This is a genomic window from Iodidimonas muriae (assembly GCF_014647255.1).
Lineage (GTDB): Bacteria > Pseudomonadota > Alphaproteobacteria > Sphingomonadales > Rhodothalassiaceae > Iodidimonas > Iodidimonas muriae.
This window is the reverse complement of record NZ_BMOV01000009.1, coordinates 57,672-105,231: the sequence shown is the minus strand read 5'-3', so window position 1 is coordinate 105,231 and position 47,560 is coordinate 57,672. Positions and strand designations below refer to the sequence as shown.

Here is a 47,560-nt window from a genome sequence, read left to right as displayed (position 1 = left end):
CCTTTGCCATGGTGAATCACGTATTACAACAAATGGGAATCCCCGAATTTAATAGGTCCTGACCCTAGGTGAGTATCATACATCATTCCGTATCTCCGTTCAGGAGCATGTTGCCATCCGTGGTGTAAGTACAGTGATGTTCCCGTTCCAAGTCCCGATAAAAGCCGCGGATCTTCTTCCACTTCACTACGGCAAGGACGGCATTGAGTGCATTCAGATCGGCGACCTGAATGTTGGAGGAATAGAGATCCTTCTCCCCACCACCACCGAATGACATTCTGCCCTGATGCACGTGGTTCCGCATCGTCGGTGTGCTTGCTGTTACACGCAGAATCCCACCAAGTGAGTCCTCGTCAAACTCCAACCCCATGCCGACATCGATGAAGGACGCACCCAGCGTCTCCAGCTTCTCGACCACGAGCTTCTTTTCATTGCCGGCATCCATCGAAATGAAGGCGAACGTCACTCCGTCAAGGAGGTCCAGATTGGACGAACTGAGAGCCAGATCATGGGCCACGATACCGCGGTGCATGCGTGAATAGATCGCTTTGAAGTAATCGACCTTCTTCGAAAAATCGCGAAGGTCGTCGATCGATGCGGCTCCGGGAGCCCGAAATGCGTTGTGTTGCAAAAACTCATCTTCGTCGAACAGTCTGATCTGTGGAACCGGCGTTTTTGCGACAAGATCAAGGATGTAACCTCCTGTTCCGCCGCAGCCGATAATTGCAACTACATCTTGTTCCAAGCGCGCCGAAAGTGCGCCAATGCCCACCCTGCCTGACGCCGTCTCAGTGTAGTTGAACACAGACTCGTCCTCATCTTCAGGCGATTTCATGGTGCGTGGAGTCGTATCCGGTTTGAGGACAGCGGCCGGCCCCGAAAGAATGGCGGCGTAGGTCGTCATCTTGTCGAAATAGTCGGAATAGCCGCCTTCCGGCTTGCTCGAAAATGAATGCCTCGCCGTGAGCTCGTGCCCGAGGTCGAAGGTCCCGCTCTGGCGGGATATCTGACGGATCGGAGTGCCGTCCGGCCCGCACGGGAAGTCACCATCGAAGTGGATGACATGCGTATCTGGACGGCGGGTCTGATCTCCAGCCAAAGTCAGGCTAGAGATCAGGGTGCCCATCCGCACCTCGCACTCGCTATCGACGTATGGAACGTCGCGCATCACGAGGAAGCCGCCGATGACTTGAACGAAATAGCCTTCATCCCGGAGACGCTTGAGGTCGTTGTTAAGACTGAACAGTGCGCGTGACATTGAATACAGTCCCCTTCTTCTTGATATCAACACTGCCGCCAGCGGCGAGCTCACCAGCGTGCGGTTTCGAAGCGGCGTGGCGATATGTCATCGAGAACACGACATTAGTATCGTGCGAACCAGGGAAAGCGAGCTTCACGACATCTTCGAAAGTGACATGCCTGTCGTCGACCTCGCGGGGCCGGGAGTTGACGATGATCACACAGGTCGTCGCAGGGCGCGGAGCGGTGATGAACCGTTCGATGCCTGGTTCGGTCAAATCCACGAGGTCGTCCGGTTCCAAGAGCCGATCCGTGCCGCCGCGAATCTGCAAGAAGATTGCTTCATGCTCGCCGACCTTCGCCAGCTTGTAGAGCGCGTCGCCACCGATCGCTGGCTTTCCCCACTCAAGCTGACTATCATCCAGCGTGAACTTGTAGTCACGATCAGTCTGGAACGCCACGAAGCGTTCCGCACCGCGCGCGCGCAGATCGAAGGGCTCGTCGAGCCGCACGTCCTCGAAATCACCGGAGGGGAGGATCGCGAAAAGGCTGAAGCCATCGCGCGGATCGCAGCCAGCTGCGGTGAGGATTTGCCGTCCCAGCGGGACGGGATCAGGGACATCCAGCTTGCGAAAGTCCAGATTGTCCTGTGCGAAACGGATGCGATAGGCCCGCGTCGGGCGCAGCGCCCGATCCTCGCGCAGCGCATCGGAGAGATCGTCATGATCGGGGAAGTCGTCGAGTGTCATAGCGATTGAGTCCTTAGCTTGCGCCGGACCCTTGTCCGACTTCTAAGGGGTCAATCGGGGGAACTTTGTTCGACCGGTAAGGTTAGTCGAAGTTTTTTTCGAGAATGCCCGATGGCGTTGGTCCACAGACGAAAAATGCAGGGCATCCCGGACAGGTTCGAGACGATGCATTTGCCGGAAACCGGCCAGCCCGGATATCCTGCAGGTAGGTCGAGAGCTTGTCGCGCCGGGTCTGAAGTTTCCTCGCCGTCAATTCTATGGGCTGTGCGGACTGATCCGACAGGTGTATGAGCTCAACTTCAGCACTCGGAAATGCCTGTCGTGCCGCCAGAAGAAACGCAACCGCTCCGACATCATCCGTCTCCGCCTTCCGAAAATGACCAGTCTGTACCCGACGTATAATCCGCGTCCCGTCAGGTCGCAAAAGTACATCGTCTGGGTGGACGACGACCTCCTCCTCGCCGAAACTGACTCTGAGGGCTGTCGGAGTTTCAGGCGTATGGCCTTCCCGATCGGCAATAAAGTACCGGATCATCGATATCGCGTAAGCGTTATATTCGCGGACATAGCCGTGGTCTTCGAGACCGTGCTCAGAAAACGCTTCAGCAAGTCGACGATCCAGATCGCTGTCGTTCGAAATCACACTGGCGTCGGCGACGATAGCCTTGAAAACTGAGCGCACCGCTTCGTGCATCTGCATAAACGGTGTCGCTGTGCGACGACCACCGACTTGCAGAATGTGCGTGTAGAAAAAGCGTCTGGGGCAACGCTCAAAGAGAGCCAGTTGTGGACCGCTGAATCGGAGACCTCCTTCTATAGCAAGTGGTATGGTGGTCATTTCCGGGGCGGCTGGCAGTGTGCGATCAGACTGGACTGTGCTGTGCTCCAGATGGGAGCCTAAACGGTCAATGAAACTGGACAAATTCCTCCTGCTACCATTCGACGTCAGCATCGGTGCATAGATTATCAGTCTGTCGCGTGCTCGCGACATCGCCACATAGAAAAGGCACTCCTGCTCCTCTGCTTGACCTGCTCGGAAAATCTCCAATGCACTCCCGACGGCGCCTTCCACCATACCATTTGGCGGTGGGCAAGGCGGCGCTGGAGCAGTCCGCGGGATTGTGTCGGCGTTGAGCCCTGGCAGATGGACAGTACGAAACTCTAGCCCTTTCGAGCCGTGAATCGTCATCAGGCGAACAGCGTCGATTCCCTGCGCAGCAGCCGGCAGTTGTCGCAGGTCGCGATCATCGCCGAGGCGAACCAGTCGACGTACCCGATCGAGCAACCGGGCAATCGGCTGTGCTTGTCCGTTTGGCTGGCTCCGCAGGAAATTCAGGAATTGCCAAATGGCGATGCCCTGCGTTCTTTTGGCAACCGAGTCCGAAGCGCTCAGGTCTGCCGCAATGCGTGTCCGATCCAACAGCAAGGTGGCAAGCACAGTCCAGGGTACAGACGTCGCGTCGAACCCTTGCATCGCTGCCGCCAAACCTCCCAAAGCTGATCGGCCTTCGTCCGTTAGAGCAGAAACAGCGGGAATTTCGTTCAACCATGCAGCAGGTTCGCCATCCAACGATCGGAGATGGTTATAAACGGCACCGACATCTTCGATCGGCATCGCGAACTCCGTCATGCAGGCCACACGCACAAGACCCATAGCTCGCCGATCACTCAGAATTGTGAGCAACGAAAGCAGATTCTTGATCTCTGGTCGTTCGAACAGACTACCTAGAAACAGCACAGGGATTCCGAGTCGCTCAAGATCTTGCCCAATTTCCGAGAGCTTGTCGTTGCCAGTGCATAAAACGGCCTGGTCGCGATATTCGCAGCCTTCACGTCGTCGCTCTTCGATCGCCTCGGCAATTGCAACCGTCTGGTCTGGAGCCCGAGCCACTTTCCGCAGCTCCGGTAGGGTGCCGCTCACTCCACGTTCGGACATAAGATCGCTGTCAGCATCGCCGACAATCATACTTGTGGCAAAGCTGGAAAAGGTGTTCACGACCTCTTCGACAGATCGGTAGTTTCGCTTCAAGCGGCCACGCTCGCCCTTCGGGAAGTCCTCTGCACCAAAGCGCGCCATATTGAAGGATGATGCTCCGCGAAAACGGTAGATCGATTGCTTCGCATCACCGACCGCCCACAAATTGGTGCCATCGCCGCTAAGCGCGGTCAAAAGACGGACGCTGCTGCGGTTCACGTCCTGATATTCATCCACCAAGATATGATCATACCGCTCTTGGAAATGGCTCCGAATCTCCGGAAACTCCTCCAGTAGCCGCACCGGCAGGGATACCAAATCACCAAAATCGACGCAGTTGGACTCCCCCTTCAAGCGTTCATACACCGCATAAACTTGTGCAACCTCAGCGGCTTTTGCCGCGGATACTTCCTCGTCTAGTGACGTCGCTGTCGATTCCATCTCTGCGGCGAATTCAGCATATTGCACTGGATCGACGACTTCGTCCTTCGCGCGTGAAATCGCATGGAGCATATCGGCGATGATTTGGGTGGGATCGTACAGGTTACGGTAGTGGGTGAGGCCCAAGCGGGGAAACTCATGCTCAAGAAGCTCTACCGCCTCAGTTCTGTCCATCATGTGGGGGTCTTTTGGTAGTCCCAATTCCGTGTGGAATCGACGGATGATGTCGAGCCCAAAGGCGTGGAAGGTGCCAATCCACATAGCCGTGGCGGCCGCTTTGTGCTTGCGGGCAATCCGGTCTGCCATCTCGCCAGCGGCTTTGTTGGAAAAAGTCAGCAGCAGGATACGGCGAGGATCGACGCCTTCCTCAATAAGCCCGTCCACGCGTGCAACGAGTGTCTGGGTTTTTCCGGTCCCCGGACCAGCTTCGAGAAGATAGGCTTCGCCGCGATGGGAGGCGGCAACGGTTTGAAGCGTGTTTGGCGACTGCTCCATCGCTACTTCGTCTGCTTCGAGCTCGATCTGCGGTAATAGCAGGGCATCGAACAGTTGCTGGGCAACGACGTCGAACGAAGCACCAATACGATCGGCAATCTGTGACGCTGTCAGTCCATCTTCAACATGAAGATTCCGGACAATTGGTCGCGGAAGTAGAAACTCTCTTGCGAACAGGTCCATCTGGACCTCCCGCCGCTGCCGACGACCGTAATCCACCACCCGTTCGATACCGATCAGCGAAGCTTCGGCCGTTCGCGTTGGATCGATCTCGGCGGCTGGTTCATCGTCAACGTTGTCGCCAAGCTCCAGATGTCCAACCTCATGGGCGACCAGAAAGGCTTGTTCGAACGGCGTTCCAGAGTTTTCATGTAGAATGAGCCGGTCCGCAAGAATGAGTGCGGCGCGACCGCCATCCAACAATGGTGAACCTGCCGCGGTAGATTCAACATCAAAGCCACGCCGTAGTGCTTCGGCGACTGCAAACTCATATGGTCGACATGGATCATGCCCTTTTGACACGGCCTGCAAATACAGGTCGGTCGCGATATGGCGTGCGAGCTCGACGCTGTCCATTTTATGCGCCCTTGGCCATCAACTCTGCCCGACGCGATTCGGATACGCCCGCGTCAACCAGTAGCTGCTCAAAAGAAACCGCGGCTCCAACTGAGGGCTTGACTTCGGCCTTGTAGCTGCGCGCCATCTTTGGAACCGATGGGTAAGACAAGCTGCTCACCAAAGCTTCAATGGAGAACTCCAGCGCCTCTGCTAAGGCAGCGAGAAAGGGCTTTGGGACAGTCTCAACTCTCACACGTCGTTCTTTGAACGCCGTAATAATCTGACGAGGGACATCCAGTTTCTTGGCGATATCTCTCGATTGCTGAACCGAAAGGACGGCGAGCGGATCAGTTCCGGACTTTGTTTCAATCGGCGCATGATGATGCCAAGCATTATCGATCAATCGGCTTTCGTGCGCCGATAGTGGATTCTGATCGGTTCCAATGTTCCTTGAGACTTCTCTAGATAATTCGACCAGTTCAGACGCGTACTCCGGATATTGTTTCAGATACCTTTCAAGAACAGTGCGATCATGCTGAGGTTCAACGGCGAAGGCATCTAGCACTTCTTCGCGAGTGGGTTTGCGGACACCGGGGTTCACTGGTAATCCCCTTTGAGCGCGTCTCGAAGCGTCGCAAATGCTTTGTCTCTATAGGTTCTTATCGTTTTCTCCGACTTTCCCAGCGTCCTGGAGATAGTGACCACCTCCGGATCCTTTGAATCGATAGGAATTTCTTGTCTTAACATTTCGATGATCCTCATTTGTTCTCCTGGTAGGGTGTCAATCGCTGCCTCCAGACGAGACTGGTAATCCGGATCGTCGATTTCTAGCTGATCCGTGAGGTCGAAGCTGCCCGCAGCTCGCTCCACCTCTTCAGATAGCTCCCCTGTCTCCCTATCATACTCGAGTGGTGCCGAACGATTTTCATCTCTCCATGCTTGCTCCTGCGCATCCCGCCGCAGACTCGCTACTGCTCCGTCAAAACGTACCTCGAAATAGTCAAGTTTCTCGGAACCTACCGTGCGGTCGTGCGACAGAAACTCAACAAAACGACCGAACGCCTTGTCGCGTATGGCAAGCTTGGTCCGTGAGGCGGTCTGGCCATCCGCATTTCCCTCACGGGGAAGAGCCCGCAAAACCCTCTCCGCGAGCACTTTGTACAAGCGCTCGAACCATGCCTCACTGTTATCGTTCCGGCTTGCACGGATGAAATATACCAAGCATTCACTAGGAATGTAGGCTGGATCTGTCCTGTTCGAAATCGCGGCACGCGCGATCAGTTGTTTACGCTCCAAAGTCGTCAACTCGGCCAAAAGCTCTTGGACCCTCGGGACGCGCGTGTAGAGCTCCCCTGTCGGGCGCCTCTTCGTAAGAGGTGTGATAACGACGTCTCCCGGCATCTTAATCTCTCGTCGATTCTAAATATTTGGGCACGTTGCAGTTCTTTCTTTTGTTACTTCATTCATATGCATAGATTAACAATATCGCGAAAAGCACATTGGATATTCACATTCCATTCCGGTCCAACATAAAATTTCTCGATAGTCAGCAAGAATGCCCCCACAGCTACAATGGACACAACGCTTGTTATGATCCGGTACTTTAATCGCACAGACTCAATGCCCTCTCTGTTTCCGAATGCTCAAACGCATTGGCGTAGGTTCGCAGGTCATCGGGCGAGGCACCTTCGTCGCGCAGGACTTGCTTCCAGTTGTTTGCGATCGTTTTAGCCATCTGAAATCCGTGTTGCTTGGCATCCTCCGGCGTCAGATCGAAAAACTGGCACGCATCGAGCGCGATATCTAATGAGGCGTCGAACGATCCGCCCTTAACGATGCCGGTCTCAAGAACGCGATGCCGGGAGGGGGACGGGTTGATGTCGAAGGCGGGTGACAGCCGCCATCGGTCTCCGCCCGCATAGATGAAGCCGTGGTTCTTCAGATGATCGTCCTTGTTCGACACGAGGATCGTGAACACGATCCGCCGCCAGAGCTCATGCAGGTCGTCAACGGGCTTGCTGGAAATCTGCCGGATCACATCGGCGATATCCGTGTAGAAGCCCCCTTCGTCACCCTGCCAGTCCAGCGCGGTTCTCGCTGAAATATAGGGGATGCGCGTCTCGCAGCGCCGGTCGAACCGCCGGATGAGCGCGATCGGACTGTCACTGTCCCGCAGTTCCAGCTTCGCTTCGGCGACCCGCAACCCGCACATGGCCGCGAGTTTCAACGTGGCGACCTCTGCGCGTTCGACAGGCTTGGTGTCCTGCGCCGACGTGAATTTCGCGATCCAGAGATGCCCGTCGCCTTCCACATTGGCCTTCGGGCGCGCGCCGCCGAGCGATCCGGCAATACCGGCCAGATCGCGCGCCTCTTCCTCCGCACCACCGGGATCGCGCTCGAACCGCTGGGCAAGTCCGCGCAACCGCTCGAGTTCGACCAGGCGCGGGATCGGCGGCGTCAGGTCGGACAGCGGCTCCATGTCTTCGCCGAGAAACCGCAAGGCCCCCTGACGTGTGCGGTCATCGGACAGGACCAGATAATCGAACTCGCTGAGACCGCCGCCAAGCGCCTTGGTCATCAAGGCCCGCCCCCAGGCATCCGGTGCGGCGTCGGCAAAGCATCCGGACAGTGCCGAACGCTTGTCCTCCTTGCCAGTACTGAAGTGGCTGCCTTCGCGCAGGGGCAATCCGGGCGACAGCGCGAAATGGTCGGATGCGGCCAGCCATGCGTCGGCGTATTCGAACTGCGAATGCTGACGCCGCCCGTCACTCTCAAAGCGTAGACGGCCGACGACACGCTTGCCTTCTCCAAGGGCGACGATCGCTTCCGGCACTAGAAACCGACCCCTTCCTCATCATCCGCATCGGACAAGGGGGCTGATTGGCCTTTGCCGGATGGCGGCGATCCGGGCTTTCGCTTTTTGTCGATCCGCTTGGGGAGCGCTTCCCGATCGAGAAGCAGCCCGGTATCGTCGGACCCGGCATCGAGGAAGTCGGAAATGCGCTCGATCTCGCCGAGGACGAGGCAGGCCATCGCCAGCGTGCCAATGCTGACACCGTCATCGCCTTTCTCCAGGCGCGTAACGGTGCTTTCGGACACACCGACCCGCTCGGCGAAGCCCTTCACGGAGATGCGCCGCTTCAAGCGTGCCGTCTTGATGTTCGCGCCCAGGGCTTCAAGGGCCCGTCGCGCGCTCACAGAACTTATCTTAACCGCCATATCTGAAGCCCATCTCTTATTTAGCGCTCAAATATGATGGTTATCAATTACTCTGCCTGAATGCAACCGAAAGCTAGCCCATCTTCCGGGGCCGGACCGACTGCCCGCGAAAAGGGTTGCCCGCACAAATCATACCGCCAAGTCCGCATCTGGCGCGGACTTCCCGACATGATTCACGACTGCGCATATGTGGATAGGAGCGATTCTTTCCTGTTCCGACCGGATCGTCGCGTCTGCATCGAGCATGATGATTGGAAGCTGACGCTATGTAGATTGGAACTCGAAGACCTGAAATCCGGGAGGGGAAGGCCTTCCCCTGCGGCCGAGCCAGTCGTCTCGTCCGACCCCTTCTGGGGGGGAGTTTCCCCCGCAACGCCCCCTTTGAGAGAGTGAGAGTGCGGGCAGGTTTGCCGTGACGGGTTGAAAGCCGGGAGAAAGGCTTCCGGCGCCCGTCGCGGAGTATCCCGTGATGTCCCGAAAGAAATCGCGTTCTCGGTCCAACGCAAAGAAGGACCGGACAAACCTCTATGACGAAATCACCGGCAGGATCATCGCCGAGCTGGAAGCCGGACGCGTCCCATGGGTCCAGCCCTGGGGGACGGCGGCGGCGAAAGCGTCGCTCGCCATGCCGAACAATGCCGCGACCGGTCGCGGCTATTCCGGCATCAATGTGCTCATCCTCTGGGGCGCGGTCATCGAACACGGCTTTCCCGGCCAGAGCTGGCTCACCTTTCGTCAGGCGCTGTCGCTCGGCGGCAATGTCCGCAAGGGCGAGCGCGGCACCACTGTCGTCTATGCCGACCGCTTCATCCCCGACGATGAGAAAAGGCGCGCACGCGAAACCGGCGACGATCCGCAGGCGATCCCGTTCCTGAAGCGCTTTACCGTCTTCAACGCCGCGCAATGCGAGAACCTGCCCGAGGACGTCGGCGCCGCCGCGCCGCCACCGGAACCCAGTCTGATCGAACCGACGGTCGAAGCGCTGATCGCGGCGACCGGTATCGATGTCCGCATCGGCGGCAATCGCGCCTATTACGATCCGGCGCATGACTATGTGCGGGTGCCGCCGCCGCAAGCCTATTTCGAGCCGATCAACTGGCACCGGACGGCCTTGCATGAACTTGGTCATGCCAGTGGCGCAGCGCACCGCCTGAACCGCGACATGTCCGGATCGTTCGGCTCGAAAAAATACGCCTTCGAGGAACTGGACCTGTCCCGGTTTGATTCCGGCCTTGATAGACGATTATCTACAATCAAGGAGACAGAACTATGGGACATGTAGACGGAGAAGACTTCAAGCGCGAGGCGGTTCGGCTGGCTCGCAACAGCGGCCTGACGCGCAAGCAGGTTGCCGCAGATTTAGGGATCGGGCTTTCGACGCTCGGCAAGTGGATTTCGGCGTATCGGCCGGAGGTGCCAACTGACCTGCCGTCGGCTGATCTGCTGAAGGAGGTTGAACAGCTTCGCCGGGAGAACCGCATCCTGAAGGAGGAGCGGGACATCTTAAGAAAAGCGACGGCCTTCTTTGCAAGCCGGAAGTGAAGCGCTTTGCTTTCATTCATGCTTGGAAGAAGGTCTGGCCGATTGAACAGTTGTGTCGGGTGTTGAAGGTGGGCGGTTAGCGATCGCATGAAGAAGGACCTTGCGATCCGCGCCCTCGACATGGCGATCAATCTGCGTCAGCCCCCGCCGGGGTGTATCCATCATACCGACAGGGGCAGCCAATATTGCAGCCACGATTACCAGAAACGCCTGCGCGATCAGGGCTTTCACGTGTCGATGAGCGGAAAGGGAAATTGCTACGATAATGCGGCCGTGGAGACGTTCTTCAAATCCCTGAAGGCCGAGCTGATCTGGCGGAACGCATGGGCGACGCGGAGAAAAACCGAGGCCGCGCTATTCCAATATATCAACGGCTTCTACAATCCGCGCCGTCGGCATTCAGCATTGGGCTGGAAAAGCCCCTCGGCTTTCGAAAGAAAGGCCGCTTAAATGAGCCTCAGGGTCGGAATCAAACCGTGACAGGTCCAGCCGGCTATTCTGGACCGGGCGCTCTCTGAACTCGTGGTCGGTTAGGCCGAAAAGGGAGCACTTGTAGGCCGAAGTTTTCACGCATGGTGTTGTGAAGGCACAGTGCACTCCTGCTGCGACGGGCGTAGTGCCGATGTTTCGTATCTTCAGAGCAATGGCCAAGCAGGTTGGAGACCTCCTCACCGGGCAGTGCCGCTTTCATGGCAGCTGAGAAGATATGGCGGCTCGTATACAGAGTCGCCCGCCGGTGATCGTTTGGCCATATTTTTCTTGCGGTTCGCCGGAACAGGCTACTCATGCTCTTGTATTTTTTATTGTAGTCCCCGGTAATTTGCCAGCGCCTGCAGGTACTGATCAGGCGTTGCGCAAGTCTGGCATGCGGACCAACAGGAAATGGAATAAACCGGAACTCGCCAGTCGCGCGCCCATTTGTCGCTTTCGCATTTCGTACGCGGATTCCGCTTATACCGTTTTCGACAACATATTCTGCATGAATCCATTCGCCGGGTCGAAGGCCTGTCATGAGGCCGAGTATGAAAATGGCTTTTGCCACATTTGCATAGCGCGACGATGTTCGAGACAATCCTTCGAGTAAAAGCTGATAGTCCGACAGATTCAGACATTTCGCTTTCGCGGCCGAGGTCCGAGTGGTCGTTTTGATACATTCTTGCTGACCGGCTTGATTAAGTATGCTTAGTGCGTAGATTGCGTCGGGATGGCCCGAGTTACTATTGGCTTGGAGGACCATTTTTACCGAAGCTTTGTATTGTCGCCAGGAGCTTTTTGCGAGGGTTGGGCGGACATGCTCGACCAGCCACATGACGAATTCACTGTCTTCATCTGGTTCTCGCCCATGCGCTCTTTCAAATTGTCGCACAAGTTGTTCAAATCGTTTCCAGTATGCCTCATCGGTTTGTTTCGTTCGGGTTAGGGGTGTCGTTAAATTGCACGAGCTCATGTTCTCTCCCCCTTTTGCAATTGAAGAAAATGCATAAGGCGGTTGTGATTTTTAACCCGGCTTTGCTGAGAGACATTGATTTGAATTTTGTGAAGCCTCTCGGGTGCATCTCGGGTGCAAAATGCCAGTGTTCGCGATATGTGCTCGGCTTTTTTTGTCCTTAGACTGTTAGTTTCTGCGAAATTCCGGATATATCCGTACGTTGACATCGTAGGGGTCGCAAGTTCAATCCTTGCCGCGCCCACCATCAAAACATAAATATTCGGGACTGGTTGGTAATATCTGGTCTTTCCCGCTTGTGCCTCTTGAAGTCGCGCTGTCAAGCCGCTTGGCGCAAGGATGGTGCTGCCGATGGTCCGGCTGGTGGCAGAATCTACAATATTTCATTGTTTATAAATTTACATAAAACCTGAAATGTTAAAATCTAGCATTTCATCTCAAATTAAACGTCTCATGTAAGTCTCACTGTGCCGCAAGGATGCTTTTAGGAAACAAAAGCATAGCGTGCCCCAGCGTCAGAAGGCGCCCGTATTAACCTGAGAAAACGGGACAATTGAAATGGCTGGTATTCTTACCAATGTGCAAGCGCAGGTCGCTTTGCAAACTCTTCGTTCAGCTACCAACAGCTTGAATGAAACACAGGATCGGATTTCCACCGGTCTTGAAGTGCGTACAGCCAGAGACAATCCTTCCTTCTTCCTCGTGTCGCAACAGGTTCGTGGCGATAATGCTGTGTTGAATGGCTTGCGTGACAATCTTACGCTGTCCGTCAATGCGGCGCGAACCGCAACAAACGGCATTACTGCGATCTTTGGAACCATCAACGAAATCCAGCAAGCATTGACCACTGCTGATTCCGGTCAGGCGCTAGACGAGTTGCAGTTCACGATCAATAATCTGGCGGGCGAAATTGAAGGTACCGTGAACGCAACATCGTTCAATGGCATCAATCTTTTGGCCGGCAACAACACCCAGACCGTAACCACCACAATCACACGGGATGGCGGTAATTTCAATATTTCCACCTTTACGCTTGTGGAGCAAAATCTGGGTGATATCAGCACCTTTGTGGATGCGACAAACCCCAATTTCACGCTTGATAGCGCCTTTGCGGCCTTCCAGCCTGGTATTTTCAATCAGATTGACGGGGTGAATGCCACTGGTATCGGCGCCAATGGCCAGCTTGATTTTGTCGATGGCGGGGCCGACGATATTGACGGTCTTGTTGATGGCGCAGCTGGTTTCCAAGTGAGCGCGGATGTGGCGCAGGCCATCAATGACGCTCTTAACGCGTTTGGTGAAGGCGCGCTTGCCTTGACCGATGTGGAAGACACCGCCGGGACGGGTACAGCCGATGGCCTTTTCGAGCTTGATGCAACGGCTGCTTTGGGCACAGCCTTCAGCTTTACGGGGCAAGATGGCAGCACAGTAAATGTGAACACGTTGGGCGATTTCATCAATAATGTGGTTGTTGGTGATGGCGCTTTGCGGTTCGCTATTCAGGAATCCGGATTTACCGGTGCCTTGCGGGCGATCACGGTGAATGGTGCCAATGGCAATGTGCAGGCTGGTCTGGTTGTTGCCGATGCCCTTGTGGGGCAGGTGAACCTGTCTTCCTCCACTTTGGGGACATTCGAGCGGACGCTCGAAAATCGTCAGAACTTCCTTCAGAATCTGAGCGATTCTCTTGAACAGGGTGTCGCATCTCTGGTGGAAGCGGATCTCGATGAAGAATCGACCCGCTTGCAGGCTTTCCAAGTGCAGCAGCAATTGGCCATTCAGGCCCTTGGGATCGCCAACCAGAATCCGCAGAACATTCTGTCACTCTTCCGGTAATTGCGGGTCGAGAAGCCATGTTCGGGGTGCGTGCACCATGCACCCCGGGCGTTTGGGGCGCCGCGTCGGACGTGTTTTGGCTAGAGCTAATAAAAGGCGCGGCGGGAAGAGGCAGCCTTGTATAATGGCAAGGAGAACGCGATCATGTACGGACTCATGCGCGGTGGCGCATCCGCTTATAAGCAAACTATCCGTGAAACGGAAAGTCCAAGGGCTATTGAACGGCGGCTGTTTAGTAAAGTAACGGCGGCGCTGGAAGCCTTGGTGGATGAACAGTCTCCTTTTGCACCTGATGTCATGCGGGACCGCAATAAAGCCCTTGCGGACAATCTGGAATTATGGGGCGTTGTGTTGTTCGAAGCCGCTGACAAAGGCAATGCATTGCCGCAGTCCTTGCGGGCGCAACTAATCGGTTTGGCGCTTTTCGTCGACCGGATTACGCCCGATATTGTGGAGGGAAAGTCATCCTTGGAGCCGCTGATTAACCTCAACCGTTCCATCATCAAAGGTCTTGAAGGAGATGGGGGGAGGGCCCAGTCCGTAGCAGATGCGGCCTTGTCGGTGGCGGGAGGATTCCATGGCGCTTAGATTGCGGCTCAAGCCCTTTGAGAAGGTCATAATCAATGGCTGCGTCGTTACCAACGGCAATCGCCGCAACACCATTACATTGTCGAATTTCGGACATGTGATCAAAAGCAAAGACATTATGCAGCCCGAAGATGTGCGAAGCGATTACGGGAAGTTTTACTTCCTTGTGCAGACACAGCTTATCGAAGCGCAAAAAGGGCATATTCATATCAACGAAATTAACAAGCTTGGGTCACAGCTATATCTGGCTGCGGCCAATGCGGAAGAAAGATCTGCCCTGATGAAAGCGCTTGATTTCATCCATATGGGCGATTTCTACAAAGCCCTGGTTTATATTCGCACTTTGATGGGCGAGGAATGTGTGAACCAAGGCGCGTCCGTCTGTAGCCAAGGGAAAGAAACCGGCAGCGTGTTCACCTACAGCATTGATGGAGACGAGCATGAAACCCATATCTCCGCTGGGGAGCACTCAGCATAATCCTGCCGGGCAAACGGGTTCCTTGATTGATCAACAGGCCGCTGCCTCTCGATCTCAAGGGCGCCAATCCACGGTGGATGCGCAGGCCGTAACTCGTTCGGCGCAGGCCAATGATGTCCGGGACCGCAAGGAAAAGTCCGAACAAGTGCGGATGCGCTTTCGGGATAAAACGCGACTTGTCACCGAGGTTCTGGACGCAGGAACGGGCAAGGTTATCTACGAGATTCCGCCGGGCTTGCGTCCGATGGAACCCGCCTCCGATTTGCTTGGCGACCTTTTGGAAGGCGAGCCTGTCCTTAAAAAAGTGACGAAGCCATGAACAGCACATTTGCTCAATTTTCGCTTGTCAACCGCACGATGGGGCGGCAAGTGGATCTGATGTCTTCGCGGGGCGATGTGCAGCGTGAAATTGAAAATTTCGTAACGGAAATCGCCAATATTTCCAGCGCGGAAGAGCTGGTACAAGATAGCAGGCTGTTACGCTTTACCCTGACGGCCTTTGGCCTTGAAAGCCAGTTTTTCGCCAAGGCCTTGGTGCAGGAAGTGCTTGAAAGCGATCTTTCCGATTCCCGGTCCCTGGCATCGCGCATGACAGATCGCCGGTTTCGGGATCTGGCCGCTGCATTTAATTTTGGTGGCCCCGGTACGCCGAACAATACCACGCTTGAATTTGCGCAAGCGGCCGTTCAGCGGTTTCTTTCAGTAAAGATCGAAGAGGAGCAGGGGCAGCAGAATGAAGGCGTGCAACTTGCCCTGTTCTTTCAGCGCCAAGCGCCAAGAATCAACAGCTATTTCGATATTTTTGCCGATCCGGCGTTGCAAGAAGTGTTTCGGGTCGCTTTGCGTTTGCCACGACAGATTTTTACACAAGACCTTGATCGTCTGGCAGTGAAATTGTCAGAACGCTTCGATCTTGCCAAACTCAAAGATCCGGAAGAATTGGATAAGTTTCTTAAACGGTTCACTATTCTTCACGATTTGGAAAATGGTGGTACAGGGACAGGATTGCCTGGCATCGCGCAAGATCGTTTGAGCCTGTTTCGACCGCTGCCATCTCTTGGTGGGGCTCCGGCAAATGCGCCTGTGTTCATCCCTCCCATTGGCGCGCGTGGGCCATTCGCTTTTTGATTGAATTTTTGCGATGGCATGTGTCGGTGTGCGCTTCATGCCCCATATGACAACAGGATTTGGCTTTGGGCGGGAATATGCCTGCCTTGAAGGCAATCCGCTGTTGTCTCTTATGGATAATGTGTGCACCCAAAGCGGATATTCGCGGATTTTCTCGCTACGAATTGAAGCTTGGGCGCGTCTTGTCCGGACTCTCTGCCTGATGCTTCCGCTGAACAGCCTGATGCGGCTGAAGGATGTGCATGTCAACGAAGATTCTTCCGTTGAACATATAGATCGTCGAATATCTTAGCCAGCGGCCTGAATGGCGATGGCAGCAGGATAGGTTATGCGCGGTTGCGGTCCTTTTCTCGGTTTCCGGCCAATGCGCACACGCCCGGGAGCGGTGTTTTTGGGTAGATCGAATTTGTATCCCCGGCCATAAACCGTTTCGATATAGTGTTGGTTGCCGGTCATATCGGCGATTTTTTTGCGGATTTTGCAGATATAGACGTCGATCACTTTGTCGTGTGGGGCGATCTCTACTGATCCATATACCGCATTATAAACGGATTCTTTGGTGATGACGCGCCCCATATGCCGGGCAAGATACATGAAAATGGCATGTTCCCGGTGGCTGAGTTTAAGCCGTTTTCCACGGACTTCCGGATCGCGACCGTCAAAATAAATGGTCAGATCGCCGGCAGTCATCAGCGTGTTGTTGGCGGCAAATCCACGCCGGTGTATGGCCCGGATTCGAGCGGCCATTTCTTCCCCATTGATCGGTTTGATGACCACATCATCGGCCCCGGCTCCCAATATGGCGGCCGTTGCTCTGGCGTTGCGATGGGGAAGCAAGGGGATGATGGCCGCTTCCAGATTGCTGGCGCGGAGTGATTTGATGATCTCGGGTGTGGAGGCGGTTTCACTTAATAAAATAGCACCATAAGCCTCCAAACCAAGGTCGCAGGGCTGGTTGTGATGAAGTAATTTTTCTTCCATTAAATCGGTGGGGAATTTGGCACGCTCCATGGCCGAAGCAATGGATCGTGCAGCATCTAGATTGGTGTCAAACAGTATCGCTCGCATAAGACCCCCTTTTATCAAGGCATCAGATTAAATGATCTACCGAGACGCGAATGTCGCGGAATCATGTAGTCTAGAATGTATATAAAAGTCATGAAGATGATAAGTAAATATAAATAAATAAATAGAATTGTTAAAAAATTTAAATATAAGAAAAATGCTAATTCATTAAAAATTTATATAAAAATATAATTTTATATCACGATTTAAGAATCCGGAAATATAACGGTTCCGATCATTCTCAGGGGGCTTCCATGTCGCGCCAAAAGAAATTCTTTATCTTGCTGTTTCTTTGTATTTATGCGCCATTGAACGTGCCTGTTATGGCTGCGCAGGTGCGGGTCAAGGATATCGCGAGTTTTGATTCCGTCCGTTATAATCATTTGATCGGCTATGGCCTTGTGGTTGGGCTGGCCGGAACCGGCGACAGGTTAACCAACACCCCTTTTACCGAAGTCAGCATCACCAGCATGTTGCAACGTTTGGGAATTGCACTTCCCGACGACAATTTGCGGACGCGTAATGTTGCCGCCGTGATGGTGACGGCAAATCTTCCTGCTTATGCCCGGAATGGCTCTGCCATCGATGTTTCGGTGTCTGCCATGGGGGATGCGACCGATTTGCGTGGTGGTGTATTGCTTGTGACCCCATTGATGGCGGCAGATGGTGAAGTTTATGCCGTGGCACAGGGGCCGCTTTCTGTATCGGGATTTGCAGCATCGGGGCAGGCGGGCAGTGTAACCAGCGGTGTCCCCACGTCGGCAAGCGTCTCCAATGGCGCCATTGTGGAGCGGGAATTGGGTTTCGATCTGGATGATTTTTCCCGCTTGCGCATGCATTTGCGCAATCCCGATTTCACAACGGCTTTACGGATCGAAGAAGCGATCAACAAAAATTTTGGGGCTCTGCTTGCCAAGGTTGATGATTTGACGACGGTGAATATCACTGTGCCTACGGAATTTCAGGGGCAAGTGGCGCGATTTCTTGCGGAAATCGGTTCCATGGTCATTGAGCCGGACCAAGTGGCGCGTGTGGTTATCGACGAAAATTCCGGGGCGATCGTGATCGGCGCGAATGTCAGGATCAGTGAAGTGGCCGTGACCTTGGGCAGCATTACCATTGAAGTGCAAGAAACGCCGCAAGTCTCACAGCCCGCGCCTTTTGCAGAGCAAGGTGAAACCGTTGTGGTCCCGCGGACGGATATTGCGGTCGACACATCGGAACAACAACGTCTGCAACTTTTGCCGGAAGCGCCAACTCTTCAAGAACTGATCAATGGCCTCAATGCCCTGGGTGTTGGGCCTCGTGGGATTATTTCCGTGCTTCAGGCCATCAAATCGGCTGGTGCCTTACATGCGGAACTGGTTGTGGAATAGGAAAAAATATGAAGATCGTTCCTCTGTCAGTATCTTCGTCTGTCTCTACTAGCCCTTTGGCTCCTCTCGACCCCCAAATGCACCCGTCATCTGCGTCTCTGGGCCCCTTGTCAGCGGTCAATACGCCGGTGCCCGATATGGCAGGGCTGTCTTTTCACGATGCAAAAAGCTGGCAGGTTGCAAAAGAATTCGAAGCTTTGATGCTTGGGGAAATGGTCACTGCCATGTTCAAGGGAATGCCAGAAGACGGCATGTTTTCTGGAGGATTCGGTGAATCTATTTCCCGTGATCTGATGGGGCAGAATTTAGGCGTGGCCTTATCTGAAAGCGGAGGTCTGGGCATTGCCGAAGCTGTCTATGCCGATATTGCGGCGCTTTATTCCGTCAATGCAGGCAAGGAGGTGTGACGGTGAAAAATGTGAAGCTGTTTCTCCGCAAGTTTAAATCATCCGATGCAAAAGATGTGGCGCCTGTTGATCAAGATCGTGATCTGACGGAGAGCGATATCGGGGAGGAGGATGATTCCAAATCGGAAAGCCGGGCCGTTGAAGCCTGTCTGGATGATGTAATGGCGGCAACTGCCGAGATCGAGGCGCGTCTGGAAGCGCGTGATTATGATGCCTTGCCGGTGGTATGTGATGATCAACAACGAGCATTGCACGATCTGTCGCGCATGATCAACGGTTTGTCGGACCCGGATATGGGAGACATTCTTGGTGAAGAGTCACAGGCAGGATCGTCTCTTCTGATAAAGCTCAAAGCATGCAAGGCAAAGGCCAGTGCCTGTGCGGAGACTTTGGCGGCACATAGAGATGCATGCACGCAATTGCATGATCTTTATCTTTCGGTGATGGAAAAAAACCAGGCGGATGGAACATATTCCGCAGATGGACGCTGGCGGCGTCCGGATACCCTGTCGTCCCCGAGGAAAAGCACCAAATTATAGCCGGTGCGCCGATGGTTTTGTCCAGGGTCCGGCTCTGGATCATTTTTAACCTTCCAGATGTGGCAGCCCCCCGTAAAGAGAGATGAGGATGCGCCGTCTATTTTTTAACCGGATTGCACTGGGCATGAGCCTGTTGGCCATGACCGCAGTTTTCCTTGAAACATATATGGGAGCGGGATCAGGCCATGTCGGGGCGCTGTCCTTTGGTTTTCTTATATGGGCTGTCGCGGCTTTCCTGACTATTGTGATTGGCGTTTGTTTGTATTTTCGCCAGATGCTTTATGGTTGGACGGCGGGCATTATTCTGCTGTTCGTCTTGATGGCCTTATGGACGTCCACGACCTCGGACGCAGAGAATATGCTGCCCGCTTTGCCCTTTGGGCTTGTTGTTTTCTGGTCCTGGGGTTTCCGTCTTTTTCAAAGAGTCGAATTTGCGACCAGAAAAGCGTCTCTTCGGCTTTTTTTCTCCCACTTGCTTGGCTTGTCTATTTTCTCCGTGATGGTTTTGCCGCCTTTATGGCTTGGAAAATTGATCGCTTGGTTGCTGGCTTTGCCGTTTTTCGGAGCTGATTATCTTTTGCCCCCACTGCCCGATAGCGCTGCGGTGGCGTTGATTGCTGCTGCGGCATTATTGTTTGCACAAGACCGGTTGCATGATTTGCATGAATATCGGCTTGTGCCATTTGTGGCCGTTACCATTTCTGCATCGGCCATCGCCATTGATCCATTGTCGTCACTCTTCCAATGGCAGCTGATTATTGCGTTTTTTCTGGTTATGAGCGGTTGGCTTCTTTGGTGGCTTGATCGGCGGCATTATGATTTTGAAAGCGGTATTCTCAGTATTTTCGGTTTGCGTGTGCGGCTGAAACAAGCCCCTCATGCCCGCATTGGGGTGTTTCGGATTCTCGATCATGAAACGCACCCGGCGGAAGATGTTCGCCGGGATATGGTGCGCTTTGTCGGGGCACGTTTGTCCCAGGAAGCGGACTATGGTGCGTGCCGACTGGAAGATGGATATTTTGCGGCAGGCTTTGAGGCGGGCAAGGGCACGCACGAAGACGAAGCGCGTCTTTGGGAGCGTGGCCAGTATTTGGCGCAAGAGATACAGAGCTATACTTTTCGCATTCGTCGTCGCAACCGGCCGGAAAACTTGGCCCCCGAAGATCTGGCGAAAAAGCGCGGGCAGTTTTATTTTTTTGGCTCCGAATTGCATATCGTTGTGCGTTGCGAGGCAATTTTAACGTGCTCCGATTTTGATCGCCAGATCGCATCGGGGATAAAAATAAAGGACGGATTTTCCGCACGCATGGCCGATATGGACAGGGTGAAGCAGGCTGGCTTTCATGCGGATGTGCCGCCACCGGGTGGTGAGGGAACAAGCCTTTAAAATTTTAGATTTTCCCCGGCTTTAATTCCGTTGATTTATGCTGGACATCCTTTGTCAAAGGAGCGGAGCAGATGAACGCCAATGGGTCTGTGGATATGCGTGCACCTGTTCTCGGTCAGGGATCGGGGCCAGGTGCTGTTAAAGCGCAAACTTTGGATGAACGTGAAGCCGCAGCAGAGGCGCAGGCGCGGATCGCAGCGGATTTCGATGAAGAGATGGCCGATCAGCAACGTCCCGATCTGTCAGGGCGCAGCACAGAGCAGCCCGCTCCTTTTATTTCGGATGTCGCGCAGATGCCGATCATGCTGTTTGTAAGCGACGCAAACACGGCTGTGTCGGCCGCATCGCAAAAGATTTTGCCGGTGTCTCAATTTGGCGGTGGCGATATCCAGATGCAAACGACCAATGCCGAGCCGGAGCAAACCGCAGATGATTCACCTAAAATGCCTGCAGTAAACGTCTTGGCCGGGGCCGTTCCCGAAGAATCAATAGAGGCAGGCCATGCCCCTTTGTCCAATGATGAGGATGCTTCATCTATAGAGACGTCACAATCTGTACAAATGACCGTCCAAGACCCGACCAGTGGTCGTATTTTGGCAGTCGATGATAATATGGTGGCAGGGGCGCAGCAGGCGCAAAATGTACAAAGGGGTGCGCAAGCTGGGATCGCGCATAATCAGCAGCATAGCATTGCCAGCACCGGAACCCCGGATTCTGCCTTGTCCACGATGGCAGCATCCGGAACGATAGAGGGGGCGTTGGGGACACAAAGGGGCGTGCGGGCTGATAGCGCATCTGTGGAGCTGCGTCGTCTTTCCATCGTGGGAGACAAGGAGTCCGCTCCATCCGTCATATCTGTGTCCGAGGAAGCACAAGGGGTCATATCCCATAAGGACACGGCGTCTTCAGATCTGGCAAATCAGAGCGGGAAGGCTGTGTCGAGCGGTGTTGCGCCCTCCCTGTCTCCCTCTCATATGGTTGGCGACGGAGCCATGAATGGGCCGTTTAATGCCGCGTTTTCCGCGATGTCTGGCACTTCCGGCTTGGCCAATGGCACTATTTTCTCCGCCGCATTCACCAGCGCGGCTGCCGGCACATCGCCCAATCTGGCCCAGCAGATAGCAGCTCAGGCCAATGGAGCCTTGGCCGAAATGCGGATAACGCAACAAGCCGCATCAGTGCGCATATCATTGCATCCATCGGAATTGGGGCAGGTAAATCTTCATCTGTCCATGCGTGAAGGCCGGACAGTGGCGCATTTGATCGTTGATCGACCTGAAACGCTGGAGCTTTTGACAGGCCAGCTACGTCATCTTGAACGGGCCTTGTTCGACCAGTCAGGGCCGCAGTCAGCCTCGCAATCGGAGGCACGCATCGATTTGTCTTTGCGCGATGGGCGGACCGGCCAGGATGCTTTGCCCCAACACAAGGACAATGCACCAGAGTCAAGCGATGGGCGTGAGGGATTTCCCGATAACGCCTTGCTTCAGGATAGCGCGGCAACAGGTGCCAGAGACGGCAATATATGGGCGATGAATGGACATGCGGATGTGCTGCTGTGACGGCCCATAATGTGGATATATTGATTTTGTGAATGACAAAGGGAAAATGGCATGGCTTTTGGCGGGACAACAAGCGTATCGGGCGTGACTGGCAATGCCCTGTCCGGTGATATCGACACCTTTTTGCAATTGCTGACAACACAGCTGCGAAATCAGGATCCGCTTAACCCGGTGGATAACACCGAATTCGTTGCCCAGCTTGCTCAATTCAGCCAAGTGGAACAGCAAATCGATACCAATCAAGGGATTCGGCAGATGCTGGATGTGATGCGCAGCCAATCCTTGCGGGATTCGGTTTCCTTGATGGGGCATCAGGTTGAAATTGCTGTGGATCAAACGGCTCTTACAGCTTCTGGAGCCTCCATTGCCTATCGATTGGACCAACCGGTTGATGGCGTTGATATTCGCATTCTGGATCAGGCAGGCGAGGTCGTTGCGACGATTGCGGCATCAGGCTCCCAGCCCGGATTGCAATCCTTGATATGGGATGGGCGCGGAACGGACGGCGTGCGCGTTCAAGATGGGGTTTATAATATAGAGATCGCTGCCCAACGTGCTGGCGTGGCGCAAAATGTGCAGCCCTTGTTAACCGGCAATGTGGCGCAGGTGCGCATTGGGGACGGGGGGGAAAGCCGCATCGTTCTCGATAGCGGGGCAGAAACGGGTGTGGATCAGCTCGTCCGTATTTCCTCTGTTATTTGAGCCGCTGTTCCAGATCGGTTTTCAGCCAACGGTATTTAGTGTCTCAGCCACGCCCTTGGGGGCGCGGCTGGAACATCAATCGGCTGAAATGTACGGCATCCAGCTTGCTTTCCGGCAGCCGTTCATTGATTTCCTGCACAATCATATTGGCAATGAGATCCGGCTGCTGGGAAGCTGTGACGGAGAGCAAGCCGGCGGACTCTGCCTCCATGAAACTGGCGAGAATTTCATGGTGAAGTCGGGGCAAATTGCGCAGCAAAAAGGTTTCCGCTGCCTGGTCCTTGGTCGATACGCTTAATTCGGCCAAGAGATAGGCTGCCGTCTCGCGTTGTGCATTATAGATTGGCACAACGAATTGCCCGACTTCGATATAGAGACTGTTGGCTGCGGATTCCTGCTGGGCCGTTTTATCGGCTGGAGCGGGCTGTTCGGTTGCAGGATCTTCTTCTGTTATAATCGCCAGATGCCCCACGGCATAGCCGGATGCCGTGGCAAGCAGGAGGCCGATTGTTATTGGTTGAGTCGCATATTTTCGTATCGTCTGCCACATGGGGCTCACTCTTTCACAGGGTTAAAAGGGAAGGACGATATCAAGGAATTCCTGCCCATATCGAGGTCGTTGCACATCCGTAATAACCCCTTTTCCGCCATAGGATAACCGAGCTTCAGCAACCTGATCATAACGGACGGTATTGTCTGTAGCGAGGTCTTCTGGGCGAATGATTCCGGCAATGCGGATTTCCCGTAATTCCGCATTAACGCGGACCTCTTGCCGCCCTGAAATCACAAAATTCCCATTGGGCAATTCTTGTACGATAATAGCCGCAATACGAATGCGAATTTCTTCATCGCGATCAATGGCGCCGGAGCCGCTATGACCGCTGCCGCTATTGAGATCAACGGCTGCGGATGGATCGAAACTGTCGGGGAGGGCGCTATCCAATTCTCCTGGCAGCCCGAAAAAGCCATCCAGACCGAGATTCGATGTGGCCGTGCGGTTTTGCGTGGTGGTGTTCGATAGCTCTGCTTCATCATCAATAGCGATAACCACCGTGAGAAGGTCGCCCACAGATTTGGCCCGCAGATCACGAAAGAATGTTTTTTTGCCGTCTACCCAAAGTGCATTTGGCGGCAAGGATACCTGCTGTTCCGGTGGCAAGGGATAACTCACCACGCGATCATTTTGCCACGCCTGTTCATTGGCGACAGGTGCCAAGGGCGGATCTTCGCCGATGCGGCCAAAGCGTCCATGACAGCCACTTAAGGCAATGGCAGCCAGAATCAGGCTGCCGTATTTAATTGACGATTGTAACCGTTTCATGGCCGGTAATCCTTGCGTCTATGATCTTTCTGCTTTCGATATTCATGATCTTGACGACATCCCCCAAACCGCCGTCTTCAAGTGCCCGCCCTTTGGCCTTGATGGTAAGAGTGGGGGTTGCGAAATGGATATCGACTTCGGAGTTCTTTTCCACCAGAAGGGGTGGGCCCACTTTGCGTGCATCCACGGCGCGACCGGCGGCAAGAACACGACGGGCTTCCTTTCCTATAAGTTGTTGTGCACTTGTGAGGCTTTGGGGAAGAATTTTGCTGCTTTGTAGCTGGGTATGGACCAAATCCTGCGGCGTGATGATTTCGCCGGGATGGATGGTGCGGCCGGGAACCACCAGTTCAACGCGACGGGATACGCGGCCGCTGACGCGAACAGGGTGCGGCTTTGTGGCCAAAAGGGCCGCAAGACGGCCGGTTGCGGGATCAACGCGCAGACTGATGATGTCAGCGCTGGGGGGCACCTTTGTTGCATCAAGTTCGATGACGAGTATCTCATCGTCACTAAGGCGGATCAGATGTTGCCTGTGTATCTCTGCAGCCAGTCTTTGTTCCAGCGTTTGAAGGCTGCCGGGTGCTGCTTTTGTCGGGTTTTGCGCAAAAAGAGCATATGCCACAAGGATGACTGCAAGGACTGGCCACAATCTGTTCGGGCCCGACCTGGCCGTGTCGTGACGGATATAATGTGCAAGATGGCGCATTGGTGCTGTCTGCTCCCATATGGCTTTTGCGTTGTTCTGCTGCGAAGCCGCCATGCGGATCAGCGGAGATTGGTCACTGTGCGCGACATTTCATCGGCGGTTTCAATAACCTTGGAATTCATTTCATAGGCCCGTTGCACGGTAATGAGATTGGTGATTTCCTCGACAATATTGACATTCGAGCCTTCGACGAATCTCTGTCTGATCGTACCGAAGCCTTCTTCACCCGGGATGCCCAATTGTGGATCACCGGACGCGGCGGTTTCCCGGAAGAGATTGTCTCCCAATGCTTCAAGTCCGACTTCATTCAGAAAGGTCACCAATGTGATCTGTCCTTGTGAAACCGGGTCCGTCTGCCCATCCAATTGCGCAAAAACCTCACCGACCTCGTTGATGATGATGTCGGTCGCTTCTTGGGGAATGAAGATGCCCGGATCGATCTGGAAGCCTTCATTGGTGACGATCTGGCCTTCTTCGGAAAGTTGAAAATTACCTGCCCGGCTATAGGCCGTATCGCCATCGGGAAGCGTGACAGCAAAAAAGCCGCGCCCTTCGATTGCAACATCCAAAGGATTGGATGTTTGGATCAGTGCTCCCTGAGCGCCGATACGCGAAACGGCAGATGCTTTCACACCAAGGCCAAGCTGGACACCTGCGGGAATGATGGTTCCGGCATCCGATGAAAAGGCCCCTTGCCGGTTTTCCGTTTGATACATCAGATCGGAAAATTCGGCCCGATTGCGTTTGAAGGCAGTGGTGTTCACATTGGAGATATTATTGGCGATCACTTCCACATTCATTTGCTGCGCCATCATTCCAGTGGCTGCAATTTTAAGCGCTCTCATATGGCTTTTCCTTGGCTATGGTGATCAGACGCGGCGACCGAGGCGGCTAATGGCCTCGCGTTTTAATTCGTCGCCATTTTCGATGAATTCGGCGGCCTGCTGAAAGGCGCGAGACACATCCATCAGCCGGGTCAATTCCATGATCGGCTCCACATTCGATTGTTCGATCGTGCCTTGGACGATCTGGCTATCAATGGCGGGTTGACCGGGAACGGGGCTATCGAAAAGCCCATCGCCTTGCCGCGTCAAAAGCTGTGTTTCGGCAAATTCTACAAGGGCCAAGCGGCCAATCTGTTCATCGAATTCCCCAATTTTTTGCGAAACAACGCCATCCGCGGAAATTTCGATCGCTCCGCCAAGATTGTCGATATTGATCGGGGTTCCGTTAACGTCCAGCACCGGCAGGCCGCCCGCGATGGTTACCAATTGGCCTGCTTCGGAAATGGTCATGCGCCCGTCCCGGGTATAGCGCTCGCCTTGATCGGTTTGCACCGTCAACCAGCCTTCACCGCGAATGGCGACATCCAATGGATTTTGGGTTTCGATCAGCGTTCCTGGCCGTGTGTCGTGATAGCTTGCCTTGTCGATAACAAAAGATACCGGGTCCGCCGCCCCGGCTTGTTCGATTACCGAATCGAACAAGGTGGCCTCGCCGCGAAACGCGACTGTTCCTGCATTGGCAATATTATGAGCCGCAATATCGAATTCGCGGGCCAGCGCCACTTGCCGGGAAAGGCCAACATAAAGGGATGTATCCATTGCCCACACCGCCTTGAACGGCGGCCTCCATCATTTGAACCTCGATTTAATTTATACAGGATAGTTTAAATCCACGTTTCGTTATTGAATGAAGTTGCCGCAGCGAGAAATAGTTATGAAAAATAGATTTAATAAATATCGATCTATTTTTTTATTAAAATTTGATGCAATTGGTATTTCTGTTGGATTTTCGATCATAGCATATATTGCTTTCTTTCTATTGACTGTAGGTGTGGAAGCTATTGCTCAGCCGGTCCCGCGATTGAAGCCGGAATTACATGACAATGATGGGCGGGCTTTTGGTATTTCTACGCAAATTCTAGTGCCGCCTTCCTTCGGTGTGATGCGGGCTTCCTCCTCGAAAGAACAATGGGATGCGCAACCTATTGGGGACTTGTGGTCCGCCTCGGCCATGAATTGCCGCGATCGGGATGCCATGTCGTCCATGCCTTTGCCGAGATGGACGCTGGCGGCGTCCGAAGGAGGGTTCTGGACGGTGAGGAACCGCATGATCGGGCAATTGGCGCAAAGCCGAGGCGAAAACAGATCCGAAAGAAGAAGCAAGGGGGCAAAGCCGGTGACGCTTTTGCGAGATCTGGCAGATCTGATGTTCGCCCATGCATTGCTTCCGGAGACTCTTGCCTTGATTGACGAGCAAAACGAGGCGCAAAGGCAGTCCGGCCTATCCGATGTGGAGGCGACAAGAGCCACCAGAATGGCAAGTGTCGTTTTATCGGGGAGTGGCGCCGAAGATGGTTTGTTGTTGGCCTTGGTAAAAGAGCGGGATCTGGATGCCTGTCTTTGGTCGGCGGTCCGTTTTGCGCTGGCTGGCGGTCCGGTGCCGGGGCATCGATGGTTTGCAGCGGTTTTGCCGCGCTTGAAAGACTATCCCCATTGGGTGGAAGCCCGTGTAACCGCCATTACCGCCGAGGCATTGCTGGAAACCGGTCGGCGCAGTGAGGTGCAAGGCCTGGTCGGTAATTTTGATGCGTCCTTGCCAAGCGATTTTCCGGCGGATCAAACGGCAATCTCTGTCATAAGGGCAAGATTGGCGGAAGAAACCGGGGATTTCAATCGCGCCTTGCAGCTTTATGGGCAAGCTGAAAATGGCGAGGGGGCCGCCGCAATTGATGCCCGCTTGCGGCGTTTGACGCTTGAATGGCGAACAGGGCACCAGTCTTTGGCATCGGTGATTTTGGGGTTGGAACATCTGCGATATGATTGGCATGGTGATGCCACGGCGTGGCAGGTGATGCTGACATTGGCATCGGCCTATCGGGAATATGGCGCGCCGATTGAAAGCGGCTTTGTTCTCTTGTCGCTTCTCGAACAGACCACCGATGATTTATGGCAGCGCGTTGCGCGGGAAGCGCTGAATGAACTGGTGCATGGACTTTTGGTGGTCTCGCAGCAGCAGGCGGATATCGATGAAGCAGAGCTTTTGAGTATCATCGATTTTTCCGAGGCCTCCCGTCCATTTTGGGACCCCGGGCTGATCGGGCGCGATCTTGTGCGCAATTACGGCCGTTTTTTAAGAAATGCCGGTCTTGCTGGCCATGCGGCACGAATGCTGGAGGAGTATCGGGAGACGGTGTCTCCTGCCGAAGCCCGGTCTTTGAGTGCAGATCAAGCCGAAATGTGGATTGCGGCAAGACAGCCGGAGCAGGCCTTGGATGTGCTGACCACATCCAAGGCTTCCATGGATAGACGCCATTTTGGGATATTGCGCGCGAAAGCGCTGCAACAGCTTGGACGCGAAACAGAGGCACGTGCTGAACTGGCAGCACTGGGCGCTCTTGGTTTCGATGTGCCGAAGAGTTTGCTCTGGCTGCTGGGAGACTGGTCGGCTTATGTGGATGAAGGGCGTTCGTCTGACCCCACTCGGGATGAGGTCCGGTATCGCAGATGTCTCTCCCGCTTTCTGCACCGCCAGGAAACCGGAAAAACCACCAGGAATAACGGGCCATCGGCACAAAACTGTGCCGCTATCCCGGCCATCGACAGCCACTGGAAACCACAGGCGCCGGATCAGGGGGGGGCTATTGCGGCATCGCGTCTCCCCGACAGCGCGGCCTTGCACAGGCTTATTGATGATGCCTTGCCGCGTGTCATGACAGGGGGCGGGGGTGATCTGTTTCAAGATCGTGCCATGGCCGCCGGAAATTAGGGCGCAGGACAGAAAGGAAGGGAAGCCATGGCGATGGATATGATCGCTAAAAGGGGTGAAAACCGATGAATATGATTATTGGAGCCGTGGTCGTTCTGGCCAGCGTCCTTGGCGGTTTTGCCGCATTGGGTGGCCATGTGGAATTGCTCTGGCAGCCTTTTGAAATCCTTATTATCGCCGGATCGGCCTTTGGTGCATTTATCATCGGTAATCCGCGGCGGGTGGTGAAAGACACAGGAAAAGCCCTGATGGGGTTGGCTAAAAACTCCAAATATAGCCGCGAAGATTATGTTGAATTGCTGTCTTTACAATTTGCATTGTTCAAGCAGGCAAAAGCCAAGGGCATGATGTCTTTGGAGCGGGATATTGACGACCCGTTTTCATCTGAATTGTTCAATAATTTCCCCGGAGTTCTGCGCAATGAACGGGGTGTTTTGTTCATCACGGATTATCTGCGCCTGATTTCTCTGGGATCGGAGCGGGCGCATGAGTTGGAAGCCTTGATGAATGAGGAAATGGAAACCATGCAAAGGGAACAATCCCAGGCCCCCAAGGCCATGCATAGGGTTGCCGAAAGTTTGCCTGCGCTTGGAATTGTTGCCGCTGTTTTGGGGGTGATCAAGGCAATGGGTGCAATCAATCAACCGCCTGAAATTCTGGGTGGTTTGATCGCCGGGGCCTTGGTGGGAACCTTTATGGGGGTGATGTTGTCTTATGGATTTGCGTCTCCGGTGGCGGTGGTGATCAAGACGCAACGGGAAGAAGACTTGAATTACTTCACCTGTATCAAGGCGGGTCTTCTTGCCTATTTGAATGGATATGCGCCGCAAATATGCGTGGAATATGCGCGGAAGGTCTTGTTTACGGAAATCCGCCCCAGTTTTTACGAAGTGGAAAAAGCCACCATGCTTGCTGTTGCGGTGAATAAAAAAGCCGATGAACAAGCGGCTGCTTGATGTTTGCCCGGCCTAGGGAGGAAGTGTGATGCGCCCCGAAAAAGAAAAACTGATCATTATTCGTCGCGCCAAGCTCTCTGATGATGATGAAGGGGAGCATGACGGGGTGTGGAAAATCGCTTATGCGGATTTTACCACGGCCATGATGGCTTTTTTTCTGGTGCTTTGGCTTGCCACCATCACAACGGAAAGCCAACGCGATGGGCTGACGGATTTTTTCAATCCGGTTTCGGTTTCGCGATCCAATTCCGGCGGTGACGGGGTGTTGAGCGGGCGCTCCACCGATGATCGTGGAGCGTTGACATCCCCCAATGCCAGCGGGACGCAATCCTTGCCTATTTCTGCACCGCCCGTAGAAGCACCGATCGGATCGGAAAAGCGTGCGCCTTATCTGGGCGATGACCTGTCCGTGCCGGAGGGAGTGGAAGCGGCGAGGGATGTGGGAGAAGAGACTCATGAGGCGCTACGCGATTTTAAGATGATTACGGAAACCGGCCTTATGGAAGACCGGAATTTTGAAGAGCTCGAGACGACACTTCTCAATGCGATCAGCCAGGATCAAGAACTGGCCAATTTGATCGCGGCCCTGATGTTTGAACGCACGCCGGAAGGCTTGCGCATCCAGATTAGCGACATGGAAGGTTTTGCCATGTTTGAAACGGCCAGCGCAGAGCCGTCGGAACGCTCTCGCCGTCTTTTGTCTCTGGTCGCGACCGCCTTGATGCGCGTTCCCAATGACATTATTGTCGAGGGCCATACCGATGGCGCGAAATATGCCAACCAAGCCCGTGGGAATTGGGAATTGTCCACCGGCCGCGCCAATGCGGCGCGGCGACTTCTTGAGACGGGCGGGGTGGACAGCAGGCGGATCGCCCGGGTTGAAGGCATGGCGGACCGGGATCCCTTGATTAAGGAGCAGCCACTCGATCCGCGTAATCGCCGCATTGCCATTCAGGTCTTGCGCAGCACCCCTTTGGCCATCGATCTTCTTCCCAGTCTGACAGAAAAATACCGCCGCTGAGACGGGCTTGTCATGGATGGGGATATATTGGTCTTTCATGGGAGGATATGGCAGGAAAAAAGTATAAAATTTTTCTATTTATATAAGAAAAGTAATTATTTTATCAGGGTTTAATTGCCGCAGTCTATGCTTCTTGAAATATTGGAACGTGTTTCTTGAGGAGACTGGAAAATGAGCTTGTCGAGTGCATTGCAGGCCGGTGTGAGTGGTCTTTTGGGACAGTCAACACGGCTTGCCGCCATTTCCGATAATATTGCCAATTCTTCCACGATTGGTTTTAAAAGATCGGATGTGGATTTCACGTCCTTGTTCATTGGCGGCAATGACAGTAGTTTTTCTGCCTCGGGAACCCTTCCCAATGTTCGGACCGATATTTCCCTGAACGGGACAATTACCACCTCCAGCAACAGTACGGATCTTGCGATCAATGGACGCGGGATGTTTGTGGTGACGCCTGCGGTCGATGGCACGGGGGTGGATAATTTCGCACTGACCAGAGCCGGGCAGTTCTCTCCCGATGCAAATGGCTTTTTGCGCAATACGGCAGGACTGTTCTTGCAAGGCTTTGCCCTTAATCCCGACGGGTCTTTCGCAAATGGTGTGCCGAACAGGGACAGCTTTGCCAGCTTGCAGCCGATTAATGTGAATGCGTTCAATAATATTGGCACACCAACAACGAACATTGAATTGCAAGGCAATCTACCGGCCCAATTGACCGGTCCGACGCCGGGCGGACCGTTCGAAACCAGTGTCGAATATTTCTCTGCTCTTGGTGAATCGCGCACCTTGAGTTTGGTCTGGACGCCCGGTGCCGCCAATAGTTACACGGTGGATTTTCTGGATAACGGGGCGCCTTTGGCGCCTCCGATTCCGCCGCAAACCATTAGCTTTAATGATGGCTCGGTGGCTGGCACCATTGCAGGGGCACCGGATTTCAGCGGCGCTCCCTTGATCGATGATGTCACCGGTACCCTCAATTTGACAGTGAATGGCGGGACGCAGACATTGGGCATTTCTTTTGGCGCCAGCAATTCCCTGTCGGGGATTACCCAGTTCGTCGGGGATAATTCCGTGCGTGCTCCCGTTCGGGATGGCACCCCTGCCGGTGAATTGCGCAGTGTCGAGATCGGTGATGACGGGACCGTTTTTGCAGTGTTTGATTCCGGGGCGCGTTTGGCAACTTTTATCATTCCGGTCGCGGATGTCACAAATGTGAACGGGCTGCAACCGGTGGATGGGAATGCCTTTCAATTGAGCCGGGATTCCGGAACCTTTCGTCTGTTCAATCCCGGTGAAGGGCCTGCGGGGGAATTGCGGGCCAATGCCCTTGAAGTCTCCAATGTGGAGATCGCATCGGAAATCACCTCCATCATTGAAACGCAGCGCGCTTATTCTTCCAATGCCACAGTCATTCGGACGGCGGACGAAATGCTGGCAGAAGCCACGCAGTTGAAGCGTTAACGCAATCCGTGATCCGGCCTTGAAGGGAGAATGAGCATGAGCCTTACTCTGGCGCTGTCCAATGCACAATCGGGTTTGCGGTCTGCCCAGCAGCAGATTTCAACTACATCGGTGAATATTGCCAATGCCAGCACGGCGGGCTTTGTCCGCAAGGACAGCACACTGAGTTCACTTGTTCTTGGTGGGGCCGGTTCCGGCGTTGTCACCAGTCAGGAACGCAGTGCCGTCGATGAACGCCTCTTGCGCGATATTCGCCTGGAAGAGGCGCGTTTGGCCGATGCGCAGATACGGTCAGAGGCCTTGTCGCGCTATGCGGAGGTGTTTGGCGATCCTGCACAAGAACGGTCTATCTCTTTTATGATCGAGGGTTTGGCCGATAGCTTCCGCACGCTTTTCGATCAACCGGCCAGCGCCACGGCGCAAAATGCTGTGCTCGATGCAGCCTATGATTTGGTGGGCGGTTTTCAGACCATCCAGGCGGCGATCACCTCGGAAAGGGAAGCCTCCGAACAAGCCATCGGTTTTGCAGTGGAGGAAGCTAATTTAGCTCTGAACCGTGTGGAAGATCTTAACCGGTCTATCAGGCGCGCACAGGCGGTGGGGGAAGACGCAAGTGATTTGCGGGATGAACGGGATCGGCAAATATCGGCTTTGTCTCAGATTGTCGGTATTCGCAGTTTTGAACGCGAAGACGGCGAAATGGTGGTTCTTAGCAGCGAAGGCGTGACATTGGTGGATGGGCGGGCGCGGCAAATTGATTTTACCGCTGCCAGTTTTGTCGATCCGTCTGTCACATTGGGCACAGGTCTTAGCGGTTTAAGTGTTGAAGGGACGGATATAACGCCGGGCGGTGGTGGGGCCATGGCCGTTGGAAGCGGAAAATTGGCGGGACTGTTTACGCTCAGGGATACCGTGTTCCCGGACTTTCAAGCGCAGGTGGATGGTCTGGCCAGTGGGGTGTTGGTGCAGTTTCAAAATGCCGATGCCTCGCTCCCGCCCGGTGGAGCTGGGTTGTTCACCGATGCGAGTGCAGTTCATGACCCTCTCGCTTTCGCTGCCGGGCTTGCGGGGCGTATCGCGGTGAATGATGGACAAGTGGACCCGGCCGCTGGCGGCGTTTTATCCCGTTTGCGCGATGGTGTTGCTGCGGCGACCCCAGGAGACAGTGCCGACAGCACGCAAGTGGCGGCCTTTCTGGACGGACTGACAGGCACGGCCAGCTTTCCGCCGGGGACAGGGTTGAGTGCCAGTGATTCGCTTCTTGGTTTTTCCGCTCTTATGATGGATGCACAGCAATCGATGCGGGTAAATGCGGATGGGGAAGTGGCCAGTCGCAGCATTGTCCGTGATACGCTGACGCTGCGTTTTGTGGATCAAACTGGTGTTAATGTGGATGCGGAAGCACAACGCTTGTTGGTGATCGAGCAGGCTTTTTCTGCGAATGCCCGTGTCGTTGCGGCGGTTCAAACGATGTTCGATGAATTGAACAGGATCAGATAGGGGACGTCTTATGGCAATGATTACGCCGTCAACGCTTGGTGCCCAGCTTCGAGCTGCCAATCAGGTGCGTAACCTGGAGGGGGACGTTGCCCGCTTTCAGGAGGCATCCGTTACGGGGCGCAAAACCGATCTTGCCTCGGAAGGGCCGGGTGTCTTGGCCACCTTGACGGATTTGCGGGCGCGCTTTTCGCGGATTGAGGCGGACCGCCAGTCTATTGATCTGTTCCAAAGCCGCGCAGATTTGAAACAGCAGGCGATGCAGTCTCTCGATGCGCCTTTGACGCAGGTCGTCACCATTGCCGCAACGGGACTGGACGACCTGAATGAAACTGTCCGGGCCAGCCTGCAAAATGCGGCGCGGGGGGCTTTGGATGAAGTGGTGGCGGCACTGAATGTCAGTGATGGAAGCCGCTTTTTGTTCAGCGGTGTTGCGGGGGACCGCTCTCCATTGCAGGATTTTGCCACGGTAAACCCTGCTACAGGATTTTCCCCCAAAGACGTGATCGATGCGGCCATTCTTGCCAATCCGCCCGTTGATGCGGCGTCGGCCACGACGTTTCTGGCGAGCCTGGATGATATCTTCAATGATGTCGGACCAGCGGGGCAGAATTTTGAAGAGACATTCTATAATGGTGCGCCAAGCGGTAGCCCGCGGGTCGAGGCGCGTCTTGCCGATGATGTGACGGTGTCGATGGGAATGGATGCCAATGATGGAGCGGTGCGCGACATCATCAAGGGACTGGCGGTTTTTGCCAGCTTTGATCCGGCAGGTCTTGCCCCGGATGCCTATAGGACCATCATGCAAGGGGCCTTTGACAGCCTGACCTCTGGTCTTGATGATTTGCGAGTGGCTCAAAGCCAATTGGGGAACGATCAACGGTTGGCCGCAAATATCAGCACCCGCAATGACGCACTGTCCGGCCTGATTAACGAGCGGGTCGTGACACTGGAATCTGCAGATCCGTTTGAAACACAGATCCGGTTGCAAGGACTGATCGGTCAGCTGGAAACGGCATTCACCTTGACATCGCGTATTGCCAATCTCTCTTTGATCAATTTCTTGCGCTGATGCTGTCGTATATGTTGATCGACAAAGGCTCGCAGATGTGGGCTTTTTTTTCGGCCCCGGTCTTCGCTGTTGTACCCAGTTTTAGCTATTGGATTTGAAATTGCTCATAACCTGCGCCGGGGCGGGGGCCAAAGCCGTTTCTATGGGCGGCTGGTCCGTCGGGCTTTTGGGCTTTTTGTTGTCATGTCCCAAGCTGTCTTCATGGGGCGGCTTTTGTGTGAAATCGATGATCTTTGCCAATTGTTCGAAGGTCGATATGTCTTCGCCTTGGTCATTGCTTTGCTGGCTGAGAAAGGCATCGATTTGCGGATAAAGCGCGATGGCACGATCCAGTTCAGGATCGTTGCCCGGTTGATAAGCACCGAGCTTGATCAGTTCTTCCCGTTCTTCATAGACGGCGATCCATTTGCGTGCCTGGCGATATACCGCATATTCCCAATCGCTATGGCAATCGGGCAGCATGCGCGACAGGCTTTTGAGAATATCAACGGCTGGAAAGCGTCCGCGTTCCGCAATGGAGCGCGACAGGATGACATGGCCATCCAAAATCCCGCGGACGGCATCGGCGATCGGTTCATTATGGTCATCGCCATCCACCAGAACTGTATAAATTCCGGTGATATCGCCTTGTTGTCGGGTGCCTGGGCCGGCCCGTTCCAAAAGCCGGGGCAGTTCTGAAAATACCGAGGGAGGATAGCCTTTTGCCGTGGGCGGCTCCATGGCCGCGAGGCCAATTTCCCGTAATGCCATGGCAAAGCGGGTTACACTATCCATCATGCACAAAACCTGCCGTCCGCGTTTGCGCTGATCTTCTGCAAGAGCCAAGGTAAGATAGCTGGCCTGACGGCGCATCAGAGGACTTTCGTCCGATGTTGCCGCCACAATGATGGACCGTGAAAGCCCGTGCTTGCCCAAATTCGAGACAAACTCCCGAACTTCGCGCCCCCGCTCTCCAATCAGGCCGATGACTGTGACACGACTTTCGGAATTTCGTGCCAGCATGGAGAGCAAGGTGGACTTTCCAACGCCGGACCCGGCGAAAATGCCAAGCCTTTGTCCCCGACATAAGGGGGTGAACACGTCGACGGCGCGAATTCCTGTATGGAGCCTTTGCCCCACCGGCTTGCGGTCCAGCGCCGGAGGCGGCGTTCCCCGCACGGGCAGAGTGAATTCCCCTTGCGGTAATGGGCCAAGACCATCGATGGGTTGACCCAATCCATTGACAATACGACCCAGCCATCCGTCGCTGGGCCGGACACTGAAATAAACCCCGTCAAAATAGACGGGAGCACCATGGCCGATGCCGCCCAATTCTCCCAGCGGCATGATAATGGTTTCGCCATCACGAAAGCCGATCACCTCAGAGGGCAGCTTTGATCCGTCGCGCCTTATAACCGTGCAGATATCGCCAACGGCAAGCTGTGTGTCCAAACCTGCAACAATCAAGGTACGGCCAATGGTTGAAACCACCGTTCCCCGCCATCGCGGTCCGGGCAAGGCGCGAACTGCCGAAGTGAATTCGTCGAATATTTTCATATAATTTTATTTAGGTTTTTTCTCACGATTACTTTGCCGTCTGACCAGTTTGTCACCACCATTTGAAAATCAGGTAAACATATAAAATTGTTGCTTTTAAATAGCCCTTAAAATCAAGCCGACATACTGCAGGAAAGCGTTCAAGGAGGGTCGTTTTATGCTGTTGGACGGTATTGAAGTGGTTACGCTGTCAAAAATGCGTCTTTCTTATTTGGAAGAGCGCCATCAGCTTGTGGCTCAAAATGTTGCGAATGCCGATACGCCGGGCTTCAAGATGCAGGATCTGAAGCCTTTCGACGCTGTTATCGACCGCAATTTCGGGCGCCATATGGCGGCGGTGCGTACCGATCCCGGTCATCTTATGCCGGTCTCGGGCGAGCAGAAATTTGCAACCGACCGTCGGGCTGATGGCTGGGAGCGCGCGCCAAGCGGCAACAGCGTTTTGCTGGAACAGGAAATGATGAAAGCCACCGAAATTTCCGGTGCTTATGAAATGACCAATCTGGTTTTAGGCAAAACATCCGAAATGATGCGCACAGCCATGAGCTTCCGCGCCTGACCCTGAGGATTTGGGGCAAGCGCTTTCAATAAGGGAAAACGAGTGATGGATCCACTTGCAGCAACGATGAAAATCGCCGCCCATGGGCTGGAAGCGCAAAGCATGCGCTTGCGGGTTGTGTCTGAAAATATCGCCAATGCCGGATCAACGGCAGACGCTCCGGGCGGTGATCCCTATCGGCGTAAAACGGTTGTTTTTGATAGCGTGCTTGATCGGGCATCCGGAGCCGAGATGGTGACAATTCGCAATGTGGGTGTTGACCGGTCGGATTTCCGCGAGCTGTACAGCCCCGGCCACCCCGCCGCAGATGAAGAGGGTATTTTGCGCATGCCCAATGTGGAGCCTTTGATCGAAATGTCGGATATGCGGGAAGCCTCGCGCAGCTATCAGGCCAATCTGAATGTGATTGAGCAGGCGCGGACAATGCTTATGAGCACAGTGGATCTTTTGCGCCGCGCCTGATGAGCGGCACGGAATGAAACAAAGATACAGCTAGAAAGAAATTCAGTCATGGTGACAGGCATTTTCCCCGTTGGACAAGCTGCCGGGGCGTATCGCATCGGGCAGGATATGGGGCTTGACGGTCCCGGTTCGATCGAACGTGTCAAAGAGGGCGATTTCGAAGCCTTCATGAAGGCCGGTGTTGCGGACGCTGTTGCCACGGTGCGTGAAAGTGAAGCGGTAACCTCGGCCGCGATGCGCGGCAAGGCCAGTGTCCGCGAAGTGGTGCAATCGGTGATGGCAGCGGATCTGACCGTTCAGTCGGTGGTTGCAGTGCGGGATCGGCTGGTAAGCGCTTATCAGGAAATCCTGCGAATGCCGATCTAGGCGCGCAGCGCAGGAGAGCACTGTGAATGAGGCCGATGTAATCACGGTTATCCGCGAAGGGCTTTGGGCTGGTTTGATGGCGGTAGGTCCGGCACTTATTGCGGCTTTGCTTTCGGGGCTGGCCATTGCCTTCTTTCAGGCCCTGACGCAGATACAGGAAATTACCCTGACTTTTGTGCCGAAGATATTTGCCATCTTCTTCACGGTGCTTTTGTCACTCCCTTATATGTATCAGGTGATGTCGCAATATACGGAATTCCTCGTTGACCTGATGATTCACGGATATTGAGCATGGCCATGACCGCCTCTTTTGAGAATGCCCGTCGCCATCAGGATCTGGCTTTTGCCATCGGTATTTTGGGGGTGTTGGCGGTTTTGTTCCTGCCGATGCCATCCTGGGCTTTGGATGCGGGCCTGACGGCTTCTATCGCTTTGTCGTTTTTGATTTTGCTGGTGGCTCTGTGGATTGAAAAACCACTGGATTTTTCCAGTTTTCCCGTTGTTTTGCTTGTTGCAACCATGTTCCGTTTGGCGCTGAACATCGCCTCGACCCGCCTGATTTTAAGTGAAGGGCATACCGGCTCTGATGCAGCGGGCGGGGTGATTGAAGGTTTGTCGAACCTGATTATTTCCGGAAATTTTGTCATCGGGTTGATCGTTTTTGCGATTTTGATCACTGTCAATTTTGTGGTGATTACCAAAGGCGCGACACGCATTGCCGAAGTGGGGGCGCGCTTTACCCTTGATGCTATTCCCGGAAAGCAAATGGCCATCGATGCGGACCTTTCGGCAGGGCTTATCGATGACAAAACCGCCCGCACACGCCGTAAGCAGCTTGAAGATGAAAGTTCTTTCTTCGGGTCTATGGACGGGGCGTCGAAATTTGTGCGCGGCGATGCCATTGCCGGCTTGATCATCACCGCCATCAATATTATCGGCGGGATGATCATCGGTGTGGTGCAAATGGGGCTGGATGTGTCCGAAGCCGCCGCATCCTATACCATTTTAACGGTAGGCGATGGTCTTGCAAGCCAGGTTCCGGCGCTTGTGGTGTCTTTGGCTGCCGGCCTGTTGGTTGCCAAAGGGTCGAATATCGGCAGTGCCCATGTGAGCGTTGTTTCGCAACTTGGTGGTTATCCAAAAGCTTTGATGCTGTTGGGCGGTTTGATGTTGATGTTTGCCTTGATGCCCGGCTTGCCGTCTGTGCCGTTTTTTCTGATGGGCGGAGCGGCTGCCGGTGTGGGATGGATGACGCAAAAAAGACTGGCGCGAGAGCGTGCGGCTTTGGATTTACAAGAAGAGCAGCAAACCCGGCCCCGGGAAGATGACAGTGTGGAATCCTCGTTGAAGGTTGACGATGTGGAGGTGCGGGTCGGCAGCCAGCTTTTACCGCTGATCGCTAGTCCGGATAAGGGGCTGGCTCCCAAAGTCAAATCCCTGCGCTTGCGCTTTGCGCGGGAATTGGGTTTTTTGCTGCCGTCGGTCAGAATTCGCGACGATGCGTATGTGGCGGCCAATCAATATGTGCTTTTGGTCCATGATGTGGAAGTGGCGCGCGGGGAAGTGCGCATGGGGCGCAAATTGGTGATCAATCCCAATGGCGGCGAGGTGGATGTTGTCGGTGAAGCCACGCAGGAACCGACCTTCGGCTTGCCCGCAAAATGGGTGGACGATGCCACTGCCGATAGTGCGGAAGCCCGTGGATTAACGGTGGTGGACCCGGAAAGTGTGATCATCACGCATCTGGCGGAAGTGCTGAAAGGGCAGCTTCATCGCTTGTTGAATTATGCGGCGTTCCAACGTCTTTTGGATAATCTCGATCCGGATTATGAAAAGTTGATGGCGGATATCGTGCCCACGCATTTATCGGCCACTGCCGTTCAACGGGTGTTGCAGAATTTATTGGTAGAGCGGGTGTCGATCCGGAATTTCCCACTTATTCTGGAAGCTATTTCCGAAGCTGTGGGCTGGACCCGCAATATCACATTGATTACCGAACATGTGCGCACAAGACTGGCGGCACAGATTTCCGCTATGCTGAAAAGCAATGACGGTTTTATTCCGGTTATTGCCTTGTCCCCGAAATGGGAGCAGGCGTTTTTGGAGCATATCTCCAGTGATGGCGAGGATCGCAATTTCGCCATGCCGCCTTCTTTGGTGAGCGAGTTTGTCACGGCGGCTCGCTCGCGTATCCAACAACATGCTAGCGCCACCTGTTGGCCCGCTCTTCTGGTCGGGGCGGCCGCACGTCCTTTTGTACGGTCTTTGCTGGAACGGGTTAGCCCCACCACGCCCATCCTTTCCCATAATGAGTTGGATCCCCGCATCCCCGTCAGCAGCATCGATCAATTATAGTGCGGGAAGGGGCAGCAACATGACCGTGCAAGCCTTTCTCAGCGGTGAGTTGTATCTGCTGATGCTGGTTTTTTCCCGTATCGGCACGGCTTTGATGTTTATACCCGGCTTCGGAGAAAGCTTCCTGTCCACCCGGATACGTTTGATTGCGGCTTTGGTGTTGACTTGGGCGCTGGCTCCCATTGTCAGACCGGAGACATTGCGCCTGCCTTCGGAGCCGTTTTTGCTGTTTCAAGACGTTTTCATCGAGGTTCTTGTGGGGCTGTTTCTGGGGCTTTCGGCGCGAATGTTCATCACCGCCTTGATTTCTGCGGGCCAGATGATCTCCCAGATCATCGGGCTGTCGAACATCTTTGTGATGCCGAATGTTGCAATTCAGTTGGGTTCGGTTATCGGCGGATTTTTGTTGCTTGCCGGACTGGTCTTCATTTTCGCGTCGGGACTGCATTTGCTGAGCATTGATGCTCTGGCCCGCAGCTATGCGGGAATGCCGCTTGGCCAGCCTCCCGATATTACGGCGATGACTCAGAATTTTATCGCGGTGGTGGCTACGGGCTTCCGCCTTGCAGTGCAATTGGCTTCGCCATTTCTCGTTCTGGGCTTTGTCTATTATCTTGGGCTTGGATTGATGAATAAGGCGATGCAGCAATTGCCAGTATTTTTTGTGTCCATTCCCGCTGCCGTGGCGGGCGGTGTGTTGATGCTGATCCTTGTCATCAGCGGCATGTTGATGACGTTCCGCGACGTTTATGCCGATTGGCTGACCGTTATCGAAATTTATTGATCAGGGTCTCAAAGCAATGGCAGCGGAAAATCAGGATCAGTCGCAAAAAACCGAAGAACCCACGGAAAAAAAGCTGGATGAAGCGCGAAAAAAGGGAAATTTACCGCTTTCCCGTGAGGTGACAGGCGCCATGTCGATCCTTGCGGCTGTGGTTCTCGCAGGGTTTTATATGTCAAGTTTTAGCGCCATTATGAGCGACAGTCTGGCGACCTTGATTGTCAATGCCCATGATATCGATGTGCACACGGCGCAAGGGGATCTGCGTGCTTTGGCCGTCGGGATCATGCTGGCGATTGCCGGTCCGCTCTTGGTTATTGCAGCTTTTTTTGCCGTGTCCGCGTTCCTGTCGGTGTGGATGCAAAATGGCTTGATGGCGGCGGTCGAGCGGATCACACCGAAGGTCGAGCGGGTCTCGCCCATTGCCGGATTCAAGCGCCTGTTTTCTTTATCCTCTATCGTCGAGTTCCTGAAAAGTGTCGGCAAGGTGTTGGCTGTGGGCCTGACAGTGGCCGTAATCATTTATAGTGAACTGGACAGTGCGGGCAATGCCACGGGTTATGCACCCGATGACATGGCGCGTCTTATGTTGTCCATGACAGTGCGGCTGCTTTTTGCCGTGCTCCTTGTTTATGTGGTTATTGCGGTTCTGGATGTTTTGTGGCGTCGCTTTGATTGGCTACGGCAATTGCGAATGACCAGAAAAGAAGTGAAAGACGAGCATAAGCAGATGGAGGGGGACCCCCAGATCAAGGCGCGCTTACGTGAAATCCGTCGTGAACGGACAAGACGCCGGATGATGGCCGATGTGCCTTCTGCTTCGGTGGTTTTGATGAACCCCACCCATTATGCCATCGCTCTGCGCTATGATCGGGGCAAAACGCCAGCACCGCTTTGTTTGGCCAAGGGCGTGGATCGTGTGGCTTTGAAAATTCGTGAAGTGGCGCAAGAGGCGGGCGTTCCAGTGGTGGAAACGCCGGGTTTGGCGCGGGCGCTTTATCCATTGGTGGAAATCAAAGGCCTTGTTCCGCCGGAATTCTATCGCCAGATCGCGCAGATCCTGACGGTGGTGATGAAGCAGGATCGCCGCCAGCACCGGCGGAAACAGCACCGTCAAACTTTCGAATAGTCCGGTACCGTCATGCGTTGATGGCGGGTTGGTTTATCCAGAAGTGCCTTGTGCTTTGCGATCAGCGAAAATGCGCATGACCTCCCGCGCCTTGATGACATCCATCCGCGCAAGAATGGGGGCTGCAATGCGCTCGGGCATGCGTTCGATCACGGCTGCAATGGTATTCGTATCAAGATCGTTGAGAATTGTGGCGGCTTCTTTGGATTTCATATTTTGATAAAGCACCGACATGCGCTCCAGATCTTCTTCTTCTGCGGTTTCCAGACGTGTCAGGAGGCGGCGTGTCTCATCATGCAGTCGCTGCAAATCGTCCAGATCTTCGGCCAGGGCTTGTCTTGATGCTTCGATCAGGGCCCGCGCATCGGCCAGATGCGCCTCTTGCGCCTTGATCGCGGTTTCACGCTCCCGTAATAGGCGCAGGGCGCGCACGGGCGATCTTTGCCCCATCAGAGTGCGCAACTCTTCTTCATAGTCTTTTTTTGAGGGGGAGATGGCTTCGGGCTGATCGGTCTTGGCTGGTGTTTGCTCCGGAGCATCGCTGGTCAAAAAATCAGTCGTCCAAGGACGTTCATGGTCGCCAAATGCGGCCTTGCGTTCGGGCTTTCCCGCTTTGTCGCTTTTGTCTGCGGTCATATTTATCACGGCCGGGGCAATTTGATATGCCTGTACGGCGGCAGCGGCGCTGAGCAAGATGATCGTAAGAGGCAAGAGGCGCGGCATATCAGCTATTCCCCCGCTGTTTGTTTAAGATACGCAACAATTCTTCCGCAGCGCGTTGCCCTTCTTGTGATGCGGATGCTTGTGGCCATGGCGCTTTCGTTGCCGGATTTGCGGGGGGCCAGAACACCTTGCGCACGGCCTCGTCTTCTGGTTTTCGGGGCACGGATTCGGTGTCGGGATGCTCATCAAGGGGCGTTTGCACAGTGTGTGCATCGGCGCCGGGGGAGGTCTTTGTGCCCTGGTCGGGTTTTGAAGGCTGGTTTGGTGTTGTCGGACGCGGGGACAGGCTGCTCGCCTCTTCCAGACGGGCCTGAAGTGATTGCGACCGGTTGATGGTAATGCTCAGGCGGCTATTGGATTTTTCTGCCTCCAAAACCGAGTCTTCAAGCGCTTCGGTCAGAGCATCGCCGGCAGCGCGCATTTCGGTCAGGAGTGATTGCGACCGGTCCACCTGACGAGAGAAATTTTCAAATAGGGCTTCCATGTCTGCCAAGGCTCCGCGCATGTCTTTGATTTTCCGGTTGAGACGCACGGAAAAGGCCATCGTTGCCATCAGCGCAATCATGACAATGCCATTGATGATCATCATGCTGAGACTCACGCTTTTTCTTCCTCTTTTTCCTTGGCGGTGTCGAAGATGCTTTCATCAATCTGGATGGCAATGCGCCCTTTGCTTTGACCGATTTGTCCACTCAACAAGCAGACATCGTCGGAATAAAGGTCGGCACGCCCTTGCAGATCTTTATGCAATTCAATGAAGGTGCCCGGCTTCCATTGCAACGCTTCGGCCAAGGGCAGTGTCAGTTCGGAAAGAACACCATCAAGTTGGATTTCCGTGCGTTGAAGCTGGTCGCGGAAATGGTTTTTCCAGCCATTGTCGCGTCCGAAACTTTCACCCATGAACATCTGCAACAGCAAAGCGCGCACGGGTTCAAGCATGGAATAGGGCATCACCAGATCCAGATATCCCGGGCGCCCTTCAATATCGAGCGAGAAGCGTGCATGGATCGATGCGCTGGTGGCGCGGGTAATCATGGCAAGTTGCGGGTTGGTTTCCAGCCGGTCGGGGGTAAACTGTATCTCGGACACCGGCGCAAAAGATTCACTCAAGGTTGATGAGAAAATCCTCATCAGGCGTAAAACCAGGCTGCGTTCTATGGATGTCAGGGACCGGATTTCCAGATTATCGCTGCCCAGAACTTCCCGTCCGCCCAATAAGATTTCCACCGCCGTATAGACCAGCCGTTGATCCATCACCGCGATGCATTTGTCTTCCCATTCCACCGCATCGATGATCGACACCAAGCAGGGCAGTGGCAATTGATCAATGAAATCGCCAAATCGAATGGCGGAGACCTGTTCAATACTGATTTCCAGATTGGCCGACATCAATTGACGCAGGCGTTCTGCGAACAGACGGACAAAGCGTTCGAACACCACATCCAGCATGGGCAGGCGTTCATAATTCACGATGGTTGAATTGGCGATTTTCTGCATGACCGATTGCGGACTGTCATGGGCGCTTGGTTCGTCGCTCATCAGCCGGTCGATATCGCTTTGATCCAATTGGTTCTTGGAAAGATCGACGTTCACCGCCGCAGCATAGGCCTGACCCAGATTGGCTTCATCGGTCGCGCCTTCTGTCGCATCGCCATTATTGCTCATTGCATCGTCCCATTATGTCTTTATTTATGCTCATTGTTGCAAGAATTCGACGATCAGTGCCTGTTCCACCACCGGCTCTCCCACCACCAGATTAATGCGGCGGAGCATTTCGGCCCGCAGGCGATAAAGCCCGGCACTGCCCTGTGTTACCTCGCCGCCGCTGGTGCGAAAGAATTCGATCAGCATGTCCATGATTTCAGCTTGGTACTGTTCGACCTTTTCGGCATTTTCAAACGAGGTTTTGACAACAACTCGCGTCTTCAAATGCCGTGCATGGGTGCCATGTCCCGCATTGACCACAATATCCGGCAAGGTGATATAAACGGGAGGACGGGTGGTGGGCCGGGTTTCGAATGCCTGACCGATCCGGTCCCAGCCTTGATGTAGCAAGGCCATCGTGCGCTCCGGCCCGCTAGCGGCCATAAGCCCTAGCAAGGCGGCAATAGGCAGCCCACCGATCACCCAAAGCGCGGTAAACGCCAATCGTTTGTTGAACGGGGCGCGTAAGGCCCACCCTGTACGGGTTTCTTTAGGCACATCTTGCTCGGTTTTGATTTCTGACATTTCATTTTGCATTTTAGATAATATATCTAATGTTTGTTATTACTTCCGTCTCTCATGGCTTATCTATCACCATAACTTTGAACTGAGTTTAAACTGCCTGTCGTATCTTAGGTTTTCCGTTTCTGGATCGACCATATGAACCATGATCGAAGGTAGGGAACTCGTGACTAAGCTTTTTGCGTCTTTAAGAGCGCTGGACCGCAATCGTTTGATACTTCTAGGGCTCAGCGTCGCTGTGGTTTTGGCAATTCTGGTCGCGCTTTTGGCGCAATTAGCCAAGCCGCCCATGTCGCTTTTATATTCCGGTCTCGATCTGGCCGAATCCGGGCGCATTGTGCGCATGCTGGAGCAGATGGATATCGAGGCCCGGGCCGATGAAGGTGGTACGGCCATTTATGTTCCCAAATCCAAAGTGGCGCGGGCGCGCATGTCCTTGGCAGAAGAAGGCCTGCCAAGCAGCGGTGTGCCGGGCTATGAGCTTTTTGATGAACAGGGGTCATTGGGGCTGACCAGCTTCATGCAGCAGGTTAATCGTTTGCGGGCCCTTGAAGGGGAATTGGCGCGGACAATTCATACATTGGGCGATGTGGAGTCTGCGCGGGTGCATTTGGTGCTGCCCGAGCGCGATGCCTTCACACGAGAGCAAGTCGCGCCTTCCGCTTCGGTGGTTGTTCGCTTGAAGACGGGCCGTGTTTTAAGCGCCGACAAGGCGCGGGCCATTCAGTCTTTGATTGCGGCCTCGGTGCCACGTTTGGATAGCGCGGCTGTTACGGTGCTGGATGCACGAGGCGATCGGATTTTCGCACAAGACGACACTGCGGTCATGGGGGGCGATAATGGTGCCCGTGCGGAAGCGGAGATGCGTATCATCCGGGCCGTTGAATCCATGCTTGCGCCGCGTCTTGGTGCGGAGAATGTCCGGGTGCAGGCTTCGGTGGAATTCAACCGCGAGCGGCAGACCATTCGGGAAACCACCTATGACCCGTCGGCAACGGCGATACGGTCCACTCAATCTGTGGAAGAGGTGGAAACCAGCCGGGAAGGGTCCAGCACTCAGCCGGTGACGGTGCAACAGAATTTGCCGCAAGTGGACGTGACCTCCGGCGATGAAGGTGTCAATGCCAATAATCTGGAGCGTCTGGAAGAGACGACAAATTATGAGGTGTCGTCACGGCTTTTGCAGCGCGTTGAAGAGCCCGGGTCCATCAAGCGGCAGTCCGTGGCCATTCTGGTAAACGGGACTTATGAAGTGGCAGAAGACGGTAGCCGGACATACAGACCGCGCTCCGAAGCGGAACTGGCGCAGATCGAGAATCTGGTAAGGTCGGCCGTCGGTTTCGATGAGAGCCGTGGCGACCGGGTCACGGTGGAAAATCTCGAATTTCTGGAAGTCGTTACCGAAGATATGGCGGCACCTTCCGTTTCGCTTATGGGCTTTATTTCCGAAAATTTGCTGACGATTTTGCGGTGGCTTGCCATCATCATTGCGATCGCGGTGATTTCCATTTTCGCTCTTCGCCCTTTGATGGCGCATATCTTTTCACAAAATCCAGGCGCTGCTATGGGCGATATCAAGGCCATCGGCACGCGCCAAGAGGCGGGGGCTGACAGTGCTGCGCCCGATGCCCTTGATGCTGTAGACGCGCCTGCGGGCATTGAGGGGCCGGCACAAACCGCACAGGCAGGCACACAGGCCCTGCCTCAGCCAAGTGTGGATGAACGGCTGGAACAGATGATGGAACTGCGTGCTGTTGAGGGGAAAGTGCGGGCCAGTTCTCTCCACAAGCTGGGTGAGATCGTTGAACAGAACCCCGATGAGGTGGTGGCCATTCTTAGAAGCTGGATCTATGAGGAAGCGGCCTGATGCTCCGGCCTTTCACTTATTTGCGGGATTTCGATGCCGAGGCTGCTGAACCGGATGTGCCGGCAGCGGCACCGGATCCGCGGACCTTTCCTAAATATTCGGAAGAAGACATGGAGCGGCGCTGTGCCGAATTGAGGCAGGAGGCCTTTGAAGAAGGGCGGTTGGCCGGAGAAAAATCAGCGAGTGAGGCCTATGCGGCAAAGCATGATGCGCTTGTTATAGAGGCCCTTGATCAAATACTCGAAGAACTGCCGCAAGCCCGAAATGCGTTGGACAGTATTCTGGGCGATACGGAAAAGCAGGCAACGCGGGCGTTGCTTGAATTGCTGCGTCGCCTTGCGCCCCATCTCAGCAAAGAAGGGGCGTTAACCGCTGCGGTGGACTTGGTGCAAGAAGTCTTGAAGCAACACCGAGATGCGCCAACGCTGGTGGTAAAGGCCGGGCGCCTTATCGCCGATCCCTTGAGGCGCACCCTGCAAGAAGGCAAGCCGCCGGTTACCGGCCTTGATATCGTCGTGGAGCCTTCCCTGTCGGATTTCGCCGTCCATCTTTCATGGGATCAAGGTGCGGTAGACTTCGATCCCGATGAGCGCATCGCACATATCGGAATGTTGATCGATCAGATCATCCTTTCCCGGCTGAAGCCGGAAGAACCGGAAACACCGAAAGAATAGACCCGTGGTTTTTCATATTATTGGACATTGATGGAGATATGAAATGGATCTGAAAGATTTTGATGAACAGGGGCAGGACACGCCAAAAAGCAGCGCTCCGAATCAAGAGACGGCATCGGTTGATGCGTCTGAAAAAGCGGCCAAACCGCCTCTCTCGGCTCTTTATAATGTGCCGGTGAATATCAAGGTGGTCCTGGGCGCGGCAAGCCTTTCTGTGAACCAGCTTTTGAAGCTTGGTCGTGGCGCAGTGGTGGAAATCGACCGCAAAGTGGGGGAGGCTGTGGATATCCACATCAACAATCATCTGGTCGCGCGGGGCGAAGTGGTGATCGTGGAAGACG

At 54.4% G+C, this 47,560-nt stretch carries 48 protein-coding genes and 1 pseudogene (1 of these 49 running past the window's edge); 30 read left to right on the top strand and 19 right to left on the bottom strand.

Annotated elements, in window-relative coordinates:
- Positions 1 to 82: 82 nt before the first annotated feature.
- The 7 genes from IEX96_RS12030 to IEX96_RS12000 form a co-directional block, all read right to left on the bottom strand.
- Positions 83 to 1,258: a ThiF family adenylyltransferase gene (locus tag IEX96_RS12030; RefSeq protein ID WP_150006394.1), complete on the bottom strand. Its 1,176-nt coding sequence runs from the start codon at positions 1,256 to 1,258 to the stop codon at positions 83 to 85.
- Positions 1,233 to 1,988 carry a multiubiquitin domain-containing protein gene (locus IEX96_RS12025; protein WP_150006395.1) on the bottom strand — a complete coding sequence of 252 codons (756 nt, stop codon included), beginning with the start codon at positions 1,986 to 1,988 and terminating at the stop codon, positions 1,233 to 1,235. Before IEX96_RS12025 ends, IEX96_RS12030 begins: the two co-directional genes overlap by 26 nt.
- An 82-nt stretch (positions 1,989 to 2,070) precedes the next feature.
- Positions 2,071 to 5,475 carry a UvrD-helicase domain-containing protein gene (locus IEX96_RS12020; protein ID WP_150006396.1) on the bottom strand — a complete coding sequence of 1,135 codons (3,405 nt, stop codon included), beginning with the start codon at positions 5,473 to 5,475 and terminating at the stop codon, positions 2,071 to 2,073.
- A gap of 1 nt (position 5,476) precedes the next feature.
- Positions 5,477 to 6,058, bottom strand: coding sequence for a hypothetical protein (locus IEX96_RS12015; protein ID WP_150006397.1), 582 nt, complete (start codon positions 6,056 to 6,058; stop codon positions 5,477 to 5,479).
- Positions 6,055 to 6,858 carry an RNA polymerase sigma factor gene (locus tag IEX96_RS12010; RefSeq protein ID WP_150006398.1) on the bottom strand — a complete coding sequence of 268 codons (804 nt, stop codon included), beginning with the start codon at positions 6,856 to 6,858 and terminating at the stop codon, positions 6,055 to 6,057. The genes IEX96_RS12015 and IEX96_RS12010 overlap by 4 nt, the downstream gene beginning before the upstream one ends.
- 202 nt (positions 6,859 to 7,060) lie before the next feature.
- Entirely contained in the window at positions 7,061 to 8,290 is a 1,230-nt protein-coding gene (locus tag IEX96_RS12005) for a type II toxin-antitoxin system HipA family toxin (protein WP_150006399.1), read from the bottom strand.
- Entirely contained in the window at positions 8,290 to 8,655 is a 366-nt protein-coding gene (locus tag IEX96_RS12000) for a helix-turn-helix domain-containing protein (protein ID WP_229773709.1), read from the bottom strand. Before IEX96_RS12000 ends, IEX96_RS12005 begins: the two co-directional genes overlap by 1 nt.
- A gap of 490 nt (positions 8,656 to 9,145) precedes the next feature.
- On the opposite strand from IEX96_RS12000, the gene IEX96_RS11995 reads away from it, so the two are divergent.
- From IEX96_RS11995 to IEX96_RS14335, 3 genes and pseudogenes are all read left to right on the top strand, one after another.
- Positions 9,146 to 9,958 (top strand): ArdC family protein, encoded by an 813-nt coding sequence (locus tag IEX96_RS11995; RefSeq protein WP_150006401.1) that lies wholly within the window; start codon positions 9,146 to 9,148, stop codon positions 9,956 to 9,958.
- Positions 9,946 to 10,218 (top strand): transposase, encoded by a 273-nt coding sequence (locus IEX96_RS14340; RefSeq protein ID WP_150006402.1) that lies wholly within the window; start codon positions 9,946 to 9,948, stop codon positions 10,216 to 10,218. The genes IEX96_RS11995 and IEX96_RS14340 overlap by 13 nt, the downstream gene beginning before the upstream one ends.
- Positions 10,219 to 10,274: 56 nt before the next feature.
- Positions 10,275 to 10,668: pseudogene (locus IEX96_RS14335) on the top strand (IS3 family transposase); the annotation flags it as partial.
- Between the two features lie 43 nt (positions 10,669 to 10,711).
- On the opposite strand, the gene IEX96_RS11985 reads toward IEX96_RS14335, so the two are convergent.
- Positions 10,712 to 11,665, bottom strand: a complete 954-nt coding sequence (locus IEX96_RS11985; protein ID WP_150006251.1) for a site-specific integrase — start codon at positions 11,663 to 11,665, stop codon at positions 10,712 to 10,714.
- A 558-nt stretch (positions 11,666 to 12,223) separates the two neighbouring features.
- Here IEX96_RS11985 and IEX96_RS11980 point away from each other — a divergent pair.
- From IEX96_RS11980 to IEX96_RS11960, 5 genes are all read left to right on the top strand, one after another.
- Positions 12,224 to 13,501, top strand: a complete 1,278-nt coding sequence (locus IEX96_RS11980) for a flagellin N-terminal helical domain-containing protein (RefSeq protein WP_150006252.1) — start codon at positions 12,224 to 12,226, stop codon at positions 13,499 to 13,501.
- 144 nt (positions 13,502 to 13,645) lie between these two features.
- The gene (locus tag IEX96_RS11975) at positions 13,646 to 14,089 is read left to right on the top strand and encodes a flagellar biosynthesis regulator FlaF (RefSeq protein WP_150006253.1); all 444 of its coding nucleotides are present in this window, start codon (positions 13,646 to 13,648) and stop codon (positions 14,087 to 14,089) included.
- A complete protein-coding gene (locus tag IEX96_RS11970; protein WP_188873991.1) occupies positions 14,079 to 14,567 on the top strand; it encodes a flagellar biosynthesis repressor FlbT in 489 nt (162 codons plus the stop codon). Before IEX96_RS11975 ends, IEX96_RS11970 begins: the two co-directional genes overlap by 11 nt.
- Positions 14,530 to 14,886 carry a flagellar protein FlaG gene (locus IEX96_RS11965; protein WP_150006255.1) on the top strand — a complete coding sequence of 119 codons (357 nt, stop codon included), beginning with the start codon at positions 14,530 to 14,532 and terminating at the stop codon, positions 14,884 to 14,886. The genes IEX96_RS11970 and IEX96_RS11965 overlap by 38 nt, the downstream gene beginning before the upstream one ends.
- Positions 14,883 to 15,695 carry a DUF1217 domain-containing protein gene (locus IEX96_RS11960; RefSeq protein ID WP_150006256.1) on the top strand — a complete coding sequence of 271 codons (813 nt, stop codon included), beginning with the start codon at positions 14,883 to 14,885 and terminating at the stop codon, positions 15,693 to 15,695. The genes IEX96_RS11965 and IEX96_RS11960 overlap by 4 nt, the downstream gene beginning before the upstream one ends.
- A gap of 288 nt (positions 15,696 to 15,983) precedes the next feature.
- On the opposite strand, the gene IEX96_RS11955 is transcribed toward IEX96_RS11960, so the two are convergent.
- Complete coding sequence (locus tag IEX96_RS11955) at positions 15,984 to 16,763, bottom strand: response regulator transcription factor (RefSeq protein WP_150006257.1); 780 nt, start codon at positions 16,761 to 16,763, stop codon at positions 15,984 to 15,986.
- 251 nt (positions 16,764 to 17,014) lie between these two features.
- Here IEX96_RS11955 and IEX96_RS11950 point away from each other — a divergent pair, with 251 nt between their 5' ends.
- From IEX96_RS11950 to IEX96_RS11925, 6 genes are all read left to right on the top strand, one after another.
- The gene (locus tag IEX96_RS11950; protein WP_150006258.1) at positions 17,015 to 18,136 is read left to right on the top strand and encodes a flagellar basal body P-ring protein FlgI; all 1,122 of its coding nucleotides are present in this window, start codon (positions 17,015 to 17,017) and stop codon (positions 18,134 to 18,136) included.
- Positions 18,137 to 18,144: 8 nt separating this feature from the next.
- A complete protein-coding gene (locus tag IEX96_RS11945) occupies positions 18,145 to 18,543 on the top strand; it encodes a rod-binding protein (RefSeq protein ID WP_150006259.1) in 399 nt (132 codons plus the stop codon).
- 2 nt (positions 18,544 to 18,545) lie between these two features.
- Complete coding sequence (locus IEX96_RS11940) at positions 18,546 to 19,082, top strand: hypothetical protein (RefSeq protein WP_150006260.1); 537 nt, start codon at positions 18,546 to 18,548, stop codon at positions 19,080 to 19,082.
- Between the two features lie 88 nt (positions 19,083 to 19,170).
- Positions 19,171 to 20,469, top strand: coding sequence for a hypothetical protein (locus IEX96_RS11935; RefSeq protein WP_150006261.1), 1,299 nt, complete (start codon positions 19,171 to 19,173; stop codon positions 20,467 to 20,469).
- A gap of 71 nt (positions 20,470 to 20,540) precedes the next feature.
- Positions 20,541 to 22,031: a flagellar hook-length control protein FliK gene (locus IEX96_RS11930; RefSeq protein ID WP_188873990.1), complete on the top strand. Its 1,491-nt coding sequence runs from the start codon at positions 20,541 to 20,543 to the stop codon at positions 22,029 to 22,031.
- Positions 22,032 to 22,082: 51 nt separating this feature from the next.
- Positions 22,083 to 22,733: a flagellar hook assembly protein FlgD gene (locus IEX96_RS11925; protein WP_150006264.1), complete on the top strand. Its 651-nt coding sequence runs from the start codon at positions 22,083 to 22,085 to the stop codon at positions 22,731 to 22,733.
- A gap of 43 nt (positions 22,734 to 22,776) precedes the next feature.
- Here IEX96_RS11925 and IEX96_RS11920 read toward each other — a convergent pair whose 3' ends face one another.
- The 5 genes from IEX96_RS11920 to flgF form a co-directional block, all read right to left on the bottom strand.
- Positions 22,777 to 23,283: a flagellar basal body-associated FliL family protein gene (locus IEX96_RS11920; protein WP_150006265.1), complete on the bottom strand. Its 507-nt coding sequence runs from the start codon at positions 23,281 to 23,283 to the stop codon at positions 22,777 to 22,779.
- A gap of 21 nt (positions 23,284 to 23,304) precedes the next feature.
- Positions 23,305 to 24,054, bottom strand: coding sequence for a flagellar basal body L-ring protein FlgH (gene flgH, locus IEX96_RS11915; protein WP_150006266.1), 750 nt, complete (start codon positions 24,052 to 24,054; stop codon positions 23,305 to 23,307).
- Complete coding sequence (flgA, locus tag IEX96_RS11910) at positions 24,029 to 24,679, bottom strand: flagellar basal body P-ring formation chaperone FlgA (protein WP_188873989.1); 651 nt, start codon at positions 24,677 to 24,679, stop codon at positions 24,029 to 24,031. The genes flgH and flgA overlap by 26 nt, the downstream gene beginning before the upstream one ends.
- Positions 24,680 to 24,822: 143 nt before the next feature.
- Positions 24,823 to 25,608: a flagellar basal-body rod protein FlgG gene (gene flgG, locus IEX96_RS11905; RefSeq protein ID WP_150006268.1), complete on the bottom strand. Its 786-nt coding sequence runs from the start codon at positions 25,606 to 25,608 to the stop codon at positions 24,823 to 24,825.
- A 24-nt stretch (positions 25,609 to 25,632) separates the two neighbouring features.
- A complete protein-coding gene (flgF, locus tag IEX96_RS11900; protein WP_150006269.1) occupies positions 25,633 to 26,367 on the bottom strand; it encodes a flagellar basal-body rod protein FlgF in 735 nt (244 codons plus the stop codon).
- A 232-nt stretch (positions 26,368 to 26,599) separates the two neighbouring features.
- On the opposite strand from flgF, the gene IEX96_RS11895 reads away from it, so the two are divergent.
- The 6 genes from IEX96_RS11895 to IEX96_RS11870 all read left to right on the top strand — a co-directional run bounded on the left by IEX96_RS11895 (position 26,600) and on the right by IEX96_RS11870 (position 34,541).
- Positions 26,600 to 28,534 (top strand): hypothetical protein, encoded by a 1,935-nt coding sequence (locus IEX96_RS11895; protein WP_188873988.1) that lies wholly within the window; start codon positions 26,600 to 26,602, stop codon positions 28,532 to 28,534.
- A 65-nt stretch (positions 28,535 to 28,599) separates the two neighbouring features.
- On the top strand, positions 28,600 to 29,490 hold the full coding sequence (gene motA, locus IEX96_RS11890; RefSeq protein WP_150006272.1) for a flagellar motor stator protein MotA: 891 nt from the start codon (positions 28,600 to 28,602) through the stop codon (positions 29,488 to 29,490).
- Positions 29,491 to 29,518: 28 nt separating this feature from the next.
- Complete coding sequence (locus IEX96_RS11885) at positions 29,519 to 30,511, top strand: flagellar motor protein MotB (RefSeq protein ID WP_150006273.1); 993 nt, start codon at positions 29,519 to 29,521, stop codon at positions 30,509 to 30,511.
- A 171-nt stretch (positions 30,512 to 30,682) separates the two neighbouring features.
- Positions 30,683 to 31,972: a flagellar hook protein FlgE gene (locus IEX96_RS11880; RefSeq protein WP_150006274.1), complete on the top strand. Its 1,290-nt coding sequence runs from the start codon at positions 30,683 to 30,685 to the stop codon at positions 31,970 to 31,972.
- Between the two features lie 36 nt (positions 31,973 to 32,008).
- Entirely contained in the window at positions 32,009 to 33,472 is a 1,464-nt protein-coding gene (flgK, locus tag IEX96_RS11875; RefSeq protein WP_188873987.1) for a flagellar hook-associated protein FlgK, read from the top strand.
- Positions 33,473 to 33,482: 10 nt separating this feature from the next.
- A complete protein-coding gene (locus IEX96_RS11870; RefSeq protein ID WP_150006276.1) occupies positions 33,483 to 34,541 on the top strand; it encodes a flagellin family protein in 1,059 nt (352 codons plus the stop codon).
- Positions 34,542 to 34,622: 81 nt separating this feature from the next.
- On the opposite strand, the gene IEX96_RS11865 is transcribed toward IEX96_RS11870, so the two are convergent.
- Positions 34,623 to 36,077 carry a FliI/YscN family ATPase gene (locus tag IEX96_RS11865; RefSeq protein ID WP_150006277.1) on the bottom strand — a complete coding sequence of 485 codons (1,455 nt, stop codon included), beginning with the start codon at positions 36,075 to 36,077 and terminating at the stop codon, positions 34,623 to 34,625.
- A gap of 157 nt (positions 36,078 to 36,234) precedes the next feature.
- On the opposite strand from IEX96_RS11865, the gene flgB reads away from it, so the two are divergent.
- Genes flgB through flhB form a run of 7 tightly spaced genes read left to right on the top strand, consistent with a single transcriptional unit; the run spans position 36,235 to position 41,729 of the window.
- Positions 36,235 to 36,636, top strand: a complete 402-nt coding sequence (gene flgB / locus IEX96_RS11860) for a flagellar basal body rod protein FlgB (RefSeq protein ID WP_150006278.1) — start codon at positions 36,235 to 36,237, stop codon at positions 36,634 to 36,636.
- 45 nt (positions 36,637 to 36,681) lie between these two features.
- On the top strand, positions 36,682 to 37,098 hold the full coding sequence (gene flgC / locus IEX96_RS11855) for a flagellar basal body rod protein FlgC (RefSeq protein WP_150006296.1): 417 nt from the start codon (positions 36,682 to 36,684) through the stop codon (positions 37,096 to 37,098).
- A 48-nt stretch (positions 37,099 to 37,146) separates the two neighbouring features.
- Entirely contained in the window at positions 37,147 to 37,464 is a 318-nt protein-coding gene (gene fliE, locus IEX96_RS11850; RefSeq protein ID WP_150006279.1) for a flagellar hook-basal body complex protein FliE, read from the top strand.
- A 22-nt stretch (positions 37,465 to 37,486) separates the two neighbouring features.
- Positions 37,487 to 37,753 carry a flagellar biosynthesis protein FliQ gene (gene fliQ, locus IEX96_RS11845; RefSeq protein ID WP_150006280.1) on the top strand — a complete coding sequence of 89 codons (267 nt, stop codon included), beginning with the start codon at positions 37,487 to 37,489 and terminating at the stop codon, positions 37,751 to 37,753.
- A 2-nt stretch (positions 37,754 to 37,755) separates the two neighbouring features.
- Entirely contained in the window at positions 37,756 to 39,819 is a 2,064-nt protein-coding gene (flhA, locus tag IEX96_RS11840; RefSeq protein ID WP_150006281.1) for a flagellar biosynthesis protein FlhA, read from the top strand.
- Between the two features lie 19 nt (positions 39,820 to 39,838).
- A complete protein-coding gene (locus tag IEX96_RS11835; RefSeq protein ID WP_188873986.1) occupies positions 39,839 to 40,603 on the top strand; it encodes a flagellar biosynthetic protein FliR in 765 nt (254 codons plus the stop codon).
- Positions 40,604 to 40,619: 16 nt separating this feature from the next.
- On the top strand, positions 40,620 to 41,729 hold the full coding sequence (flhB, locus tag IEX96_RS11830; RefSeq protein WP_150006283.1) for a flagellar biosynthesis protein FlhB: 1,110 nt from the start codon (positions 40,620 to 40,622) through the stop codon (positions 41,727 to 41,729).
- Positions 41,730 to 41,762: 33 nt separating this feature from the next.
- Here flhB and IEX96_RS11825 read toward each other — a convergent pair whose 3' ends face one another.
- Genes IEX96_RS11825 through IEX96_RS11810 form a run of 4 tightly spaced genes read right to left on the bottom strand, consistent with a single transcriptional unit; the run spans position 41,763 to position 44,681 of the window.
- Positions 41,763 to 42,452, bottom strand: coding sequence for a MotE family protein (locus IEX96_RS11825; protein WP_150006284.1), 690 nt, complete (start codon positions 42,450 to 42,452; stop codon positions 41,763 to 41,765).
- A 1-nt stretch (position 42,453) separates the two neighbouring features.
- Positions 42,454 to 43,053, bottom strand: a complete 600-nt coding sequence (locus tag IEX96_RS11820; protein ID WP_150006285.1) for a DUF6468 domain-containing protein — start codon at positions 43,051 to 43,053, stop codon at positions 42,454 to 42,456.
- A complete protein-coding gene (locus IEX96_RS11815) occupies positions 43,050 to 44,117 on the bottom strand; it encodes a FliM/FliN family flagellar motor switch protein (protein WP_150006286.1) in 1,068 nt (355 codons plus the stop codon). The genes IEX96_RS11820 and IEX96_RS11815 overlap by 4 nt, the downstream gene beginning before the upstream one ends.
- Before the next feature lie 30 nt (positions 44,118 to 44,147).
- Positions 44,148 to 44,681 carry a flagellar basal body-associated FliL family protein gene (locus IEX96_RS11810; protein ID WP_188873985.1) on the bottom strand — a complete coding sequence of 178 codons (534 nt, stop codon included), beginning with the start codon at positions 44,679 to 44,681 and terminating at the stop codon, positions 44,148 to 44,150.
- A 163-nt stretch (positions 44,682 to 44,844) separates the two neighbouring features.
- On the opposite strand from IEX96_RS11810, the gene fliF reads away from it, so the two are divergent.
- The 3 genes in view from fliF to fliN are tightly spaced (at most 43 nt apart) and all read left to right on the top strand, a layout consistent with a single transcriptional unit that may run on beyond the window.
- Entirely contained in the window at positions 44,845 to 46,545 is a 1,701-nt protein-coding gene (fliF, locus tag IEX96_RS11805) for a flagellar basal-body MS-ring/collar protein FliF (RefSeq protein ID WP_188873984.1), read from the top strand.
- Positions 46,545 to 47,219 carry a FliH/SctL family protein gene (locus tag IEX96_RS11800; protein ID WP_150006289.1) on the top strand — a complete coding sequence of 225 codons (675 nt, stop codon included), beginning with the start codon at positions 46,545 to 46,547 and terminating at the stop codon, positions 47,217 to 47,219. Before fliF ends, IEX96_RS11800 begins: the two co-directional genes overlap by 1 nt.
- Positions 47,220 to 47,262: 43 nt before the next feature.
- On the top strand, positions 47,263 to 47,560 hold the 5' portion of the coding sequence (gene fliN, locus IEX96_RS11795; protein ID WP_150006290.1) for a flagellar motor switch protein FliN. It continues 56 nt past the right edge of the window; only the first 298 of its 354 coding nucleotides appear in the window; the start codon lies at positions 47,263 to 47,265; its stop codon lies off the right edge, out of view.

What these genes read in the sequence shown, in the direction of transcription:
- IEX96_RS11950 (WP_150006258.1), top strand. Translation starts at nt 17,015, where the DNA reads ATGTCGCGCCAAAAGAAATTCTTTATCTTGCTGTTTCTTTGTATTTAT.
- IEX96_RS11930 (WP_188873990.1), top strand. Translation starts at nt 20,541, where the DNA reads ATGAACGCCAATGGGTCTGTGGATATGCGTGCACCTGTTCTCGGTCAG.
- motA (WP_150006272.1), top strand. Translation starts at nt 28,600, where the DNA reads ATGAATATGATTATTGGAGCCGTGGTCGTTCTGGCCAGCGTCCTTGGC.
- IEX96_RS11985 (WP_150006251.1), bottom strand. Translation starts at nt 11,665, where the DNA reads ATGAGCTCGTGCAATTTAACGACACCCCTAACCCGAACGAAACAAACC.
- IEX96_RS11865 (WP_150006277.1), bottom strand. Translation starts at nt 36,077, where the DNA reads ATGAAAATATTCGACGAATTCACTTCGGCAGTTCGCGCCTTGCCCGGA.
- IEX96_RS12030 (WP_150006394.1), bottom strand. Translation starts at nt 1,258, where the DNA reads ATGTCACGCGCACTGTTCAGTCTTAACAACGACCTCAAGCGTCTCCGG.
- IEX96_RS11925 (WP_150006264.1), top strand. Translation starts at nt 22,083, where the DNA reads ATGGCTTTTGGCGGGACAACAAGCGTATCGGGCGTGACTGGCAATGCC.
- IEX96_RS11920 (WP_150006265.1), bottom strand. Translation starts at nt 23,283, where the DNA reads ATGTGGCAGACGATACGAAAATATGCGACTCAACCAATAACAATCGGC.
- IEX96_RS12020 (WP_150006396.1), bottom strand. Translation starts at nt 5,475, where the DNA reads ATGGACAGCGTCGAGCTCGCACGCCATATCGCGACCGACCTGTATTTG.
- flgK (WP_188873987.1), top strand. Translation starts at nt 32,009, where the DNA reads ATGAGCCTTACTCTGGCGCTGTCCAATGCACAATCGGGTTTGCGGTCT.
- flgH (WP_150006266.1), bottom strand. Translation starts at nt 24,054, where the DNA reads ATGAAACGGTTACAATCGTCAATTAAATACGGCAGCCTGATTCTGGCT.
- IEX96_RS11815 (WP_150006286.1), bottom strand. Translation starts at nt 44,117, where the DNA reads ATGAGCAATAATGGCGATGCGACAGAAGGCGCGACCGATGAAGCCAAT.
- flgF (WP_150006269.1), bottom strand. Translation starts at nt 26,367, where the DNA reads ATGGATACATCCCTTTATGTTGGCCTTTCCCGGCAAGTGGCGCTGGCC.
- IEX96_RS11835 (WP_188873986.1), top strand. Translation starts at nt 39,839, where the DNA reads ATGACCGTGCAAGCCTTTCTCAGCGGTGAGTTGTATCTGCTGATGCTG.
- IEX96_RS12010 (WP_150006398.1), bottom strand. Translation starts at nt 6,858, where the DNA reads ATGCCGGGAGACGTCGTTATCACACCTCTTACGAAGAGGCGCCCGACA.
- flgB (WP_150006278.1), top strand. Translation starts at nt 36,235, where the DNA reads ATGCTGTTGGACGGTATTGAAGTGGTTACGCTGTCAAAAATGCGTCTT.
- IEX96_RS14340 (WP_150006402.1), top strand. Translation starts at nt 9,946, where the DNA reads ATGGGACATGTAGACGGAGAAGACTTCAAGCGCGAGGCGGTTCGGCTG.
- IEX96_RS11885 (WP_150006273.1), top strand. Translation starts at nt 29,519, where the DNA reads ATGCGCCCCGAAAAAGAAAAACTGATCATTATTCGTCGCGCCAAGCTC.
- flgG (WP_150006268.1), bottom strand. Translation starts at nt 25,608, where the DNA reads ATGAGAGCGCTTAAAATTGCAGCCACTGGAATGATGGCGCAGCAAATG.
- IEX96_RS11800 (WP_150006289.1), top strand. Translation starts at nt 46,545, where the DNA reads ATGCTCCGGCCTTTCACTTATTTGCGGGATTTCGATGCCGAGGCTGCT.
- IEX96_RS11810 (WP_188873985.1), bottom strand. Translation starts at nt 44,681, where the DNA reads ATGTCAGAAATCAAAACCGAGCAAGATGTGCCTAAAGAAACCCGTACA.
- IEX96_RS11870 (WP_150006276.1), top strand. Translation starts at nt 33,483, where the DNA reads ATGGCAATGATTACGCCGTCAACGCTTGGTGCCCAGCTTCGAGCTGCC.
- flhA (WP_150006281.1), top strand. Translation starts at nt 37,756, where the DNA reads ATGGCCATGACCGCCTCTTTTGAGAATGCCCGTCGCCATCAGGATCTG.
- IEX96_RS11960 (WP_150006256.1), top strand. Translation starts at nt 14,883, where the DNA reads ATGAACAGCACATTTGCTCAATTTTCGCTTGTCAACCGCACGATGGGG.
- flhB (WP_150006283.1), top strand. Translation starts at nt 40,620, where the DNA reads ATGGCAGCGGAAAATCAGGATCAGTCGCAAAAAACCGAAGAACCCACG.
- IEX96_RS11880 (WP_150006274.1), top strand. Translation starts at nt 30,683, where the DNA reads ATGAGCTTGTCGAGTGCATTGCAGGCCGGTGTGAGTGGTCTTTTGGGA.
- fliE (WP_150006279.1), top strand. Translation starts at nt 37,147, where the DNA reads ATGGTGACAGGCATTTTCCCCGTTGGACAAGCTGCCGGGGCGTATCGC.
- IEX96_RS11935 (WP_150006261.1), top strand. Translation starts at nt 19,171, where the DNA reads ATGCGCCGTCTATTTTTTAACCGGATTGCACTGGGCATGAGCCTGTTG.
- IEX96_RS11995 (WP_150006401.1), top strand. Translation starts at nt 9,146, where the DNA reads ATGTCCCGAAAGAAATCGCGTTCTCGGTCCAACGCAAAGAAGGACCGG.
- IEX96_RS11955 (WP_150006257.1), bottom strand. Translation starts at nt 16,763, where the DNA reads ATGCGAGCGATACTGTTTGACACCAATCTAGATGCTGCACGATCCATT.
- IEX96_RS11970 (WP_188873991.1), top strand. Translation starts at nt 14,079, where the DNA reads ATGGCGCTTAGATTGCGGCTCAAGCCCTTTGAGAAGGTCATAATCAAT.
- flgC (WP_150006296.1), top strand. Translation starts at nt 36,682, where the DNA reads ATGGATCCACTTGCAGCAACGATGAAAATCGCCGCCCATGGGCTGGAA.
- IEX96_RS11980 (WP_150006252.1), top strand. Translation starts at nt 12,224, where the DNA reads ATGGCTGGTATTCTTACCAATGTGCAAGCGCAGGTCGCTTTGCAAACT.
- IEX96_RS11825 (WP_150006284.1), bottom strand. Translation starts at nt 42,452, where the DNA reads ATGCCGCGCCTCTTGCCTCTTACGATCATCTTGCTCAGCGCCGCTGCC.
- IEX96_RS11965 (WP_150006255.1), top strand. Translation starts at nt 14,530, where the DNA reads ATGAAACCCATATCTCCGCTGGGGAGCACTCAGCATAATCCTGCCGGG.
- IEX96_RS11945 (WP_150006259.1), top strand. Translation starts at nt 18,145, where the DNA reads ATGAAGATCGTTCCTCTGTCAGTATCTTCGTCTGTCTCTACTAGCCCT.
- IEX96_RS11975 (WP_150006253.1), top strand. Translation starts at nt 13,646, where the DNA reads ATGTACGGACTCATGCGCGGTGGCGCATCCGCTTATAAGCAAACTATC.
- IEX96_RS12025 (WP_150006395.1), bottom strand. Translation starts at nt 1,988, where the DNA reads ATGACACTCGACGACTTCCCCGATCATGACGATCTCTCCGATGCGCTG.